Origin of the sequence: Streptosporangium sp. NPDC006007, from assembly GCF_040614315.1 — a bacterium.
Classification (GTDB): Bacteria; Actinomycetota; Actinomycetes; order Streptosporangiales; family Streptosporangiaceae; genus Streptosporangium.
Window position 1 is genome coordinate 1 of sequence record NZ_JBEXUG010000017.1, and the last position, 57,671, is coordinate 57,671.

At 68.6% G+C, this 57,671-nt stretch carries 48 protein-coding genes, 2 rRNA genes and 1 pseudogene (1 of these 51 running past the window's edge); 33 read left to right on the plus strand and 18 right to left on the minus strand.

The window, feature by feature from the left end:
- Together ABZ194_RS15505 and rrf are read left to right on the plus strand one after the other, a co-directional pair.
- Positions 1-96 (plus strand): 23S ribosomal RNA (locus ABZ194_RS15505); the annotation flags it as partial.
- A gap of 186 nt (positions 97-282) precedes the next feature.
- Positions 283-399: ribosomal RNA gene (gene rrf, locus ABZ194_RS15510) — 5S ribosomal RNA — on the plus strand.
- A gap of 576 nt (positions 400-975) precedes the next feature.
- On the opposite strand, the gene mctP is transcribed toward rrf, so the two are convergent.
- Both mctP and ABZ194_RS15520 read right to left on the minus strand, forming a co-directional pair.
- Complete coding sequence (mctP, locus tag ABZ194_RS15515; protein ID WP_355596530.1) at positions 976-2,565, minus strand: monocarboxylate uptake permease MctP; 1,590 nt, start codon at positions 2,563-2,565, stop codon at positions 976-978.
- Positions 2,566-2,569: 4 nt separating this feature from the next.
- Entirely contained in the window at positions 2,570-2,782 is a 213-nt protein-coding gene (locus tag ABZ194_RS15520; protein WP_355596532.1) for a DUF3311 domain-containing protein, read from the minus strand.
- A gap of 406 nt (positions 2,783-3,188) precedes the next feature.
- Here ABZ194_RS15520 and ABZ194_RS15525 point away from each other — a divergent pair, with 406 nt between their 5' ends.
- The 3 genes from ABZ194_RS15525 (at position 3,189) to thyX (ending at position 7,521) form a co-directional block, all read left to right on the plus strand.
- Complete coding sequence (locus ABZ194_RS15525) at positions 3,189-5,345, plus strand: anthranilate synthase component I (protein ID WP_355596534.1); 2,157 nt, start codon at positions 3,189-3,191, stop codon at positions 5,343-5,345.
- A 135-nt stretch (positions 5,346-5,480) separates the two neighbouring features.
- Positions 5,481-6,641 (plus strand): amidohydrolase family protein, encoded by a 1,161-nt coding sequence (locus tag ABZ194_RS15530; protein ID WP_355596536.1) that lies wholly within the window; start codon positions 5,481-5,483, stop codon positions 6,639-6,641.
- A 154-nt stretch (positions 6,642-6,795) separates the two neighbouring features.
- Positions 6,796-7,521, plus strand: a complete 726-nt coding sequence (gene thyX, locus ABZ194_RS15535; protein WP_355596538.1) for an FAD-dependent thymidylate synthase — start codon at positions 6,796-6,798, stop codon at positions 7,519-7,521.
- A gap of 57 nt (positions 7,522-7,578) precedes the next feature.
- Here the strand turns inward: thyX and ABZ194_RS15540 are convergent, their stop codons facing one another.
- The 6 genes from ABZ194_RS15540 to ABZ194_RS15565 are packed head-to-tail and all read right to left on the minus strand — an operon-like array spanning position 7,579 to position 13,758.
- Entirely contained in the window at positions 7,579-8,553 is a 975-nt protein-coding gene (locus tag ABZ194_RS15540) for a M24 family metallopeptidase (RefSeq protein ID WP_355596540.1), read from the minus strand.
- Entirely contained in the window at positions 8,550-9,464 is a 915-nt protein-coding gene (locus ABZ194_RS15545) for an ABC transporter ATP-binding protein (RefSeq protein ID WP_355596542.1), read from the minus strand. Before ABZ194_RS15545 ends, ABZ194_RS15540 begins: the two co-directional genes overlap by 4 nt.
- Positions 9,461-10,231, minus strand: coding sequence for an ABC transporter ATP-binding protein (locus ABZ194_RS15550; protein ID WP_355596544.1), 771 nt, complete (start codon positions 10,229-10,231; stop codon positions 9,461-9,463). Before ABZ194_RS15550 ends, ABZ194_RS15545 begins: the two co-directional genes overlap by 4 nt.
- Positions 10,228-11,067, minus strand: a complete 840-nt coding sequence (locus ABZ194_RS15555) for an ABC transporter permease (RefSeq protein WP_355596546.1) — start codon at positions 11,065-11,067, stop codon at positions 10,228-10,230. Before ABZ194_RS15555 ends, ABZ194_RS15550 begins: the two co-directional genes overlap by 4 nt.
- Complete coding sequence (locus ABZ194_RS15560) at positions 11,064-12,179, minus strand: ABC transporter permease (protein WP_355596548.1); 1,116 nt, start codon at positions 12,177-12,179, stop codon at positions 11,064-11,066. The genes ABZ194_RS15555 and ABZ194_RS15560 overlap by 4 nt, the downstream gene beginning before the upstream one ends.
- Complete coding sequence (locus tag ABZ194_RS15565; RefSeq protein WP_355596550.1) at positions 12,154-13,758, minus strand: ABC transporter substrate-binding protein; 1,605 nt, start codon at positions 13,756-13,758, stop codon at positions 12,154-12,156. The genes ABZ194_RS15560 and ABZ194_RS15565 overlap by 26 nt, the downstream gene beginning before the upstream one ends.
- Positions 13,759-13,878: 120 nt before the next feature.
- Here ABZ194_RS15565 and ABZ194_RS15570 point away from each other — a divergent pair, with 120 nt between their 5' ends.
- On the plus strand, positions 13,879-14,526 hold the full coding sequence (locus ABZ194_RS15570) for an Lrp/AsnC family transcriptional regulator (RefSeq protein ID WP_355596552.1): 648 nt from the start codon (positions 13,879-13,881) through the stop codon (positions 14,524-14,526).
- Between the two features lie 9 nt (positions 14,527-14,535).
- Here ABZ194_RS15570 and ABZ194_RS15575 read toward each other — a convergent pair whose 3' ends face one another.
- Positions 14,536-14,889, minus strand: a complete 354-nt coding sequence (locus ABZ194_RS15575) for a hypothetical protein (RefSeq protein ID WP_355596554.1) — start codon at positions 14,887-14,889, stop codon at positions 14,536-14,538.
- Between the two features lie 659 nt (positions 14,890-15,548).
- Positions 15,549-15,893, minus strand: coding sequence for a hypothetical protein (locus ABZ194_RS15580; protein WP_355596556.1), 345 nt, complete (start codon positions 15,891-15,893; stop codon positions 15,549-15,551).
- Between ABZ194_RS15580 and ABZ194_RS15585 the strand changes: the two genes are divergently transcribed.
- The 3 genes from ABZ194_RS15585 (at position 15,886) to ABZ194_RS15595 (ending at position 18,141) form a co-directional block, all read left to right on the plus strand.
- Positions 15,886-17,340, plus strand: a complete 1,455-nt coding sequence (locus ABZ194_RS15585) for a DUF1998 domain-containing protein (protein ID WP_355596558.1) — start codon at positions 15,886-15,888, stop codon at positions 17,338-17,340. The genes ABZ194_RS15580 and ABZ194_RS15585 overlap by 8 nt on opposite strands.
- A 154-nt stretch (positions 17,341-17,494) precedes the next feature.
- Complete coding sequence (locus tag ABZ194_RS15590; RefSeq protein ID WP_355596560.1) at positions 17,495-17,743, plus strand: hypothetical protein; 249 nt, start codon at positions 17,495-17,497, stop codon at positions 17,741-17,743.
- Positions 17,740-18,141 (plus strand): hypothetical protein, encoded by a 402-nt coding sequence (locus tag ABZ194_RS15595; RefSeq protein WP_355596562.1) that lies wholly within the window; start codon positions 17,740-17,742, stop codon positions 18,139-18,141. The genes ABZ194_RS15590 and ABZ194_RS15595 overlap by 4 nt, the downstream gene beginning before the upstream one ends.
- Before the next feature lie 201 nt (positions 18,142-18,342).
- On the opposite strand, the gene ABZ194_RS15600 is transcribed toward ABZ194_RS15595, so the two are convergent.
- Together ABZ194_RS15600 and ABZ194_RS15605 are read right to left on the minus strand one after the other, a co-directional pair.
- Positions 18,343-20,112, minus strand: a complete 1,770-nt coding sequence (locus ABZ194_RS15600) for an SPFH domain-containing protein (protein WP_355596564.1) — start codon at positions 20,110-20,112, stop codon at positions 18,343-18,345.
- Positions 20,109-21,566 carry a toll/interleukin-1 receptor domain-containing protein gene (locus ABZ194_RS15605; RefSeq protein ID WP_355596566.1) on the minus strand — a complete coding sequence of 486 codons (1,458 nt, stop codon included), beginning with the start codon at positions 21,564-21,566 and terminating at the stop codon, positions 20,109-20,111. Before ABZ194_RS15605 ends, ABZ194_RS15600 begins: the two co-directional genes overlap by 4 nt.
- Positions 21,567-21,929: 363 nt before the next feature.
- On the opposite strand from ABZ194_RS15605, the gene ABZ194_RS15610 reads away from it, so the two are divergent.
- The 3 genes from ABZ194_RS15610 to ABZ194_RS15620 are packed head-to-tail and all read left to right on the plus strand — an operon-like array spanning position 21,930 to position 25,128.
- Positions 21,930-23,081: a DUF262 domain-containing protein gene (locus ABZ194_RS15610; RefSeq protein WP_355596568.1), complete on the plus strand. Its 1,152-nt coding sequence runs from the start codon at positions 21,930-21,932 to the stop codon at positions 23,079-23,081.
- The gene (locus tag ABZ194_RS15615; RefSeq protein WP_355596570.1) at positions 23,074-24,186 is read left to right on the plus strand and encodes a DUF3696 domain-containing protein; all 1,113 of its coding nucleotides are present in this window, start codon (positions 23,074-23,076) and stop codon (positions 24,184-24,186) included. The genes ABZ194_RS15610 and ABZ194_RS15615 overlap by 8 nt, the downstream gene beginning before the upstream one ends.
- A gap of 24 nt (positions 24,187-24,210) precedes the next feature.
- Entirely contained in the window at positions 24,211-25,128 is a 918-nt protein-coding gene (locus tag ABZ194_RS15620) for a hypothetical protein (RefSeq protein ID WP_355596572.1), read from the plus strand.
- A 252-nt stretch (positions 25,129-25,380) separates the two neighbouring features.
- Here the strand turns inward: ABZ194_RS15620 and ABZ194_RS15625 are convergent, their stop codons facing one another.
- Positions 25,381-26,316, minus strand: coding sequence for a nitroreductase/quinone reductase family protein (locus ABZ194_RS15625; RefSeq protein ID WP_355596574.1), 936 nt, complete (start codon positions 26,314-26,316; stop codon positions 25,381-25,383).
- 502 nt (positions 26,317-26,818) lie between these two features.
- Here ABZ194_RS15625 and ABZ194_RS15630 point away from each other — a divergent pair.
- Entirely contained in the window at positions 26,819-27,052 is a 234-nt protein-coding gene (locus tag ABZ194_RS15630) for a ferredoxin (RefSeq protein WP_355596576.1), read from the plus strand.
- A 469-nt stretch (positions 27,053-27,521) separates the two neighbouring features.
- Here the strand turns inward: ABZ194_RS15630 and ABZ194_RS15635 are convergent, their stop codons facing one another.
- Positions 27,522-27,983 (minus strand): ATP-binding protein, encoded by a 462-nt coding sequence (locus ABZ194_RS15635; RefSeq protein ID WP_355596578.1) that lies wholly within the window; start codon positions 27,981-27,983, stop codon positions 27,522-27,524.
- A gap of 133 nt (positions 27,984-28,116) precedes the next feature.
- Between ABZ194_RS15635 and ABZ194_RS15640 the strand changes: the two genes are divergently transcribed.
- Together ABZ194_RS15640 and ABZ194_RS15645 are read left to right on the plus strand one after the other, a co-directional pair.
- Positions 28,117-28,899 carry a helix-turn-helix transcriptional regulator gene (locus ABZ194_RS15640; protein WP_355596580.1) on the plus strand — a complete coding sequence of 261 codons (783 nt, stop codon included), beginning with the start codon at positions 28,117-28,119 and terminating at the stop codon, positions 28,897-28,899.
- Positions 28,890-29,129 carry a DUF397 domain-containing protein gene (locus tag ABZ194_RS15645; protein WP_355596582.1) on the plus strand — a complete coding sequence of 80 codons (240 nt, stop codon included), beginning with the start codon at positions 28,890-28,892 and terminating at the stop codon, positions 29,127-29,129. Before ABZ194_RS15640 ends, ABZ194_RS15645 begins: the two co-directional genes overlap by 10 nt.
- A gap of 168 nt (positions 29,130-29,297) precedes the next feature.
- Here the strand turns inward: ABZ194_RS15645 and ABZ194_RS15650 are convergent, their stop codons facing one another.
- Positions 29,298-30,305: a hypothetical protein gene (locus ABZ194_RS15650; RefSeq protein WP_355596770.1), complete on the minus strand. Its 1,008-nt coding sequence runs from the start codon at positions 30,303-30,305 to the stop codon at positions 29,298-29,300.
- 165 nt (positions 30,306-30,470) lie between these two features.
- A pseudogene (locus tag ABZ194_RS15655) lies at positions 30,471-30,680 on the minus strand (helix-turn-helix transcriptional regulator); the annotation flags it as partial.
- A 209-nt stretch (positions 30,681-30,889) separates the two neighbouring features.
- Between ABZ194_RS15655 and ABZ194_RS15660 the strand changes: the two are divergent.
- From ABZ194_RS15660 to ABZ194_RS15695, 8 genes are all read left to right on the plus strand, one after another.
- A complete protein-coding gene (locus ABZ194_RS15660) occupies positions 30,890-31,621 on the plus strand; it encodes a hypothetical protein (RefSeq protein WP_355596584.1) in 732 nt (243 codons plus the stop codon).
- Between the two features lie 5 nt (positions 31,622-31,626).
- Positions 31,627-32,940: a UDP-N-acetylglucosamine 1-carboxyvinyltransferase gene (locus tag ABZ194_RS15665; protein WP_355596586.1), complete on the plus strand. Its 1,314-nt coding sequence runs from the start codon at positions 31,627-31,629 to the stop codon at positions 32,938-32,940.
- Positions 32,940-33,998, plus strand: a complete 1,059-nt coding sequence (locus ABZ194_RS15670) for a serine hydrolase domain-containing protein (RefSeq protein ID WP_355596588.1) — start codon at positions 32,940-32,942, stop codon at positions 33,996-33,998. The genes ABZ194_RS15665 and ABZ194_RS15670 overlap by 1 nt, the downstream gene beginning before the upstream one ends.
- The gene (locus ABZ194_RS15675) at positions 33,991-35,061 is read left to right on the plus strand and encodes a UDP-N-acetylmuramate dehydrogenase (RefSeq protein WP_355596590.1); all 1,071 of its coding nucleotides are present in this window, start codon (positions 33,991-33,993) and stop codon (positions 35,059-35,061) included. Before ABZ194_RS15670 ends, ABZ194_RS15675 begins: the two co-directional genes overlap by 8 nt.
- A gap of 266 nt (positions 35,062-35,327) precedes the next feature.
- A complete protein-coding gene (gene tnpA / locus ABZ194_RS15680; protein ID WP_355596592.1) occupies positions 35,328-35,726 on the plus strand; it encodes an IS200/IS605 family transposase in 399 nt (132 codons plus the stop codon).
- Between the two features lie 9 nt (positions 35,727-35,735).
- Positions 35,736-37,031, plus strand: coding sequence for a transposase (locus ABZ194_RS15685; protein ID WP_355596594.1), 1,296 nt, complete (start codon positions 35,736-35,738; stop codon positions 37,029-37,031).
- A gap of 83 nt (positions 37,032-37,114) precedes the next feature.
- The gene (locus ABZ194_RS15690) at positions 37,115-40,240 is read left to right on the plus strand and encodes a DEAD/DEAH box helicase family protein (protein WP_355596596.1); all 3,126 of its coding nucleotides are present in this window, start codon (positions 37,115-37,117) and stop codon (positions 40,238-40,240) included.
- Positions 40,241-40,380: 140 nt separating this feature from the next.
- Positions 40,381-41,919, plus strand: a complete 1,539-nt coding sequence (locus tag ABZ194_RS15695) for a serine/threonine-protein kinase (protein WP_355596599.1) — start codon at positions 40,381-40,383, stop codon at positions 41,917-41,919.
- A 278-nt stretch (positions 41,920-42,197) separates the two neighbouring features.
- On the opposite strand, the gene ABZ194_RS15700 is transcribed toward ABZ194_RS15695, so the two are convergent.
- Together ABZ194_RS15700 and ABZ194_RS15705 are read right to left on the minus strand one after the other, a co-directional pair.
- Entirely contained in the window at positions 42,198-42,980 is a 783-nt protein-coding gene (locus ABZ194_RS15700) for a C1 family peptidase (protein ID WP_355596601.1), read from the minus strand.
- Positions 42,981-43,453: 473 nt separating this feature from the next.
- Positions 43,454-45,409: a hypothetical protein gene (locus tag ABZ194_RS15705; protein ID WP_355596603.1), complete on the minus strand. Its 1,956-nt coding sequence runs from the start codon at positions 45,407-45,409 to the stop codon at positions 43,454-43,456.
- 1,302 nt (positions 45,410-46,711) lie between these two features.
- Between ABZ194_RS15705 and efeU the strand changes: the two genes are divergently transcribed.
- The 10 genes from efeU to murQ all read left to right on the plus strand — a co-directional run.
- Positions 46,712-47,563: an iron uptake transporter permease EfeU gene (gene efeU / locus ABZ194_RS15710; protein ID WP_355596605.1), complete on the plus strand. Its 852-nt coding sequence runs from the start codon at positions 46,712-46,714 to the stop codon at positions 47,561-47,563.
- Between the two features lie 11 nt (positions 47,564-47,574).
- The gene (gene efeO / locus ABZ194_RS15715) at positions 47,575-48,717 is read left to right on the plus strand and encodes an iron uptake system protein EfeO (protein WP_355596607.1); all 1,143 of its coding nucleotides are present in this window, start codon (positions 47,575-47,577) and stop codon (positions 48,715-48,717) included.
- Between the two features lie 44 nt (positions 48,718-48,761).
- A complete protein-coding gene (gene efeB / locus ABZ194_RS15720; protein WP_355596610.1) occupies positions 48,762-50,027 on the plus strand; it encodes an iron uptake transporter deferrochelatase/peroxidase subunit in 1,266 nt (421 codons plus the stop codon).
- A gap of 467 nt (positions 50,028-50,494) precedes the next feature.
- The gene (locus ABZ194_RS15725) at positions 50,495-52,300 is read left to right on the plus strand and encodes an ABC transporter substrate-binding protein (protein WP_355596612.1); all 1,806 of its coding nucleotides are present in this window, start codon (positions 50,495-50,497) and stop codon (positions 52,298-52,300) included.
- A 3-nt stretch (positions 52,301-52,303) separates the two neighbouring features.
- Positions 52,304-53,314 carry an ABC transporter permease gene (locus ABZ194_RS15730; protein ID WP_355596614.1) on the plus strand — a complete coding sequence of 337 codons (1,011 nt, stop codon included), beginning with the start codon at positions 52,304-52,306 and terminating at the stop codon, positions 53,312-53,314.
- 124 nt (positions 53,315-53,438) lie between these two features.
- On the plus strand, positions 53,439-54,341 hold the full coding sequence (locus tag ABZ194_RS15735) for an ABC transporter permease (protein WP_355596616.1): 903 nt from the start codon (positions 53,439-53,441) through the stop codon (positions 54,339-54,341).
- An 8-nt stretch (positions 54,342-54,349) separates the two neighbouring features.
- Positions 54,350-55,555, plus strand: a complete 1,206-nt coding sequence (locus ABZ194_RS15740; RefSeq protein ID WP_355596618.1) for an ABC transporter ATP-binding protein — start codon at positions 54,350-54,352, stop codon at positions 55,553-55,555.
- A complete protein-coding gene (locus tag ABZ194_RS15745; protein ID WP_355596620.1) occupies positions 55,552-56,562 on the plus strand; it encodes an ABC transporter ATP-binding protein in 1,011 nt (336 codons plus the stop codon). Before ABZ194_RS15740 ends, ABZ194_RS15745 begins: the two co-directional genes overlap by 4 nt.
- 5 nt (positions 56,563-56,567) lie before the next feature.
- Complete coding sequence (locus ABZ194_RS15750; protein WP_355596622.1) at positions 56,568-57,536, plus strand: GNAT family N-acetyltransferase; 969 nt, start codon at positions 56,568-56,570, stop codon at positions 57,534-57,536.
- An 87-nt stretch (positions 57,537-57,623) separates the two neighbouring features.
- On the plus strand, positions 57,624-57,671 hold the start of the coding sequence (murQ, locus tag ABZ194_RS15755) for an N-acetylmuramic acid 6-phosphate etherase (protein WP_355596624.1). 897 nt of this gene lie beyond the right edge of the window; 48 of the gene's 945 nt are visible here — the first part of the coding sequence; the start codon lies at positions 57,624-57,626; its stop codon lies off the right edge, out of view.

Below are 57,671 nucleotides of genomic sequence, written 5' to 3' on the forward strand. Positions count from 1 at the left end.
TAAGGCTCCCGGTAGATGACCGGGTTGATAGGCCGGAGGTGGAAGCATGGTAACGTGTGGAGCTGACCGGTACTAATAGGCCGAGGACTTGACCACAAAGCGTTTCTGTTCGCGTCTCTTTGGTTGTCTGGTTTTCTTTCGCAGCGTTCTGCTTCTTGTTCGCAAGGGGTGTTGAGCAGCGCGGGGAGGGCTGGGTGGCTGGGAGGGGTTGGGTAGAGGTTGCTCGCGTCCACTAGGCAATTCTGAGGCAGCAAACAGTGATGTTTGTGTGTTTCATGGTGTTACGGCGGTTATGGCGGAGGGGAAACACCCGGTTACATTCCGAACCCGGAAGTTAAGCTCTTCAGCGCCGATGGTACTGCACCGGGGACGGTGTGGGAGAGTAGGTCGCCGCCGGACAATTTTTGGGAAAGGGTCACCCCCTTTGGGGGTGGCCCTTTTTCGCGTTCCCGAAATCTTGACACGCTATTCCATCACCCCCCTTTCCGGGGCATGAATAAGCCCGCCCGGTGGAGGAGGAGCCGGGCGGGCTCGTTCAGAGGGGCGGGGTAACCTTAGGCCCTTCGCGCGCCGTGCTGTGGGGAACTTCCGGAAAGTCGTGTCCGGACAGTGCGCGACGGCCGTTCTCGGGCGGCGACGGAGGCGACGGATGAGAACGCTGAGGCGTCGCCGGACGGAACTCTGCCGGCGGCGAGGGCGATCCGGTGTGGCTTGTCGTAACCGTGTGCCGTGCGGTGCGGTGCGAGGATCACAGCTTCACGGTAGGTCTCCGCACCGGCAATTGTCAACTAACTAAGTAGGAAATTAGGGTTGCCTTGACGGGTGTTCGCCCAGTGGCGAGCGGGTCCTGGTCCGAACCGCCGTGGTACGGGGCGAGCCGTTCCGGGGACGCCCCGGCAGGTGTACGGCCCGCACCCGTTCGAGTGGATGCGGGCCGTACCGGAGGGCAGGGGAGGTCGGAGAGCGAGGTAGGGGTCAGTGGGTGAGGTCGAGCTCCTTGACGCGAGGGTCGCCCTCGTCGGCGAAATAGTGGTCGGGACGGGTGGCGTCGTCGCCTTCGGCGACCTTGGCCGCGCGGGCGACGACGGTGCCGAGGGTGGCGACGACCAGGTTGACGGCCAGCGCGAGGATGCCCGCGTAGACCGTCATTTTGGTGTCCAGGCCCAGTTTGCTCAGCGGGAACGCCGATCCGGCGAAATGCGATTTTCCGGTGACGGGGTTGGCGACGTTGTAGAGCAGCAGGAGCCCGGCGGTCATGCCCGCGGCCCATCCGGCGATCAGGCCGTTCCGGTGGAACCAGCGAGTGTAGAGGCCGAGTGCCACCGAGGGGAGCGTCTGCAGGATGATGACGCCGCCGATGAGCTGGAGGTCGATGGAGAAGCCGGTGTCCAGGAACAGGATGAACAGCAGTGCGCCGACCTTGACGAGCAGCGAGGTGATCTTGGAGACACGGGCCTCCTCGGCGTCGCCGGCGTCCGGCTTGAGATACTCCCGGTAGATGTTCCGGGTGAACAGGTTCGCGGCGGCGATCGACATGATCGCGGCGGGGACCAGCGCGCCGATGCCGATCGCGGCGTAGGCGACCCCGGTGAACCAGTCGGGGAACAGTTGGTCGAACAGTTGCGGCACGATCGTGTTGTTGTCCGTGCCGATGGGCTTGGTCCCGGCCGCTATGGCCATGTAGCCGAGCAGCGCGATCAACCCGAGTAGCAGACTGTAGGCCGGGAGCGCGGCCATGTTCCGCTTGATCACATCGCGGTTTCTGGAGGCCAGCACGCCGGTGACGCTGTGCGGGTAGAGGAACAGGGCCAGTGCCGAGCCCAGCGCGAGCGTGACGTACTGCAGCTGGTTGCCGGCGTTGAGCAGGATGCCGTCACCCGGTGCGGGCGTGGCGGCGAACTTGGCCTCCGCCGCGTCGAAGATCGAGCCCCAGCCGCCCAGCTTCAGCGGGATCACGATGATCGCGACCAGGATCACGATGTAGATCAGCGTGTCCTTGACGAACGCGATCAGCGCCGGCGCGCGCAGGCCCGACTGGTAGGTGTAGGCGGCCAGGATGGCGAAGGCGACGACGATCGGGAGATGGCCGGTCACCCCCATCGACTTCAGCACGGCCTCGATGCCGACGAGCTGGAGCGCGATGTAGGGCATCGTCGCGACGATGCCGGTGATCGCGACCAGCAGCGCGAGCGTGGGAGAGCCGAAACGGGCCCGGACGAAGTCGGCCGGGGTGACGAAGCCGTGGACGTGCGAGACCGACCAGAGCCGGAGCAGCACCAGGAAGACCATGGGATAGATCACGACCGTGTACGGCACGGCGAAGAAGCCGGTCGCGCCCGCGCCCCAGAGCAGCGCGGGTACGGCCACGAAGGTGTAGGCGGTGTAGAGGTCGCCGCCTACCAGGAACCAGGTGACCCAGGAGCCGAAGTTCCGGCCGCCCAGTCCCCACTCGTTCAGGCTGGCCAGGTTGGCCGGGCGGCGCCAGCGCGCGGCCATGAAGCCCATGCCGCTGACGGTCAGGAACAGCACGGAGAAGATGATGATCTCGGTCAGGTGCGCGCTCACGACGTCACCGCTCCCGCTTGGTCATCCGGTAGACGACCATGGTGCAGACGACACCGACCGCGATGAAGGCGAGCTGGAGCCAGTAGAACCTCGGGAAACCGAGGAACCGGGGTCCGTCGGCGTTGAAGAGGAACGGTAGTAGAGGCAGGATGATCGGTACGACCAGCAGCCGGTTCCACGGGCTGCGGTCGTTTCGCTCCTTGCTGGGAGTGGTCAACGCGCTCTCCTCAGGGTTGAAGAGGGGGACAGTCGGCTAGGGCCGTTCCTACGGCTGACCGGCAGCGTAATTAGGCGCTCCTTTCAACGCGATCACCAAGCGCCGAACGGGGTGGTTGGCGCGACGAACGGTAGGGCCGGCGGTGGGCCGGGCGTCCGGCGCAGTCGGGTATCGCTGACCGGGCCGCCACGCCATGCCGCCGCACGTTGCATGATCACGCTTGCCGCCGGTACTCTTTGGGCATGCGACACCCCTATTCCCTTCAGTGGTGGCGCCGCTTTTAGGCGGCGCGGGTTTCGCATTCCCGAGAGCAGACAGGGGCCGCCCAGGGGAGGCGGCCTTTTCTGTGTCCGCCTCCCCTGGGCGCCAGACGGATCAAAAAGATCAACAAAGGGGCGAGGCAGCAGTGGAGACGAGTGGATATACCACCGCCGGTGGCATAGAGGTCGAGGTCACATCGTCCGACGTGCCCGAGACGGTGCTTGAGGACGTCGTCACGACGCTCGGCGAGCGCCGCGGCGGAGTGCTCTCCTCCGGGATGGAGTACCCCGGCCGCTACAGCCGGTGGCACCTGGCCTATGTCGACCCCTGCCTGGAGATCGTGACCAGGGGGCGCAAGGTCGCCGCACGCGCCCTGAACGCCCGTGGCCGGGTCGTCCTGCCCGTCGTCGCCTCCTGTCTGCTGGCCGTCGGCAAGCCCACGGGGGAGCCGACCGCGGACCACGTCGAGATCTACGTCGCCGAGTCCGAGGACATCCTCCCCGAGGAGATGCGCAGCCGCCGTCCCACCGTCTTCACCGCGATCCGCGAGATCATCGCGGCGTTCAGGGGCGAGGACGAGCACCTGGGGCTCTACGGCGCCTTCGGCTATGACCTGGCCTTCCAGTTCGAGCCGATCCGTCAGGTCCTCGCCCGGACCGAGGACCAGCGCGACCTCGTCCTGCACCTGCCCGACCGGGTGATGGTGATCGACCGTAAGCGGGAGACCAGCAAGGAGTACCGCTACGAGTTCACCGTGGACGGCGTCTCCACCCGCGGCCTCGCCCGCGAGGGGGAGAACGTCCCGCTGCCCCCGGCCCCGGCCGGGCTCCCGGCCGACCCGGTCAGGGGCACCTACGCGCAGGTCGTCGCCGCGGCCAAGGAGAAGTTCGTCCGCGGTGACCTGTTCGAGGTCGTACCCGGCCAGGTCTTCCACGCCCCCTGCGCCGACCCGGCCGCCTTCTACCGAGGCCTGCGCAAGGTCAACCCCGCGCCGTACGAGTTCCTGTTCAATCTCGGCGAGGACGAGCACCTGGTCGGCGCCTCCCCGGAGATGTACGTCCGGGTCAGCGGCGACCGGGTCGAGACCTGCCCGATCTCCGGAACCATCGCCCGGGGCAGCAACCCCATCGAGGACGCCGAGGCGATCCGCACCCTTCTGTCCAGCGTGAAGGAGGAGTCGGAGCTGACCATGTGCACCGACGTGGACCGCAACGACAAGTCCCGCGTCTGCGTCCCGGGAACGGTTCAGGTCATCGGCCGCCGCCAGATCGAGATGTACTCGCGGCTGATTCACACCGTCGATCACATCGAGGGCCGCCTGCGGCCGGAGTTCGACGCGCTGGACGCCTTCCTCACCCACATGTGGGCCGTCACCGTCACCGGAGCCCCCAAGACCTGGGCGATGCAGTTCATCGAGGACCACGAGGCCACCACCCGGCGCTGGTACGGCGGGGCGGTCGGCTACATCGGGTTCGACGGCTCGATGAACACCGGCCTCACCCTGCGCACCGCGCAGATCCGCGGTGGCGTGGCCACCGTCAGGGCCGGAGCGACCCTGCTGTTCGACTCCGACCCCGAGGCGGAGGAGCGTGAGACCGAGCTCAAGGCCAGCGCCCTGCTCGGCGCCCTGGCCGCGGTCGGCGCGGCCTCTCAGGGCGCGGCCTCGCGGGGGCAGGCGGCGCCGGACCCGGTCGCGGAACGGCCGGGCGAGGGTATGAAGGTGCTGCTCGTCGATCACGAGGACTCCTTCGTCAACACCCTGGCCGACTACTTCCGGCAGCAGGGCGCGGAGGTCGTCACGCTCCGGCACGGCTTCCCGGTGAAGATGATCGACGAGATCGCGCCGTCGCTCGTGGTGCTGTCACCCGGACCCGGCTGGCCCTCCGACTTCGGCCTGTCGGGGCTGGTCGAGGCGCTGTACGAGCGTGACCTGCCGGTGTTCGGCGTCTGCCTCGGCCTGCAGGGCATGGTCGAGCAGGCGGGCGGCACCCTCGAACTGCTCCCCCAGCCCGAGCACGGCAAGCGCGGCCGGGTCAGGCGGCTCGGTGACAGCGCGCTGCTGGACGGGCTTCCCGACGAGTTCACCGCCGCCCGCTACCACTCGCTCCACGCCAAGCAGCCGGGGGTCATCGGCTTCATCGCCACCGCCGTGACGCCGGACGGCGCGGTGATGGCGATCGAGGACGCGGCCAGGCGGCGCTTCGCCGTACAGTTCCACCCCGAGTCGATTCTCACCGCCGAGGGGGGCGCCGGAGCCAGGATCATCGCCAACGTGCTGAGGCTCTGCCGTACCTCCGGATAAGGGCACCCGGCGTAAGGCTCCCGACTCGGTAAAGACAGCCGGAATCACCATCGGTGGTCGTAGAGTGCTGCCTCCGGTGTGAGGCCGGGGGCGGACCGGAGAGACCGGTCCGCCCTCGGTCGTGGAGGGGGCGGCATGAGAGCGGACGACGCGTTACCCGTCGAACTGCCCGGCACGGTACGGGAGGCCGTGCTGACGCCGCTGATCGACCACCACTGCCACGGGGTGCGCCGGGACGATCTGACCCGGGCACGGTTCGAGATGCTGATCACCGAGGCCGGTGCCCCCGCGCCGCCCGGTACCACCCACTTCGACACCCCCGCCGGTGCGGCGGTCCGCCGCTGGTGCGCTCCGGTCCTCGGCCTGGAGCCGCACGTGCCGCCCGCCGTCTACCTGGCGCGCCGGGCCGAGCTCGGCGCGGCCGAGGCGAATCGGCGGCTGCTGCGCGCGGCCGGGGTCGCCGCCTTTCTGGTCGACACCGGCCGTGACGGCCCCGGACTGCTGCCGGCGGTGGACATGGGCCGTCTGGGCGGCGCGACGGCCGAGGAGGTCGTCCGGATCGAGCAGGTCGAGCAGGAGGTCGCGGTCTCCGCGACCTCCGGCGTCTCCTACCTCGCCCTCCTGGGCGAGGCGCTCGCCGCCAGGGCCGTCCGCGCCGTAGGGCTCACCTCGGTCATCGCCTACCGGCACGGCCTGGACTTCGATCCGGCCAGGCCGAGCCGGGGAGCGGTGATCGCGGCGGCGGGCCGCCGGCGGATCATCTCCGAGGCGCGGCTCACCGACCCGGTGCTCCTGCGCCACCTGCTCTGGACGGCCGTGGACGTGGCGCGTGAGCGTAACCTGCCTCTGCGGTTCCACACCGGTCACGGTGACCCCGGCCTGGACCTGCGCCGTGCCGACCCGGCGCTGATGACCGGCTTCATCCGGGCGTTGCAGCCGGTCGGCGTGCCCGTCGTCCTGCTGCACTGCTACCCGTTCCACCGCCAGGCGGCCTATCTCGCCGCCGCCTTCCCGCACGTGTACGTGGGAGTCGGTCACATGCCGGCCTATACCGCGGCCGGATCCGCCTCGGTCGTCGGCGAGCTACTGGAACTCGTCCCGTTCCACAAGCAACTGTTCGGCTCCGGCTCCCACGGCGTCGCCGAGACCTGCTACCTGGGCGCGCTGTACTACCGGCGGGGCCTGGCCAGGGCGCTCGCCGTACGGCTGGCCGCCGACGAGTGGAGCGTCCAGGACGCCGCCCGGGTGGCCCACATGATCGGCTCAGGGAACGCCCGCCGGGTCTACCGCCTGTAACCACCGCACTCCCCGGCACACCTCCGCCGCCCGCCGCCCGCTTACCGCCCTCTCGCTCACCGCTCGCGGTCCGCGGTCATGTCACCCGAGGCGGCTCCCGGAGACGGCGATAGGCTTGGCCGCGTCCGATCCCCGACACCGGAAGGTCCCGCCCGTGGATGATCTCCAGCCCCGCTTTCTCGACGACGTCACCGTCGAGCTGGTCAAACACAGTGCCTCGGACTCCGACGTGCTCTGGGCGGCCCGGGTGTCGACCGCGGGGGAGCAGTCCCTGGAGGAGATCCACAAAGACCCCGAGCGCTCCAGAGGGTTGATCAACTTCCTGATGCGCGACCGCCACGGCAGCCCCTTCGAGCACAACTCGATGACCTTCCTGGTCCGCGCCCCGATCTTTGTCTTCCGTGAGTTCCACCGCCACAGGGTCGGCTGGTCGTACAACGAGGAAAGTGGGAGATACCGGGAGCTTCATCCGGATTTCTACGTTCCGGGGCCGGAGCGGAAACTGGTTCAGGAGGGGCGGCCGGGCAAGTACGTCTTCACCGACGGCAGCGAGGAGCAGCACAAACTCGTGACCGAGGCGATGGAGACGGCCTACCGGCAGTCCTACGCCGCCTACCAGGAGATGCTGGAGGCCGGGATCGCCCGGGAGGTGGCCAGGGCCGTGCTGCCCGTCGGCCTGTTCTCCTCGATGTACGCCACGTGCAACGCCCGTTCGCTGATGCACTTCCTCTCGCTGCGCACCAAGAACGAGCAGGCCAGGGTGGCGTCGTTCCCGCAGCGGGAGATCGAGATGGTCGCGGAGAAGATGGAGGCCGCCTGGGCGGCGCTGATGCCTCTCACCCACGCGGCCTTCGACGCGGCCGGCCGCGTCGCGCCCTAGCGTTCCCCGGCCCGCCGGCCGAGCCGACCCCGTGCGGGATCCGGTCGGCCGGAGGGCTCAGCGGTCGATGACGTGGAGGGGGTGTGAGCTGGTGCTGAGGCGTCGTGCTCCCCAGGGGGCGCAGACCACCACGTCGGCCACCCGGGCGCCGAACAGTTCCGGAAGGTAGATCGCCGGCTCCACGCAGAGCGTGGTGCCGGGGGCCAGTACGGTCTCGTCGCCGGGGACGAGCCAGGGGCTCTCGTCCTGGCTGAGGCCGAGGCCGCGTCCCGGACGGTTCCCGGCGTGGCAGCCGTACCCGCTGTCCTCGATCACCCCCCGTATGATCCGGCCGACCTCCGCCGAGGTCACGCCGGGCCGCAGCGCGTCGAGGGCGGCGCGCTGCGCGGAGAGGACGACCGAGTACATCGCCTCGAAGTCCTCGGGGGGCTCGGCCACCGCGAACACGCGGGCCACCTCCGCGCAGTGGCCGGCCCACCTTCCGCAGACCGAGATCAGCAGCGCGTCGCCCGGGTTGATCACGCGGTCGCACGGCGTGTGCCGGGGGACGGCGGTGTGCTCGCCGGCCGCGACGAGCACCGAGAGCACCTCCTCGCACCCCGTCTCGACCATCATGGCCCAGAGCCGCCGCGCCATCGCGCGCTCGGTGGTTCCGAACCAGGACAGCTCATGGGCGGCGAGCAGCACCGCGTCCGCCGCCGAGGCCGACCTTTCCGCCGCCGCGAGTTCGGCGGCTCCCCTGCGGAGCCGCAACGGGGCCAGTACGGCCGACGCCAGCACCACCTCGGCCTCCACCCGCAGGGAGAACAGCTCCCGGGCCCGCATCTCGGGGTCCACGCCGACGCGGCGCGCGGAGGGGGGGATGAGCGCCGCCGCCTCCAGCGGCCCGGACGCGGCGGCGGGCGGCCGGTCGTGGGTGAGGACGAGGTATCCGTCGCCTCGCCCGCCCAGGTAGCGGAAGTCGGGGGAGGGGCGCAGCACCAGGGCGTCGATCCCCTCCGCGGTCATCCTGCGCCGCACCTCGTCGATCATGCGGGTCCGTGCAGCCAGCACGCGACCGGGCCGAACGCGGGTTCGCGTTCCCGGCACACGTCCATCGCCACCGGGCAGCGGGGGTGAAAGCGGCAGCCGGACGGCGGGGCGGCAGGGTCCGGCACGTCGCCCGGGAGTTCCTCGGGCAGAATCCCGGCGCCGTCGGGCGCGGGGATGGCGCCGAGCAGGGCGCGGGTGTACGGGTGGCGGGGATCGCTCCAGACCTCGGCCGTCCGGCCGATCTCCACGATCTTCCCGAGGTACATCACCGCGATCCGGTCGGCGATCAGCCGTACCACCGACAGGTCGTGGCTGATGAACAGCAGACCGGCGCCCGAGGAGACCGCGAGGTCGCGCATCAGCCGGGCCACCTGCGACTGGGCGGAGGCGTCGAGCGCGGAGATGGGCTCGTCGCCGATCAGCAGGGACGGCCGGGCGGCGAGCGCCCTGGCGATCGCGATCCGCTGCCGCTGGCCGCCGGAGAACTCGTGCGGGTGACGTCCGGTGAGGTCGCGGGGCAGGCCGACCCGTTCCAGCAGGTCGGCGGGGGCGGTGACGGTGTCGCCCGCGACGCGCAGCCCGTCGGCGATCTGCGCGCCCACCCGGCGACGCGGGTTCAGCGAGGAGTAGGGGTCCTGGAAGACCATCTGGATTCCGGAGAGTGCCCGGTCCCTGCGGCGCAGCCCGAGCGGGGTCACCGGGTGGCCGTTGAAGGTGATGGTCCCGGCGGCGGCCCGGTTGAGCCCGCACACCGCGCGGGCCAGTGTCGACTTGCCGCAGCCGGACTCGCCGACGAGGCCGACGACCTCGCCGGCGGCGACGCTCAGGCTGGCCCCGGCCACGGCCCGCACCAGGGGACGGCCCGGGGTGCGGTGCTCGACGACGAGGTCGTCCACGTTCAGCAGGGTCATGCGGTCTCCCCGGGCAGCGAGTCCAGCAGGGTGCGGGTGTAGGGGTGGGCGGGATCGCGCAGCACCTGGCCGCGCGGGCCAGTCTCGACGACCAGCCCCTCCCGCATCACGCTCACCTCGTCGGCGACCGCGGACATCACACCGAGGTCGTGGGTGACGAGCAGTACGGCCAGGCCCAGGTCGTCGCAGAGGCCGCGCAGCAGCCGCAGCACCCCGGCCTGGACGGTCACGTCGAGCGCGGTGGTGGGTTCGTCGGCGATGAGCACCTTGGGGGAGCAGGCCAGCGCGATCGCGATCGCGATGCGCTGGCGCATGCCTCCGGAGAACTGGTGCGGGTAGCGGTCGATCGCCGTCTCCGGGCCGGGGATGCGCACCTGGCCCAGCAGTTCGACGGCCCTGGCCCGCGCCTGTCTCCGGCCGAGGCCGAGGTGGTGGCGCATGTGCTCGGTGAGCTGGCGGCCGACGGAAAGCATGGGGTGCAGGCTGGTGGCCGGATCCTGGAAGACCATGGCGATCTCGTCGCCGCGTACCGCGTTGAGCTCCTTGGCGGACATGCTCAGCAGGTCGCGCCCGTCCAGGGAGATCCGGCCGGTGACGCGGGCCCCGTGCGGGAGCAGGCCGAGCGCGGCCAGACCGGTCATGGTCTTGCCCGAGCCGCTCTCGCCGGCCAGGCCGTGCACGCGGCCGGCACGGAGGTCGAGGTCGACGCCGCGCAGGATCTCCTTCCCGCCGATGGAGACCTTCAGGTCCGAGATGGCGAGGGTCAAAGCGCACGCTCCTTGATGGCGCGGGCCGTCCGCGGGTCGAGGGCGTCGCGCAGTGTGTCGCCCAGGAAGTTGAAGGCCAGCACGACGGTGAGGATGGCGAGGCCGGGGAAGGCGGCCACCCACCAGCTGTCGAAGACCTCCACGCCGGAGGCGACCATCGCGCCCCACTCGGGGGACGGGGGTTTCGCGCCGAGCCCGAGGAAGGACAGGCCGGACAGCAGCAGCAGCGCGGTTCCGATGTCGAGGGTGGCGAGCACCAGGACGGGCCCGGTCACGTTGGGCAGCACGTCGAGGCGGAGGGAACGCCAGGCGGTGAAGCCGAGCAGTCGCCCGCTGACCACGAACTCGCGTTCGCGGACGCCCAGCACCAGGCCGCGGGTGACGCGGGCGTAGGCGGGCCAGGCGACGACGAGTACGGCCAGCACGGCGTTGGTGAGGCTCGCGCCGAGCGCGGCGGCGACGACCATGGCCAGGATGATGGTGGGGAAGGCGAAGACGAGGTCGGCGAACCGCATGATCGTCTCATCAATCCACTTACCGAAATATCCGGCGCAGGCGCCGAGCAGGCCGCCGACCAGCACCGAGAGCACGACCAGCAGCAGTGTCAGCGGGATCGACAGGCGCGCGCCGTACATCACCCTGCTCAGGATGTCCCGGCCGAGCTGGTCGGTGCCGAACCAGTGGCCGGGACCCGGCGGGGCCAGGCGCGGCAGGTCCTGGGCGAGCGGGTCGTACGGCGCCAGCAGCGGGGCGGTCAGCGCGATCACGATCCAGGCGAGCGCCACCACCCCGCCGATGATCGCCAGCGGCTGCCGCCACGCTTGGGGGAGTTTCAAGACAGTCTCACTCTGGGGTCGATGACGCCGTACAGCACGTCGACGATCAGGTTGATGACGAGGTAGACCGCGCCCACCACCAGGCCGACGCCCATCACGGCCGGCAGGTCCAGGGAGGTCGCGCTCTTGTAGGCGTACTGCCCCACACCCGGCCAGGCGAAGATCGCCTCGACGAGCACGGTGCCGGACAGCAGGCTGCCGAAGGCGAGGCCGGCGACCGTGATGATCGGCACCAGGGCCGAGCGCAGCACGTGGCGGAGCAGGATCACCCGGGGTGGGAGCCCCTTGGCCCGCGCGGCGCGCACGTAGTCCTGGCCCAGAACCTCCAGCACCGCCGACCGGGTGAACCGGGTGAGCAGGCCGATCGTGTAGAGGGCCAGCACCAGCGCCGGGGTGACCAGGTGGCCGACCGCCGAGGAGAACACGTCCCACTGGCCCGCCAGCGCGGAGTCGACCGTGTAGAGCCCGGTGACCCTGGGCGGCGGGTTCATGCCCGGGTCGACGCGCCCACTGCCGGGGGTCACCTGCAACCGGTAGAAGAAGACGTAGAAGGCGGTCAGCGCCAGCCAGAACGTCGGCACCGAGATGCCGACCAGGCTGACGATCCGCAGCACGTGGTCGGTGAGCCGGTCGCGGCGGAGCGCCGCGACCACGCCGAACGCCACGCCGGCCACGACGGAGATCAGGATCGCGGCGCCGGCCAGCTCCAGCGTGGCCGGCACGGCCTCCGCCAGGTCGTCGAGGACCGGGCGGTGGCTCTGCTGGCTCGTCCCGAGGTCTCCCTGGACCACCCCCCGCAGGTGCAGCAGATACTGCTGCGGAAGCGGCTTGTCCAGGCCGTGATCGGCCCGCCACCGCGCGACGATCGCCGGGTCGCCGAGGGCCCGCTGGCCGAGGTTGGCCGAGACGGGATCGCCGGGGACCAGGTTGGTCAGGACGAAGGTGACCAGCGTGATGCCCACCGCCAGCAGCAGCGCGGTGAGCACTCTGCGCGCCAGGAAGCGGACCAGCGGGCTCCGGCCGCCGGTACGGCCCGCGCGGGGCGGGACCGTACCGGCCGTCGGGCCCTCGCCGGGCTCGGGGTGCCTACTTGGTGCCGAGGTCGGCGACATCGACGGTCCACACCGGATGGAATTCCAGACCGGTGACGGACGCGGCCGTCACGATGTTCTGGCTGGGCTGGATGAGCGTGATGAACGGGCCGGAGGCGTTCAACTTCGCCTGGATGTCGGTGTACGCCTGCTTGCGGGCGTCGTCGCCGATCGTGACGGCCGCCTTCTCGCCGGCCGCCTCCAGCCCCTTGTCCGCGCCGGCCTTCCAGCCGGCACGGAGGCCCACCAGCTTGCCCGGCAGGAACGTCAGGTAGTCGCTGGGGTCGGGGTAGTCGGGACCCCAGTACCACAGGCCCAGCTCCTCCTTGCCGTTGCGGTAGTTGTCCAGGGCCGTGGCGATCGGCGCGGGCGCCAGGTCCACGGTGATGCCGACCTCCTTGAGGTTGGCCTGGATCCGCTCGGCGAACGGCTGGAAGGACAGGCCGTTGACGGTCAGTTCGCTGGGGTACTCCAGCTTGACCTTCGGGTCGGTCACGCCGCTCTCCTTGAGCGCCGCCTTGGCGCCCTCGACGTCGCGCCTGGCCGCCTGGTCCGGCGGGAGCGCGCCGAGCAGCATCGAGGGGATCACGCCGGGGGCCTGCACCGCGCCCTCGCCGGCCAGCTCCAGCAGGCCCGGATAGTCGACGCCCTTCCGCATGGCCTCGACGAACTTGGGGTTGGAGGTGACCTTGCTGACCGAGGTGTCCTGGTTGGCCAGCAGGAAGAGGACGTTGGGCGAGGCGGTCTTCTTGACCTGCAGGTTGCCCGAGATCCCGGCGACCTGGTCCCCGGAGAGGTTCAACGCCACCTGGCTGTCGCCGCGCGAGACGTTGAGCTTCTGCGTCGCGGCCTCGACGTTGCGGATCACGACCTTGTCGTAGACCGGCTTGGCCGGTCCCCAGTACGCGGTGTTGGCCTTGAGCACGACCTGGTTGCTGACGTTGAACGACTCGATCGTGTACGGCCCCGAGCCGGCCGAGGTGGAGTTGAGGTACTGCTCGGCCTTGTCGCCCGCGTCCGCGGTGGCGCCGTGCTCCTTGGCGACCTTGGAGTTGAGGATGCCCAGCGCGGGGTTGGGCAGGATGTACGGCAGCGCCGGGTTGGCGGTCTTCGACGTCAGGGTGATCGTCGTCTCGTCGGTCTTGGCGACCTTCACCCCGTCGAGCAGGAAGGACGGCGTGCCCTTCATGTCGCGTACCCGGTCGAGGGAGAAGACGACGTCGTCGGCGGTGACGGGGGAGCCGTCGGCGAACGTGGCGCCCTGGCGGAGCTTGAGGGTCAGTGTCCTACCGTCGCCGGACATCTCGAACGACTCGGCGAGGGCCGGCACCGGCTTGGTGACGTCGGATCCGGTGAACGTGAGCAGGGTCTCGTAGGCGGCCTTGCCGATGATCAGGCCGGTCGGCTCGTAGGTTCGCCCCGGGTCGGCCGTCTTCAGGTCGAAGGAGGTGTCGATCACGAGCGTCTTGGCGGCGGCGCCGCCCGGGGACGCCGTGCCGGACGAGCCGCCGCTGGAGCAGGCTGCGAGGGCGAGGGCACCGGTGAGCAGCACCGGCAGCAGGGCTGCCTTCGCTCCGGGGCGCCGTGAACGGATCGCCATTTGTGTGTCCTCCGAAAATGGTCCTTGTGGACGTTTGATCGCCGGTCGTCCAGGATTGTCCGACAGAAAGACCAGATAAAGACGGTAAAGTGAGACAAATCTGACGTGAGGGGTACAAAGATGACCGAAACATCAAGAAACTCGGCTCACGCGGGCGGTCAGTCTGGACGGATCGGAATCGGCCTCGAACTCGACGCGACGCATCTGAAGATCCTTGAGGTGCTGCGGGAGAACGGCAGAATCTCCGTGGCGGCCCTCGCCGAGCGCGTCGGCATCTCGCGGGCGAACGCCTACACCCGGTTCGAGGCGCTGCGCGCCGACGGTGCGATCAAACGGTTCACCGCCGAGATCGACCACGTCCGCGCGGGGCTCGGCATCACCGCGCTGGTCTTCGTGACCGTCCGGCAGCAGATGTGGCGCCAGTTCCGCGCCCAGCTCGCCCAGATGCCCGAGGTGGAGTACTGCGCCATCACCACGGGTCAGCACGACGCGATGATCCAGGTCCGGATGACCGACGTCGCCGCGGTGCACGCGCTGGTGACCGAGCGGCTGGCCAACATTCCCGCGGTCAAGGCCACCGAGACCGTCTTCATCCTCGACGAGGTGCTCAAACGGCCCTACGTCCTGCCGAGCGACCGCCGCTCCGGCCGCTCCCAGCGCCGCCCGGCCCCCGACCCCGCCGGGGGAGCCGGAACGGACGTGCCCCTGGGCAAGATGCGCTTCGTGGGCGCGGCCGAGGGCCGCGCCCAGCTCCAGCAGGACGACTGACCGGCCGCCTCAGACGATCTCGGCGCACACGCTCACGTGCGGCGTGTCGTCCCCGGCGAACCGGAACTCCTCCACCAGCCGAAGCCGTCCGCCGGGAAGGGGCTCGATACGGCTGCTGCTCCGCCCGTTCGCGCGCTCCCCGGTCGTGAGCAGGTGCACGTAGGTCAGCTCGATCCGGTCGGCGTCCCGGGTACCGACGAAGCGCCCGTGGAGTACGGTGTCGCCGGTGTAGTCGCCCCAGATGACCCCGTCGGCCTCCCGGTAGACGAACTCGGTGGGCCCGTCCGGGTCCACCACGCTCGCCGTCGAGCTGACCATGACGAACCTGCGGTCGTTGAGCTGGAAAAGGTCGTTGTCGTTCACGCCTCCGCATCGTGCCGGTCGGCGGGCCGTACGCAACCGGGGCTGGACGTTTCGCCGGGCGAAAGGGACGACGGCGATAATCCGTCCGACGGGACGGCCCCCCGGCGAGGCTCGCCGAGATCTGACGCCTCCGGACCGCATGAGGTGGTACGGGATCGCGCCGCCGTCCTCGGGGACCGAAAGCGGTGAGTGGAGGCCGAGATGAGGCGAACCCCAAGTGGAGAATCTCGTTCCGTCTGTCCTGAGCCTCTAGCGCCTCACGACGCCGCCGAGGTCGCCGAAGGGGAGGATCTCGATCAAGGTGCGGGGGGATCTGATGAGACTGTCGGCCCACGCCGACAAGCGGGACTGCTGGAGATCTCCGACGAGGTGTCGGCGTACGAGGTGATGCCGGTTCGCGGCGTGACCAGGCGTCAGACCGGGTTCCGTGAGATTCTACGGCTGCGGCAACACACCACGACGCATACGGGGCGTGGAGAGCGATCCAACATCGAATACCTTACGCGGTTTATCGGCCGGTCTATCCGGACTTTCTAAATCATTCCGCCATAAAGAGGGCGTGATTTACTTGGCATTAAGTCTCATAATGTAGACTTGTGACTTCTCGTATATGCTGACCGCTAAATGTATTAAGAAGATTCCCTCAGGCCGCCCCCTTGCTACGGATAGCCCCTATGCGTTCTTATGATTGGTGGCAGGCTCGGCTCACCAAGGAGTTCTTTGGCGCTGGCCGGACGGGCCGCCCGCTGCTGTTCTTCGTCGATGACGAGAAGGCCGTACAGCTCCACGGTGACGCGAAGGCCGTCGGCTTCGTCGACGATCTGTGCACCGCTGTCGCACAGGAGGCCATTGACTGGCATGGCGATGCGTACCAGCGGATCTATCACGAGACCCTTGCCTGGAAGCGGTCCCCGCAGGAGGATCCGCCGCCGTGCCTGCCGCTGCTCGCGGTGTGCGTGCTGGCGGCAACGCGTATGCGGGGCAGCGGCGGCCGAGGTGCCCACGCCTACTATCCTCGGCTGGCCGAGCTACTGCCTCCACCGACTGAAGGAGCCCCGCCGCTCGTATCCGTGGCCGCCGGACGCGGCCATCGACCGGGATCTCGCGATCGCAGTGTCGTCCTTCGCCCCCGGTGGCGAGGTCGTGAAGGACGGCCAGGTCTTCACGGTGGTGGGCGTCACCGACTTCACCCCGAACTCCCACGGCAGGCCCACGGCGGTCACCGAGCCGCTCGCGAATTCACAACTGATCGGACTGTGCTCCGCGTGTAATCACCTGGGCGCCGGGGTGGAAGGGCCGTGCCCGCTGTGCGGCTCCGAGCGGTTCCGCGTCGTTGACCTGCGGGAACCCGCGGGGTTCCGGGCCAGTCCTCCCCGCGACTTCGATGGGAACTTCTCCTGGTCGGCCCGCATGGTGACCGCCCGTGCCACCACCGATCTGAAAGCCCTGCGCCATACGACGTGGCGATCCGCGGAGCTTTACACAGGGCCGGGGAGACGCTACATCGTCAACGACAATGACGGCGGCGGCTTCGCCTTCCGGAAGGCCTCCGGAAGCTGGGGCGGTTATGTCGTGCCACAGGATACCGACCCGGCGGCGAGAGGGTTCGGAGACCCCGTACAGGCCGCGCTCGGCGCCGTACTCCCTACGGACTTCCTGTTCATCGGGCCGAGAGCGACCACCGACCCCCGGCGAGGGATCCGGCTCGGCCTGGATGAGCCCAGGCCCAGATTCCGTGTGGATCTCCACCAGGGGCGGCGCGCTGCCTGGTATTCCCTGGCGTTCCTACTGCGCACCGCCGCCGCGGAGTTCCTTGACGTGGACCCGCGAGAGCTCATCGCGGGCGTGCACCCCGGACCGCACGATGAAGGGACGGCACTGTACGCGTTCCTCGCAGACGCGCTGGAGAACGGCGCGGGGTTCAGCACTCACCTCGGTGAGTTCATCCCGGAGTTCACCGAGCACGTCGGCCGGTTCCTTGGGGATCTCACCGGTTCAGCGCACGCGGATGCCTGCGCGACGTCGTGCTACGGCTGCCTGCGGGATTACGACAACATGGTGTTCCATCCGCTGCTGGACTGGCGGCTCGGCGCGGACCTGTTCGCGGTGCTGTCCGGTGGGCAACTCACCCTGGCGAGCTCAGCGGTGCACCGTGAGCGGGTGTCGCTGGGAGGACTGCGGGCGCTGTATGACGGGGCCTTCCTTCTACCGGACGCGGCGGTCATCGGAGTGAGGGTACGGCGCACGCCGTACGCCATCGTGGCACGCCATCCCCTGGAGGCCTGTGAAGAGAGCCTTGTAAGCCCTCGGCTTGGACCCGCGCTCGACGCGGCGCTCGCCCATGCGGGCGACCCGTCACGGATCATCGTCACGGACTGGTTCACCGCCGAACGCAGCCCGCTGTTGATCGTCCAACAGGTGACGCCCCGCCGCAGACGGAGCCCCGCTTAACGGCGGATACGCCTCTTGAACAGCGGTGGAGGCGTTGCGTGTCGCCACCTCCTGATTCCCAGTACACGCAGGCGCTATGGGCGCGAACAGGATCTATCTGGATCTATAGTCAATGCGGTTGCCTTGATGATGGCAACTGCATTGACTACGCTGAATGAAACGGAACGACCTGCTCAACCGGATGGCCCGTCTGGCCAAGCGGTACGGCTTCGAGTTCTCCAAGACACCAGACATCCATGGCGGTGGCCATGACAAGTGGTACGTCCGGGGAGACGCTGTCATCGTGCCGCGTCACTCTGAGATCAACGAGTTGACGGCCAAGGGCATCCTCAAGGAGTGGGACGCGCTGCTCGCGGAAGCTCAACGGGACATGAGCCGGGATGAAGAGGAGGCGGGCAAGTGAACGAGTTCCGGGTCACGGCCCAGCGGTCCGGTGGCTGGTGGGCGCTGGAGATCGAGGGGCCGGGGTTGCGGCGTCCGGCGCATACACAGGCGCGGCGGCTTGACCAGGCCGAGGAGACGGTGCGCGATCTGCTGGCCGTTCGCTTCGACGCCGACATCGACGACCGGCCTGCGACCACCTGGCAGATCACGGTGGTTCCCGTCCTCGGGGAGGAACTGGCAGCGGAGGTCGCGCGAACCAGAGAGGTTCGCCGGGAGGCGGACCGGTTGCGTGACGACGCGGTCAGTCGTTCACGCGAGGCCGCACGTCGGCTTCATGAGCAGGGGCTTCCCCATCGGGACATCGGTGTGCTGCTCGGGGTCTCCCACCAGGCGGTCAGCAAGCTCCTCGCCGGTTAAATCCGCGGGCTTCCCTCCATCACTCTGAGGAGTCACCCCATCCGGCCACCGGCGGAGCCGCGCTGCGGGGTGCCGGGGCCGGCACATCCGTCGCACCGGCCGAGAGGTCGTCGTGAGGCCCGTTCCGCGAAGGCGCCGTGGAGACCACGGTGCCCAGGGCCTCACCCGTCACCCGCTATCCGTCACTCGTCGGGGGAGAGCTCACGCGTCGTCGGAGAGCGTGGCCTGCTCCGCGCGCTGCCGGGCGCCCCCGATCATCTCCAGGGCGCGCTGCATCGGCAGATACTCCAGCAGGGAGCCCGCGTCTCCGCTGACGACCTCGGGCACCCCCATCTCCTTCAGCTCGCGCAGGAACATCTGCATGGCCATGGCGTCCCGGCCGAGAAGTTCGATCTGCCGCTCAAGCACCACGACATCCAGCAGGCGGGCGTCCCGGTCCGTGGCGTTCTGGATCTTATCGATCTTCGCCTCGATCAGCTTGTTCTTCGCCTGCTCGCTCAGCTCCTTGCCGCGCATCTGCTCGGCGAAGATCCGCTGACGGGCCTTGTCGAGCTCCGGATCCTGCGACTCGAACTCGCTCAGGGTGGTGCTCGCGGCCTTCACCCCCCACGCGGCGAGGGCCTGACGCACCCGTGACGCGAGCTCGGTGCGGATACCGGCATGTTCGGTGAGGAACGCCTGAATGGTGGAGGCGGCGGCGATCTCGTTGAAGTACGTCTCGACCGCGCCGCCCAGCACCCGTTCGACGAACCGCTGCACCGGAACCGGGTTGACGACCAGGCCGCCCAGCCCGGAGGTCGCGTCGTCGCCGAACTGGCTGACCAGCTTGGGGGCCGCCCTGTCCGGGATCTGCAGGGTCTGCGACATCTCCACCTGCAGCCGATGCCCCTGGATGTTGACGACGATCTGCCCGAGAGCCGCGTCGAAGTTGCCCGACTGCGAGACGTCCTTCTTCGTCCACTCCAGGAACAGCAGGCGGGTCGGGATGAGCACGACACGCACGAACCAGGGGTTGAGCGCGTAGACGGCGCCCTCGCCGAGGGTCTCCTCCTGCACCCCCCGGTGCCCGCCGTTGGCGAGGAACACCCAGGGCAGCCGGAAGCTCCGGTGATCGGGCACCGGCGGCCCGACGGCCCCCTCCCGTCGCGTGGGCTCCACACCGTCCAGGGTGATCACCACTCCGGTGTGACCGACCGGAATGACGACCTCCTTCAGATGGTCGGCGGTGAGCCCCTCGGCGGAGGAGTCCACGGTCTTCGAGGTGATCACCTCGAAGACCGCGGGGTTGACGGCGTACGACGTCCCGCCCGCGAGGATCCCCAGCTGCCTGCCCTGTTCGCCGCCGTTGAGCAGGAACGCGTGGCCGTCCTGGAAGTCGTCGCACTCCACGTACCGGCTGAACGGCTGGTCCGGCGGACGGACCCGGCCGGCCTTCGCGATGACCAGCCCGACCGTGCCCGTCGGCACATAGGTCCGGGGCACGAACTCGACCGTGAAGAGCGCCGTGTTGATGTAGTAGGAGTTGTCGCCCGGCAGGGTCTTCAGCTGGACACCCTGCTCGCCGCCGTTGAGCAGGAACGTCTGACCGTCCTGGAAGTCGTCGCACTCCACGTACCGGCCGAGCGTCCTGTCGGGACTCCGCCTCGCGCCCTCGTGCGCGGTGACCAGCCCCATCATCCCCGCCGGTACGTCCACCCTGGGCACGAACTCGACCCGGTAGATCCAGGGCGGGAGCCAGTACCGGCGATCCGGGGTGAGGGTCCTGGCCTGCAGACCGCGCGTGTCGTACGGGGTGATCCTCTTGAACCGCCGGTCCTGGTGGACGTGCCCGTACCGCCGGTGGACGATGCCGATGTGATTCGCCGGCACCGTCTGGAAACCCAGCCGTCTTCCCCCCAGCCCCATCCGATGGGCGACCACGGCGCCACCTGTCACGATGATGAGGAGCAGCCCCGCCGAAAATGCGATCATCGTGGTCCCTTCCACGTCCGAAGTCGCAGGTGGACGGTGAGCACGGTCTCCGCCCACTGGTCGTACCAGTCCATGTGCTGCTCACTTTGCGGGTTGCGCAGCGTCGGGAAGAAGCCGGCGCCGCTCCCCCCACGCCCGGCGAACTCGTCGTACCTCGGGACCGTTCCGTCCCGCGAGGTCCGCCAGCCGTAGCCCGTCGAGAGCGACAGGAAGTCCGAGTACCGGCCGCTCCCCACGCCGGCCCGCCGCAGCTGCGCCCGGAAGCCGTACTTCCCGCCGGAGAACTCCGACCAGGCGGCGTCCACCCCGGTGAGCAGCGCGTTCCGCAGCCGCCTCCCGTCGGCCCGGCGCATCCATCCGCTCTCCTGCCGGTTCACCGCGTCGAGCAGCAGTGACGTCGTCAGCAGGTCGGCGTGCTCGACCTCCCGCTCGTCGAGGAACGCCCTCAGCCTGCTCAGCGACGCGCCGGCCGGTGCCCGTACGGCGCGCACCGGGGGCCGTATCAGCGGCTCCGGCAGCACTCTCGGCAGGTCGTGTCCCGGGCCGGTCCCGCGGACGTCCCGCAGACGTCGCAGCAGGTCGAGCTCGGCCGCGCCCGGCAGGACGCCGCCCCGCGCGTCGAAGTACCAGCTGCCGGCCAGTAGGTAGTGCCGTTCCCCGCGCAGCAGGATCGGGAAGAACTCGCGGCTGTGCCGGTGGCCCTCCAGGATCTCCCGCGTCAGGTCGTCCGACTCCTGGGCCTCGGGCGACATCAGCACGACGACCGCCAGCGCGTACCGGAGCCGCTGCCGGATCCTCCAGATGTAGTCGTCGCCCCAGCGCAGGTCCCCGATGGACCAGGCGGGCAGCCCCGCCCTGGACAGGTGGCCGACCAGGCGCTCCCCGTACTCCACGTCCGCGCGGGCGTAGCAGACCACGAAACCGGGCGGCTCGGGCTCGGCGGGCGGCTGGGACGTCCTGACGCGCGCCGCGTCCAGGAACTCCTCGGGCACCGGCGGCCGGGCACCGGCGGCCGTCGGCGGCGAGGGCCCGCCCCGGAGGGCACGGACCAGCTCGGCCACCTTGTCGTCGTAGACCCGCCCGGTCAGTCTGCGGAAGTCCATCCACACCCGGGTCGCGGCGAAGGGCGGGATGTCGGCGTCGCCGTAAAGAATGGGGATGAACCGCAGCCCGCGCTCGATCGACGCCTGCATGAGCGCCGCGTACTCCTGCCGAATCCAGGGTCTGGTCATCGCGGCCGGGCTGAAAACCTGAATTCCACCGGTGGACTCCCGGATCGCCCTGTCGATTCTGTGCACGATGAGGTCGCCCGGCAGTAAATCCCATTCGTCGAAGAAGACCTGAACCTCGCTGCTCCGAAGGCGTTCGGCCAGGGTGCGGACCCAGTCGCCGTCCTCGTGGGCATAGGAGATGAACACGTTGTTCAACCGGTGACCCTCCCTGCCGGAAAGCACGCGATCTCACTCCTGGTTACCAGGGTAATACCGGGGAGTCGTCGTTAAGCGCAGTATTCGGGAAATTTCTCTCAGTTACCTTGGCCGATAAAACATCGGCCCTCAGAAGAGCACCGCATTCAGCGCGATTGGCGCCGGGCGGGATCCCGCTGTCCGGCCGCCTCGCGGCGGCCCAGCGCGAGCTCGCCCGCACCTGTGCCCGCTGCGGGCATGCGGCGAGGGAGAACCGCGTCACCCGGGTCGTGTTCGCGCAGGGAACGGAGGGGTCACCAGGGCGAACATCCACTCTGCCGAATCAGGCATGGATACGCTGGACCGCACCGTATCCGGATCACTGAAACACGAATCCCAGGAAGCCTTACGATGCGTCCCGTACCCAACGACGTCCTGTCCGAGTACGACTCCACCGGCGCGAGCACAGGCGTCGAACTGGAGGTCATCGAGGCGATCGATGAACCTTTCGATCCAGAGCAGATCGATGTGGTCACCAGGACTCCTACCGTGGACCTGATGCTGTCGCGGATCAGGACCAAGATGATCGACCTGGCGCCGGACTTCCAGCGCCGGGCCGACATCTGGAACCAGAAGCATCAGAGCCGTCTGATCGAGTCCCTGCTGCTGCGAATCCCGCTGCCCACCCTCTACGCGTCTGAGGGCGACGGTGATGTCTGGGCCATCGTGGATGGGATTCAGCGGCTTACCACGATCGGCCGCTTCATGGATCCGCACAGCATCGGGCGGGATCGGCTGACCCTTCAAGGGCTGGAATACCTGGACTACAACGGCTGCACCTTTGATGATCTTCCTGGCCGTCTCCAGCTGCGGCTGCGGGAGACCGAGCTGGTGGTGCACCTGATTCGCCGGGACACTCCGGAGGCCGTGAAGTTCAACATCTTCGCGAGGATCAACACGGGTGGCCTGCCGCTCTCCCGCCAGGAGCTCCGGCACGCCCTCATTCCCGGGCCGGCCCGCTCTGTCCTCGGTGAACTCGCCGACTCTCCACCTTTTCTCCGGGCGACCGACAAGAGTGTCAATCCCGAACGGATGGCGGATCGAGAGATGGTCCTCCGATTCATCGCTTTTTGGTCGATTTCTCTGGAAACTTACTCTCACGCTGACTTTGACCATTTTCTTCGTGAGGCGATGCGCAGCATCAACAAGATGACACACCAGGAAGTATGGGGGGTTCAGCGGCAGTTCATCCGGGCGATGGAGGCCGCACACGCCGTCTTCGGTCCTTACGCGTTCCGTAAACGCTATCGAGAAAACGACCGAAGGTTCCCCATCAACAAAGCCCTGTTCGAGGCCGTCACGGTGAATCTCGCCAGACGGAGCGACGAAGAGCTGGATCTGCTGACGGCTCGATGCGACATGGTCCAGACTGGCCTCGTCGATCTGCTGGCCGACGATCCCGAGTTCGAACGGTCCATCTCTCAGGGAACCGGAGATATCGGCAAGGTGCGTCGGCGCTTCGGCTCGGTGAAGAACCTCTTCGATGGAGTTGTGAATGCTTGACAGGCTCGACGTCGTCAACTTCAAGGCCTTCGCGGACGCTCGGATTCCCCTCGGGGGGTTCACGCTGCTCTCCGGCTTGAACTCGGCGGGCAAGAGCACGGTCCTGCAGGCTCTCGCACTGCTCCGTCAATCCCAGGTGGCCGGGCTGCTTGACGACGGCACCGGATCGGGTTTTCTCCTCAACGGAGAGCTGGTCGAGCTGGGCACCGGGCGTGACGTGCTTCACGAAAACCACATCGACACCGGCGGCGAAGGCCCGCAGATCATACTGTCGGTGGTCGAGGACGGCATCGTCCACACGTGGACCGCGGCCTACGGCCAGGAGAACGACCTTCTGCATCTTGACTCCGGCACCACTCACCATTCGGCAGGCATGTTCGGCCCCGATTTCCAGTACCTCAAGGCGGATCGGCTGGCCCCCTCCGTCAGCTACCCCCGATCTCATGAGATGGCGATCCGGCGAGGGTTTCTCGGCTGCAGAGGGGAGCACGCGGTCAACTTCCTCCGGCATCGCCAGGATGAACGGCTGACCTCGCCGCAACTGCACCACCCCGATGCGCGGTCTACGTCGCTACTCGATCAGACAGACGCCTGGATGCGGGAGATATGTCCTGGCGTGAACTTACAGGCCGCCACCATTGAGGGCACCGACCTGGTCAGGCTCGGTTATCGCATCGGCGTCGCCGGTCTGCCCACGGCACTCTCTCATCGGCCGACCAACGTCGGCTTCGGTCTTTCCTATGTGCTGCCCATCGTGCTGGCCTGCCTTTCGGCCGTACCCGGCAGTCTGATTCTCCTGGAGAATCCGGAGGCCCATCTGCATCCCCGGGGGCAGACCATGATGGCGACACTCGCCGCGGCCGCAGTGGCCTCCGGAGCACAGCTCATCGTGGAAAGTCACAGCGATCACGTCCTGAACGGCCTGCGGTTGGCGGTGAAGCATGGCACACTTACGGACTCCGCGGTGAAACTGCTCTATTTTCAGCGTCAGCGCAACGGGGTGGAAATCCTTAATCCGACGCTGGGGCCGGACGGCATGATCTCAGATTGGCCTCCGGGGTTCTTCGATGAGTGGGAGCACTCGCTCGACCAACTTCTGGGCTGACCGTTTATGAGGAGAAAGACCCCCGTGCCCGTTTTCCTCTGCCTCAATGAGCTGTCCTGCACCTCAAATGCTCACGAACGTGAAATCAACCAGGCGATGGCTGCTTTCGTGGAGTTGCTCCGGCAATGCCGACGTTGGCGGAAGGACGTCTCGTTGATCTCCGCATCGCCGCTCGCCACACTGGATCTTGCCCCCGGGTATCCGATCTCTCAGTGGATGGGCAGTCCGCGGAATCGAGACCGATGGCGGTTCCTCCGCCTCATGCAGAACAAGGCCCCGTTCAGCTCGGTGCTTTCCGGCACCGAAGGCGAGGTCGAATACCGGCTCGGCGAGAGCCGCACCGACGGGATCGGGACCGCTCACCTGATCGACGGGCTCGCGGTCAGCCTCCCGCTTGAAGAGCGCTGGAACCGCGAGTGGATCCTTCCGAGGCGAAGCGCGCTTGAGGAGACCGAAGACGGGCTCCTCCGGCTCCGCGTGGAGGAAGTGGCGGTCAGGCACGCTTCAGCGATCGAACATCTGACCGTCCATGAGAAGTGGGCAAAGGCCACCGGACTGGCCGACATCAGGACCGGTCAAGCTCTCTGGGACTCCCGCGCCGACTTCTTTCCTCGCCTGCGGTTCCTCGGCCGAGTCGAAGAGGATCTCAGGACACTTCATCACTACTGGCTGGCCCCGGTCAAAGGTCTGCTGCTGGGGCTGGACGCCTCCCTGAACGCATGGAACACCCGGGAGTTTCCCGAACCGGACTGGCACACCAGAGTCACGCCTGAGTCCGAAACACGGAGACGTCTGTGTGGGTTCACCGACCTGGACGGGACCACCAGGGTTTTCGACCTGCACGCCCGGATGACTCCGAACGACGGCCGCCTGCATTTCCGGCTCTGTCGTGAAGACGGTACGGCGGTCATCGCCTACATCGGGCGGAAGATTCAAAACTGACTCAAAGGCTCGTCGCCATCGCCTCTGAAATTGGCCGTGCCCGGGCAGGAGGTGTTCGGGAAGGCTGTCTGTAATCCAGTGGACCGTTAGAAGCAATCGCCGTAGTACTTGTTTTAGCATCGTTCGTGCAGGGGCTCGCCGAGGGGGCGCTCGACCCGCCTCCGATGCTCTCCTGAGGAGAGTCCGGCCGGCTCCCCTGCACGACCGCTTCCCGGCCCCGGGGCCGGTTACCCGCCCGGCGTGGTCACCCGGTCAGGTGGCGGCGCTTTCGGCCGTGCCGGGTACCGGGGGAGCCGGAGGCCACGGAATCCCGGCCAGGACGGGGAGCAGCGACTCCTCCTCGTAGTCGAGGTGTGCCGTCAGCCGCTCCGCCATCCGGTCCAGCTCGGTGCGGAAACGCCGGGGGTCGGCGGTGTCGATGTCGGCCAGCAGGGCGAGTAGTTCGCCCTGGATACGCGCGACCGCCCGGTGTTCGTCGCGGAGCCGGTCGAGGGTGCCGCCCAGGTGAGGGTGCCGGCTCGCGAGTGCGGGGAAGACGTGGGCGTCCTCGCCGCTGTGGTGGAACTCCAGGGACTGGCAGAACGCCAGGCAGTGCTGCCGGAGTTGCAGGCCCAGTCCCGGCGGCGGTGGTTCACCGGGGCCCCGGGGGGTCTCCCGTGCGGCGAGGTGGGCGTCGGCCTCGGCGCGCACGTGCCGCAACTGCGAGCGCAGCCAGGTGTGGACCTCCATGAGCTTGCCGGCGAGACCGGCGACCTCGGGAGGGTCCGCTCCCGCCTCGGGCTCAGAACGCTCCAGCACCACGACCGGCAGGATCCGGGTGGTGCGGACCTGGTAGCCGACGTATCCGGGCGCCGCGCGCACCACGTGCTCGAACAGCCGCTCGCGCCGTCCGCCCTCGGCGGGGACCGCGATCGCCTCGAACACCTCGGTGCCGATCTCCACCCGCACCACGGGATGGGCGAGCAGGTTGTGGTACCAGGCGGGATGGCGGGGCGCGCCGGCGGCGGACGCGACGACGAGCAGCAGGTCGCCGTCGCGGACGTAGCCGAGGGGGACGGTGTGCTCCGTCCCCGACCTCGCGCCGGTGGTGGTCAGCAGGAGGAGGTCGCCGCCCTCGAAGGGGCCGCCGACCTTTCCCCCGTTGGCCCGGAACTCCTCGATGATCGGCTGGTTGAAGGACGCAGGCATACGGTTTTGGGTCTCCAAAGAAGTGCGTAGGCCCGCGAGGGGGCCGAGTGACGGTGAAATGACGGTGATGAGCGCAGCGCGCGGTGCCGCACGTGAACCCCTGCCCGGAGACGGACCTCGATCGGGCACGCGGGGCCGTGGACGCTCGCCGGAACGCGGCGGCCGTCGGGGGAGGCGTGACGTACCGGGGTCACACGGCGGTGCCGGGCACCGCACAGGACAGGGCGGGACGTGCGGAGACGCTTAGGTCAGGCGCAGGGTGCGGAGTGTGAACCCATGGCATCGCCCCTTTGTGAATGGTGCCGCCCGACCGCCGGCCTGCCCACTGCTCTCTGGCCAGCGTCACGCGACACGCGCACCATTACAACCATCCGTCCGCCTCCTGTCAACGTGCGCTCGGGTAACACCGAACGCACAAGGGCCCGGCCCGAGGAGATCAAAAAGGATGAGTGGCCTGATTCCGGCGTCTCACAAAATCTTGGAATTCCATGAAGGGGGCGCCATGGACAGGTCGGCCGCCCCGGCGGGGGCGCAGCGGGAGGGCTCGGTGGTGGCCCGGCCCGGCGGCGAAGACGGCTGGTACGTGGACGACCGTTGTACGGACTGCGATGTCGCCCGGCAGCTCGCCCCGGGGTTGATCGGTGAGGCCGACGGCCGTTCGGCGGTGCTCCGCCGGCCGTACGGCGAGGCGGAGACCGGGCAGATGTACGCGGCCGCCTTCGCCTGCCCCCGATGACCGCACCGCCCCACGGCCTCAGGCAAGAAACGCTTACTCCGCCTGAGTTGATCTCCTAAGGGACAGCTCCCTGTTTCTCTGTGCGGTCGGCTACCGCGGCGTTAGGATTCGGCGATCTACCGTAAGGTCTGGAAATTTCGGAGTTTGCGGCGTTCTTGCTACCCCCGAACGCGACTTTCAAGAGGTTCTGTGGCAATGGACAACCGGAAGGTTCGAACGGCAGTCCTTGGCGATTCCAGATCGGATCACCCTCTTTTCCTGCCGGAAGATCACCACGACGCCGAGCTGTATCTCACGAAGTATAAGGGGCGGACGTTCTGGTGCGGTACGCGGCTCGGCGGATGCGGCCGGCGGCAGGTGTTGATTACGGCGGCGGTTACCGGGCGGATTGATGTGGCGACGGCGCGGGGGGTGTGGGGTAAGCGGTGACCCGGTCGGCTGGGGTCACCGCCTCCGTTCCATCTGATTTTCAGGGCCATGCCACGAGCTGGAACCATACGGATTTTCCGTAGGGGGTAAGGGTCCAGCCCCAGTTGTGGGAGAGGTTCTGGACGATGGCGAGTCCTCTGCCGGAGGTTTCCAGATGGGTTGCCCATCTTCTCCGAGGAGGCACCGTGCAGGAGTCGTGGACCTCCACGATCATCAGGTCTCTTTTCCTGCCAACCGTGATCCGGATGGCGCTCGCGGCCGGAATGGCGGCGGCGCCGTAAGCGACCGCGTTGGCGGCGAGTTCCGAGGCCAGGAGTTCGGCGATTTCCGGGATGTCTTCCGCCGCGTTCCAGTCGGCGGCCACGTCGCGGACGAAACGGCGGACGGACGCCACACTTTCCCTTGCGTGCGGAATCCACTTCTCTCCTAGCTGGGAAAAGATGGGATTGATCGTGTGGCGATGTTCGGCCAGTGCCACCCGCGCCTTGAGAGCCTCGTCCATGGGTTCTCTTTCTCTCTCTGATTTTGTATGTTCAGAGTGCCGAGACGTGACTACGCTTGGTGGCGGAACGGTTACCAAAGGCGAGCTTTGGGATTCACGTCGCGGTCGTTGAATTCCGGCAAGGGAGGGCATTGTGGCCAACCTCTACACACCTCAGGCGATATGGGGCAGAGAGCTGCGTCATTACCGGAAGGCGGCGGGCCTCACCCAGGGGCAGCTCGCCGAGAGGATTCACTTCAGTGAGTCTCTGATCAGCGGTGTGGAGACCGGCCAGCTCCCGGCCAGCCCCGAGTTCGCCGACACTTGCGACGAAACCCTTGCGACGGGTGGAGCCCTCCGACGTCTTCTCGACTGGAGGAAGGGCCAGGTCTTTCCCCCGTGGTTCGGCAGGTGGGCAGACAAGGAGCAGGTGGCGACATCCCTGCGTTCCTACGAACCGATCCTGATCCCCGGATTGCTTCAAACTCCCGAGTACGCACTCGAAGTTCTCTACGGAGACGAAGCCGCTGTGCATGCTCGCCTGGCGCGTCAGGAGGTACTCAAGCGTCAGGACCCTGCCCCCCTCCGGCTGCGCTGCGTGATTGATGAAGCTGTGTTGCGCCGTTTGATCGGAAGCCCCAAGATCATGCGTGAGCAGCTGGAGTACTTGGCTGCGCTCACTACGCCACGTATCAGCGTGCAAGTGGTGCCCCTCGGTGGCATGCGTGCGGGCCTTGAGGCAGGATTCATAATCGCTACGCTGGAAGGCGGAAGCGAGGTAGCTTATTTTGACACTGCTGTCCGTGGCCTGGTCACCAGTGATCAGGATGAGATCGCGGCAGCCGTGGAGAAATTCGAGGCTATCCGTATAGAGGCATTGCCATTACATATGTCGATGGACCTCATTAGAAGAACGGTAGAGGAACGATGGACCTGAGCAAGGCCGAGTGGCGAAAGTCAACTTTTACCGGTAGCAACGGCGGTAACTGTGTTGAGGTCGCGGAGCTCAAAGACGTCACTGACGGTCCCGGTCATAAGGCCGGACAGGCCGACCTGGTCGCGGTGCGTGACTCCAAGGACCCCGAAGGGCCCAAGCTGTTCTTCACCCCCGCCGAGTGGGACGCCTTCGTCAACGGTGTGAAGGCCAACGAGTTCGACCTCCATTAGAGCCGCGACGGCCCGGCCGCCCTGGTGATCCCCTCGGCGGCCGGTTGCCGTTCGTCAGTGGCGGGCTGCCCCCGGACGCGCGTCCCGGCTCGGAAAAGCCTCGGACATGGCGGCCCAACGGATTCAGTCGTGGCCAGGGTGGTGCGGCCAAGCCCCACGATGGAGAAGTCACGCGAGGACGCCGCTACGAGCGGCCAGACCGCGCAATTCAGGCGCTGTGCGCCCAGACACCAGCAGACCGGAGATGAGGGACTTCACCGCCGGACGTGCATGCGTCTCCTCGGGGGCCTGCTGCTCGGCATTTAGAAGCGCACGCACGCATTCGTCCCGGCGCCCCAACTGAGCGAAGGCCGTGGCGATGTCGGTGTAATAACGGGATCGGCGCTCCACGCTGGGAAGACTCTGCGGCGCGATCAGGCGGGCGGCGCTCAAGGCCGCGGCCGGATCCCCAGCGGAGTTCTCCGCCGAGATGAGATGCAGTTGAACGGTGACCGGGCTGAAACCCCCGCCGTGGTCGCGCAGCATGGTCCCGCCAAGTTCAAGGGCGATCGCCGTGGCCTCGTCGGTGAGCTGTCGCATTCCTTTACGGTCACCACTGCGGGCAGCGGTGTAGGCCGCCGACTGGATCAACAGGCCGCGCTCGGCGGCACCGGCCCGCCCAGCACCGCGCAAACGGGGTTCATCAGCGGCGGCCAACGCGATCGACATCGCCTGATCGTTCCATCCCGCTTTTCGAGCCAGCACGGCGAGGTTCCGCGCGGCTTCCGCCACCGTGAGTACATCGTCGCCGATCTCGGCTAGCTGACGTGCGCGGTCGGCAGCCATCCAGCCGAGTTGCTGCTCGTCGAGCTTGACGAGCATGCGGGTCGCCAGAACGTAACTCTGCGAGAGAAGCGCGTGATCCGTCTCGCCGTTGCTGAGCGCATGCCCAGCGCGGATCAACCGGGGTAGGCGTATGGCGAGATTGCCGTAACGGCAGGCATGGAAGTCGGAGAGCGCCCGCGAGAGTTCCGCGGGTAACTGCTTGGGCGATAGGTCCCCGAGATCGCCGCCCAGACCGAGCATCGCGTCACGGAGGCCGGCGACGAGCACCTCGCCGAGCAGAGCCTCGTTCGCCTGTGCGGTGCCGCCTCTAAGAAATCGGGAGCTCGCGGCGGCGGCGGCCGTGACCGCCAAGCTCGCCAGCATATTCCTTCGACGCACCGAACCTTCCCCGTCCTCCCTCTGACTCCCACCCACACTATGAGCGGGCAGGCATGGATATGCGGTAGTTGGTACGGTCGCTTGACCGTGTCGGATCTTTGGCCGGGGCGGTGCAAGACCAAGAGCCTGATGCGGAATGCCGAGCGCCTCGGCGAAGCACCGCAGCACGGCAACATCAGTCATCGGTGAGATACCCCGCTCGTAGCGGGAAACCTGAGCCGCGGAGTATCCAGCGAGCTTGCCAAGCTGGGCAAGCGTCAGTCGTTGCGCCTGCCGTACCCGACGTACCAGTTCCCCGGGAGTCACGATCGCCTCGGGGGATGCTTCCGTTCTGCCGATCGCATCCATACCTGTCCCCGCCAGTAGCTGAGATCGCGCCTCTTTCACCGTAGCCGCGTTCAAGCACCCCCGGCAGGGCCTTTGCGCCAGACGCAAACACCTTTGCAGCACAAGGCAACGCCCCTCCCGCAGTCAGGCCGGATGCGATGACCTCAAGGGCAGGCGGCCCGCGCTCGGCAGGCCGCTACCGATTCGGTCCGCTCCCCTGGGAGGGCTTGATGCAGTCTCCGATCTTCGTTGCGTCTGCGGCACGTACCGCAGACGCCCGCCTCGCTCCCGGCTATTACTTTCACTCCGAGGGCCTCGGCCCCTACATCACGAGTGTGCTGAGCAACTGCCGGACAGTCTTCGACATCAAACCCGCCATGACGGCAGACCTCGACGACCCTGACGCCGCAGGCCTGGACGGTGTGCCTCGCGGCGTTGTCGAGGATGGCGCCCTGCTCAAGGGAGAGGTCATCGTCGAGGCCGGCGCCCGCGTCGAGGCCGGCGCTCAGATCATCGGGCCGGTGCTGATCTGCGCCGGCGCGGTCGTGGCCGCCGGCGCCCTGGTCCGCGACCACAGCGTGATCGGCCCCGGTTGCCGGATCGGTTTCGGCGCGGAGATCACGCGTAGCCTGCTGGCCGGACACGTCTTCGTCAAACATCCGTGCTTCGTCGGCGACTCGGTGATCGGGCGGAGCGTCAACATCGGCTCTTTCTGCTCCACCACCGGGCTTCGGTGTGACCGTGGGCCGGTCGCCGAGCCGGCGATCGAGGAGATCACCGTCAATCTTGACGGGCAGTGCATCACCACAGGGCAAACGAAGTTCGGCGCCGTCATCGGCGACGAGGTCGCCCTACCGGCCGGGACCGTACTGTCGCCGGGAACGCTGATCGGCCCCGGCACGGTGGTCTACCCTCGCGACCACATCGGCGGCTTCCTGCCCGCCGGCTCCCGGGTGCGGTGACAGCCATGTCCATCACCCCAACCCGCACCGCCCTGGACGCCACCGTCGTGGAGGTCGTCGGCGGGCGACCTCTGAGCGGCCGTATCGCGGTGCAGGGCAGCAAGAACATCGCCCTTCACCTGTACGCCGCCGCACTCCTGACGGATGCCCCGGTCGCCCTCGTCGCGGTTCCAGACATCATCGACACCGCAGTGTGCGCGCAGATCTTGACCCACACCGGAGCCCACGTCACCACCGACGGCGGCCGGTTCGCCGTAGCCCCGCCCCCAGCCGCGACCGTCTGCCCGATCATCCATCCGGAGCTCGGCCGCCGGGTGCGCACGACCGTCGTCCTGGCCGCCGCGGTGCTAGCCCGAACCGGACAGGTCACCTTCCCCTATCCCGGCGGGGACGCCTTCTGCCCCCGCCTGATCGACCGGCACCTCGCGGCGATGCAGGCCGCCGACGCCGAGGTCGTCGCCGACGCCACCAGCATCCGCGCACGGTGCGGACCACGCGGTGTACAGGCGTTCACCGTGGACGTGGCCACCCCGTACGGGCCGAGTCTGGGGGCGACGGTAACCGCCATGTTGTTAGCCGCCCGCGCCCGGGGCAGCAGCCTGATCACCCACCCGTCGATCGAACCGGAGGTCACCGAGACCGCCCGATTCCTGGCCGAGCGCGGCGTCGGAATCCACTTCGACGAGCAGGGGCTACATGTCGTCGGGAGCGACTGGATCACCGGCGGCGGTTTCACAGTGGCAGGGGACCGAATCGAGGCAGCAACCATGATCATGGCTGCCGCCTCCACCGGCGGTAGCGTTCACCTCGACGGGATCACCGCCTCATCCATCCCCGACGGCCTCACCGCGGCCCTGGCAGCAGCGGGCATCGGCCTCACCGACGACGCAAACGGCGGCGTTCGTGCGGCCCTGGACGGCCCCTTGCAGGGCATCACAGCGGCCACCGGTCCGCATCCGGCTTTGCCCACCGACACCGCACCGCAACTCGCGGCGATGCTCACCCAAGCCCATGGATCCTCGCTGATCGCCGAGCGCGTGTATCCCCGCCGTGACACCCACATCAAGGGCCTGCGGGCCTTCGGCGCCGATATCTCCTCTACCGGCTCGATCACCGGCGTGCGCGGGCCCGTACGGCTACGCGCCGCCATGGCCGCGGCCCAGGACATCCGCGCAGTGACGGCTTTGTTAATCGCGGCTCTCGCTGCTGAGGGCACCTCTACGATCCGGGGGATGTACCACCTCCGGCGTGGCCACGGTCACCTGCTGGCCAACCTCGCCGCGCTTGGAGCCGACATCACCACCTCGGAGGCCCACTGATGCCCGCCGTACCGTTCAGCGCCGATGACACCGCCCGCCTTCAGGAGGCTCTCGACGAGGTAGTCGCCGATGGCGCCACCCCCGGAGGGGTCATCGTCTGCGGCACCACCGACGGGCAAAAGCGTGTCCTCGCCGGGGGTACTGTCGCGCCCGAGCTCGGCGAGCTCACCCCAACCGAGCACACCACGTACGACGTCGCCTCGCTCACCAAGGTTGTCGCCACGTGGCCGCTCATCGGCCAGACCCTTGAGACCGGGCTGGGCGATCTGGACGCACCCGTGCGCGATGTCCTGCCCGCGATGACCGGTGAGGCACCCAGCGGAGAGGCGACCCTCCGTCAACTCCTCGCGCACACGTCCGGGCTGCGCGCCTCCACCCGTCTGGATCACTACCGCGGCGCGTCCGCGTCGCTGCATGAGCTCTTGTGCCGTGAACCGTTGGAGGGGACGCCCGGCCGGCACCGCTACATCAACCGCGGTTACATCCTGCTCGGCCTTGCCCTCGCTCATGCCAACGCCGTCCCTCTGGACTACCTCGCCGGCCAACTCTGGCAGCGCATCGGGATGAGCTCCACCATCTACGGGCCCGTTGCCCGCGGTTCTCACGTCGCGCCGACCGAACGGCGCATTCCCGGTGCCCCGAGGGCCTGGGGTTCCGTGCACGACGACAACGCCGCACTTCTGGGCGGTGTCGCCGGGCATGCAGGCGTCTTTTCCACACCCCATGACCTCGCTGCTTACGCTGCCTGGCTGCTCGACGCCTACGCCCGCGGCGACGCCATGGGCGAGTGGCTGCGGGTGAGCCTCGTCCCACATGCCCCGATCGAACCGGGCCTCGACCGCGGCCTGGCGTGGATCCTCGCCGCCGGCAGTCACGTCGCCTATCACCACGGGTTCACCGGTACCAGCCTCTACCTTGCCCCGAACGCCGGCCGTTACCTCGCGATCTGCACCAACGCCGTCTACCACGGGGCCGCCCGTACTCGAATCACACCGCTGCGGAACCTCGCGCTCAAGACGATTTCCGCGACATGGCGCTCGGGGGCATTGGATGAGTGAACTGCTTGCCGACCACACCACACTGCGTCTCGGCGGCACCGCCGACCGTCTGCTCACTCACACCGATCCGGCCACCTGGTCCGATCTCACTCACGCCGTCTTGCGCGAGCCCGTAGTACCGTTCGTTCTGGGCGGGGGCAGCAACACCATCGCCGACGACGCCGGGTATCCCGGGCCGGTGATCCGCATGGCGGCCCGCGGCATCGCCGCCCGCCCGCTCGACGACGCCGTGGAAGTCACCATTCAGGCTGGCGAGCCGCTGTCGGCCCTCGTCGCTTTCGCCGTCAGCGAGGGCCTAACCGGTATCGAATACCTTGCCGGCATCCCGGGCACGACCGGCGCCGCTCCGATTCAGAACACCGGCGCTTACGGTCAGCAGATATCCGACGCCCTCGCCCGGCTCACCGTCTATGACTGGAGCCGCAGGCAGCTCGCCGTATTCCGCCCGGAAGTATGCGGGTTCGGCTACCGCACCAGCCTTTTCAAGGCCCACTCGGGCCGATGGACGATCCTTGAGGTCGTCTTACGCCTCACCCGCAGCACGTACGCCGCGCCGGTCACGTACCGGCATCTCGCCCAACACCTCGGCGTCCCCCTGCACACCCGGATCCCGCTCGCCGAGGCGGCCCAGGGCGTCATGGCCGACCGCTGCCGGCGTGGCCTGTCCCTCCCAGAGAGCGGGCCCGACGCCCGCCAAGCGGGATCGGTCTTCCTTAACCCGCCCATCACTTCGGCTCAAGCCGATGTGGTCCGCAAAGCGGGCGGCATGGTCTACCGCGATGACTACAGCGTTCTGCGAACCAGCGCTGGATGGCTACTCCAACTGGCCGGCCACCATGCCGGCAGTCAGCTCGCACCAGGGGTGTTCTGCTCGACCCGTCGAACTCTTACCCTCACTGCTCATGACGGCGCTACCGCAACTGCCTTTAACATTGTCCTGCAAAAGTTGGCCCGTGACGTCTTCAAAATGACGGGTATCCGGCTGCCCCCAGAGCCCGTACGGCCTATCGCGGCGCCCTGTGTCTGGCCAGACGGAATCCCGGAATCTTCCTCCGGTTCCTGACATCCTGCTGAGGCGATCGTCCCGCCACTCATTCCGGGTGGTCGGTCGTCCGTATCGCCGATCTGAACGGAGACGCCCGGCCTGTTCCGATGATGGCCGTCGATCGGGGATGCTGGGCGCGGATCCCTGGCTTCAGCCATGGAGGTAAGCCCGGCGCGGGAAGGCGTGCCGGCGCCTGAGCGTGCTTTGACCCGCATCTTTTTCGGGATGCCGAATCCCATCGAAAACTCATTCGGTAGATGTCTTACGGATGCATACTGATCAGTGTGTCGGTGACGCTCCGTACCAACAGCGATACCGTCTTCCGGTGCGCGTTTTACATCGTGTGGTGCCCCAAGTACCGGCGTCGCGTTCTGGACGGGCGGATCGAAGAGCGACTCAAAGAGCTGATCCGTGAGGTGATCTCAGAGAAGGGGGCGTGGCCGGTGGAACTGGAGGTCATGCCCGACCAGGTTCACCTCCTGGTCGAGGTGGACCCCCGGTACGGGGTCCACAAGCTGGTCAAGGCCGTCAAGGGCCGTACCTCCCGTGTGCTGCGCCAGGAGTTCCCGTCGCTGAGGTCCCGGCTGCCCACGCTGTGGACGAACTCCTACTTCGTCGCCACGGTCGGTGAAGCACCTTTGGACGTGGTCGAGCGGTATGTCGAGAACCAGAAGAACGTGTAGGCGGCACTGATGCTCACCGGACGCCGTTACCGCCTCGCCTTCACCCCCGAGCAAGCCGACTTCGCGGAGCGGATCGGCGGGGCGTGCTGGTCGGTGTGGAACACCGGCCTGGGGCAGCGCCGCGCCTACCGGCAGCGCGGCGCGTGGATCGACTACGTGGAGCAGGCCCGGCAACTCGCCGACGCCAAGGCCGGCTTCCCGTGGCTTTCCGAGGTTCCCGGTCACTGCCTCCAGCAGACCCTGATGGATCTGGATCGGGCGTGCCGTGCCCACGGCACGTGGAAGGTGCGCTGGAAGTCGAAGGTCAAGAACCCGCCGAGCTTCCGTTTCCCCGAAGGGGGAAAGATCACCGTGGAGCGGCTCAACCGGCGGTGGGCGCGGGCGAAACTGCCGAAGCTCGGCTGGGTCCGGTTCCGGATCACCCGCCCGCTCGGTGGGGTCATCCGGTCGGCCACGCTCAGCCGCGACGGGAGGCACTGGTTCGTCTCCTTCCTGGTCGAAGACGGTGTGACCACTCCCGAGAGGCACGCCACCCCCGGCACGGGCGTGGGGATCGACCGGGGCGTGGCCAAGGTCGTCACCCGTTCCGACGGGATCTTCCATCACCGGGTGTTCGCCACCGGCCGGGAGGTCGGGCACGCCGTGAAGCTCCAACGACGGCTGGCCGGGGCAGAGAAGGGTTCGGCGCGGCGCAAGGTGGCGGCCGGGCGCGTCGCCGACCTGGCCGGGAGGGTCCGCCGCCGCCGGGAGGACTTCGCGGCCAAGACCGCCAACACCCTCGCGACCCGGTTCGACCTGATCGTGTTCGAGGCGCTGAAAACGAAGAACATGACCGCGTCGGTCGCGCCGAAGCCCGACCCCGGCCGGCCGGGCGGCTATCTGCCCAACGGGGCCGCTGCCAAGTCCGGGCTGAACAAGGCCATCTTGGACAAGGGCTGGTATCGGATCGAGACCGCCACCCGTGGCAAGGCCCGGTACACGGGCAGCGCTGTGATCACCGTCAACCCGGCGTACACGTCTCAGAGGTGCTCGGTGCCAAGCTGCGGGAAGGTGGATGAGAAGAGCCGCGAGAGCCAAGCCCTCTTCCGTTGCGCCTCCTGTGGGCACACCGAGCATGCCGACGTGAACGCTGCCAAGAACATCCTCACCGCCGGAAGAGCGGAACACGCGGCGGCCAGACCGGCCACGCGGGTTGGGGCGCGCAAACCACGCACCCGCGTGGGCCGGAAGGCGAACCGTCAAGCAACAGCAGCACCGGGCCACGCCACGGCGGAGCCCGAGCTGGCTGGAATCCCCCGGCTTTAGCCGTGGGGAGCGCTTCAATGTCGGTGGTCTCTGCTTGAATGAAAGACTTCGTACCTCAGTGAAGGAACGTGACATTGGCCCCTGTGCATCATGAGAAGGTCTTCGAGGACGCCATCGAGTCGGCTCTTCTCGAAAGGGGCTGGGGGAAGGGCTCAAACGGGCTCTACGACCACGCTCTGGGGCTGAATCCGACGGAGTTGCTGCGCTTCGTGCAGGCGACCCAGCCGAAGGAGTGGGGCCGGCTGGTCGTCGCGCAGGCCGGGGACGAGGCGGGGGCCGCCCGGCGTCTCGCCGTTCAGGTGGGAAAGGCGATCGACGCCGAGGGGGCCCTTGAGGTGCTCCGGCACGGGGTGAAGGATCGGGGGATCACCTTCAGGCTCGCCTACTTCCGGCCCGCCCACACGATCGCCGCCGACGCGCTGGAGCCGTACGGCAAGAACATTCTCAGCGTCGTCCGCCAGTTCCGCTACTCGGCGACGGTCACCGACACCCTTGACCTGGCGCTGTTCGTCAACGGCATCCCGGTCGCCACGGCCGAGCTGAAGAACATCCTCACCGGGCAGACCGTCGAGGACGCCAAGCGGCAGTACCGCGAGGACCGTGACCCCAAGGAGCCGCTGTTCGCCCGGCGGGCACTCGTGCATTTCGCCGTGGACCAGGACCTGGTGTTCGTCACCACGAGGCTGGCCGGGAAGAGGACCCGCTTCCTGCCGTTCAACATGGGCACCGGGGGGCCGGGAAACAAGGGCGGCGCGGGTAACCCGGAGATCCCGCCGGGCGGCACCTACCGGACCTCGTACCTGTGGGAGCGGATCTGGGAGTCGCACACCTGGCTGGACCTGCTCAGGCGGTTCCTGCACGTCGACGACGAGGACGTGAAGAAGGGCAAGGGGCGCAGGCCGTCCCCGGGCAGGGCCCACCGGCTGCCGCTGATCTTCCCGCGTTACCACCAGTGGGACGCCGTGCGGAGGTTGACCGCCCACGCGCGGCGGCACGGGTCCGGTCACAACTACCTGGTGGAGCACTCGGCGGGGTCGGGCAAGTCGAACACGATCGCCTGGCTGGCGCACGCGCTGTCGAACCTGCACACCTCCGCCGCTCTGGCGGAGCTCGACGAGACGGCGCTGGCCAAGGGCTACGGGCCGAATCAGCCGGTGTTCGACAAGGTCATCGTGATCACCGATCGGCTGGTCCTCGACCGGCAGTTGCAGGAGACGATCTACCAGTTCGAGCACACGCCGGGCGTGGTCAAACGGATAGACCAGGACTCGGCCCAGCTCGCCGAGACGCTACAGGGGGAGACGGCCAAGGTCGTCATCACCACGCTGCAGAAGTTCCCGCACATCCTCCAGCAGGTCGAGGGGTTGCGTGGCAAGCGGTTCGCGGTGATCGTGGACGAGGCGCACTCGTCGCAGTCGGGAGAGGGCGCCGCGGCCCTCAAGCGGGTGCTGCGCAAGCTCGGCAGCGACGACGTCGACGAGGACGGCAACCTGCTGACGGCGAGCGCGCTGGCCCGGGGCAGGCACGACAGCCTCTCCTACTTCGCGTTCACCGCCACCCCGAAGAACAAGACGCTCACCCTGTTCGGCACCCCCGGCGAGGACGGCAAGCCCCGCGCGTTCCACATCTACTCGATGCGGCAGGCGATCGAGGAGGGCTTCATCCTCGACGTGCTCAAGAACTACGTCACCTACAAGACGCTCTGGCGGCTGATGAGCACCGAGCCGGACGACCGCGAGGTGGACAAACGCAAAGGTCAGGCGCTGCTGGCCCGGTTCGCCGAGCTGCACCCGACGAGCATGCAGCAGCGGGCACAGATCATCGTCGAGCACTTCCGCCGGCACACCGCGCCGCAGCTGGGCGGGCGGTCCAAGGCGATGGTGGTCACCCCCTCACGTGAGCACGCCCTCCGGCTGGGCCAGGCGATCCGGGACTACGTGGCCGTCAACGACTATCCCGGCTGCGGCACGCTGATCGCCTTCTCCCAGACTCTGAGGCTCAAGGACGAGCACGGGGTCGAGACGGAGTACACCGAGGCCAGGCTGAACGGCTTCGGGGAGAGGGAGCTGCCGGAGCGGTTCGCCTACTGCCGGGCCGACGACACCTCGCCCAACGCCGCCGAGAAGGCGGAGTACCGGATCCTGGTGGTCGCCGACAAGTATCAGACCGGGTTCGACCAGCCGTTGCTGACCACGATGTACGTGGACAAGAAGCTGGCGGGTGTGGCGGCGGTGCAGACGCTGTCACGGTTGAACCGTACGCACCGGCTCAAGTCGCAGGGGGACGTCTTCGTCCTGGACTTCGCCAACGCGGCCGAGGACATCCAGGCGGACTTCCAGCCCTACTTCGAGGGTACGGCCGTCGAGGAGATCGATCCCAACCTGCTCTACACGCGGGCGGCGGCCGTACAGGGACACGCCCTGCTGCTGGCGTCGGAGCTGCAGGCCCTCGCCGAGGCGTATCTCCAGGCCGAGCGGGCCTCGGCGACGCAGCGGGAGTGGGAGAGGGCGCACGCGGCGCTCTACCGCTTCACCGAGCCGGCCGTCGCGCGTTTCATCGAGCGGCAGCGGGAGGACCGGGCGAACGACGACGACTCCGCCGAGCAGTTCCGGGGCGATCTGCGGGGATACGTACGGTTGTACGGGTTTCTGTCGCAGGTCGTGCCCTACACCGACGACGAGCTGGAACGGCTGTACCTGTTCGGCAGGTTCCTGCTGAACCGGCTGCCGCGCCGCGAGGACCCGGCCGTGGACGTCGGTGAGATCGACCTCACCCACCTGAAGATCAGCAAGACCGGTGAGCACGACATCAGCCTGCGCCCCACCGTCGGCGGTGAGGTGACGCTCCCCGCTCCGTCCGGTGCCGGCTCCGCCGCGGCGGAGCCCGAGATGACGTCGCTGCACGCCCTGATCGCCGCGGTGAACGACAAGTACGGCCTGGGCCTGTCGGAGGCCGACCAGGTCTGGGTGGAGCAGCAGCTCAAGGAGGCCGCCCGCAACGACTCGCTCATTGCCGCCGTGCTGGTCAACGACGAGGCCAACTTCGGCGAGGTCTTCGCCGACCACCTGGAGAAGGTGGTGGTCGACCGGCACACCGGGAACACCGGCCTGGTGCAGCGCTTCTTCGACGAGTCGCTGTTCCGCAGCCGGATCACCGACCTCGGCCGCAGGCAGGTCTACAAGATGATCCGTGAGGGAACGCTCGGCTGATCGAACTCGTTGCGGGCCGCAGACTCCGTCCTTCAGGGCGGAGTAAGGCCGGAACCCTGCCTGACACGATCATGCGATCTGGATCATTTGTCAGGTAACCGATAGAACTGTGGGCGTCTTCCAACATGGACGGAGCCCCGGTGGAACGTGGCACGGTTGTCGACGGACGCTACGAGCTCGTCGAGGAGCGCGGCAGTGGCGGGATGGGGCAGGTCTGGAAGGCGTTCGACCAGACCCTGGACCGGCACGTCGCGGTCAAGTTCATCCGCTGGGCGGCCTTCGACACCGAGGAGCGCCGCGAGGCCGCGATCAAACGGTTCAGGCGTGAGGCGCGCGTCACCGCCCGTCTCCGGCATCCGGGGGTGCCCGTCGTCCACGACATGGGCACCTACGCGGGGGACCTGTTCCTCGTCATGGAGTATGTCGAGGGCTGGACGGTCGATGACCTCGTCGACTCGTACGGTCCGCTCCCGCTGTCCTGGGCGGCGGCCCTGACCGCCCAGATCTGCGCCGTTCTCACGGTCGCGCACGCCGAGTCGCTGATCCACCGCGACATCAAACCTCGCAACCTCATGGTCTGCGCGGACGGGACCGTGAAGGTGCTCGACTTCGGCATCGCGGCGATCCTCGGGACACCGGACCTCTCGAAGATCACCAAGGCGGACGAGGGGCTTGGCACGCCGTTCTACATGGCGCCGGAGATGGGCGTCTGGGGCAAGGCGAGCCCGCGCAGCGATCTCTACGCCGTGGGTTGCGTCCTGCATGAGCTGCTGACCGGCACCCGCGTCTTCCAGTCGGAGTTCCCCGCCGCCGAGATGGGCCGCCACCACACCGAATCGCCTCCGCCTCTCCGCTCTCTCCGGGACGACGTTCCCGAGGAGATGGAGAGGCTGGTCCTGGAGCTGCTCGCCAAGAATCCGGGCGACCGCCCCGTGGACGCCGCCCAGGTGTACGAGCGGCTCCTGCCCTCCGTCGAGCGGTTGCCGCCCATCCCCGATGTCACCGTGGCCGCGCCGTCCCCCGACCCGCTGCGGATGTACGCGACCGTGGCCGCCCGCATCGCGGAGACCGCGCTCGCCGGTTCCCGGATCCCTCCGCAGGGGCGCCGGACACCCGGTCCGGTCTCCACGAGCGACGTCGTCGAGGCCAAGGAACGTGCCGAGGACCTGGCCGAGCGCGGCCGGTTCAGCCAGGCGATCGAGATCATTCAAGATGTGCTCGATCCGGCGGTGGAGACCCTCGGTGAAGGCCATCCGCTGGTCTTCGCGCTGCGGATGCACCTGGCCAACACCCGCTTCGCGGCCCACGACTACCGGCGTGCCGCGCCTGAGCTGGAGCGGGTCATCCCCGAGCTGGCGGAGCTGCTCTCACCCGACCATGAGACGGTGCTCGGCTGCCGCTTCAACGAGGCCCTCTGCCACGCCGCCCTCGGTCACCACGATCGGGCGCTCGACCTGATGGCGGTCCTGCGCGGGGACATGACACGCGCGCTGGGGGCGACCGCGGTGCTCACCATGGAGTTGCGGCGGCAGATCGGCGAGGTGCACATCGCGCGGGGTGACATCGACGACGCCGAACGCGTCCTGACCGGCCTGCTGCCGGACATGCTCGCCGCGTTCGGCCCAGACCACCCCGAGGTACGCGAGCTGAGCTCGCTACTCGCCAACCTCGGGCGGTAGGCCGGTCCATGGGAGGCGCGGGGACGACACGCCGGCGCACCTCGGGTGAGAAGGCGAAATGGTGCGTGGCGAACACGCGGTCCCGTACGTCGACCGTCCCGTCCAGGGAGCGCAGCCGGGCCAGGGATTGTCTCCGCTCCCGCCTCGCCCTCGTGGCGGGGCTCGCTGGGCCCGGAGTCGGGCCGGCCTATCCGCACCTGTCGGTGGCCGTGATGTCCAGCACCCAGGCCCCCGGAGGGGGGAACTGACGTTCAAACCCGACGCGGTCTTCTACGCTTCTAGAGAGCGATGCCGTAGACCTCGGTGAACGCGGCACTCGCGTACTCGGGCGTGGCGTAGGCGTACCCGGCATCGCCCCATCGGGTTCCCCAACTGTTGCGGACGATGAAGTGGCTCTTGTTGTACCCGACGAGGGCCACCGCGTGCCCTCCGCGGGCCGTGCCGGCTTGGTAGCGGTTCAGGACGCCCTTGGTGGCGGTGGCCTGGTCCCAGGTGGCGTCCACGTCGAGGCGGGCGAGGATGGGTCCTTGACCGGCCAGCCAGCGCCGCCAGCCGTCAAGATTCCGGCCAAGATTAAAGTAGGCCGAAATCCGAAGGCTCGCGGCCATGGAGTAAAAACCTGCCGAGTCACCGTGATACAGAGCTCCCGAGAGAAAGGGGAGCGTCTCCTCTCGGACACTTCCGAACTTCCGTGCCACATCGAGTGCGGACTTCAGGCTGGTTCCGTCCTCCTCAATGAACGTTGTCGGCCGGGCAGTGAAGTTGTCCGTCTCCTTCGCGGCCATCCAGTGAAAACGAACCGAAGGCCGGCTGCTCTCATCCAGCGTCCCGCTTTTCACGTAATGCCAGCGCAGTAGCGCATCGGCCGTCGCCCATCCGACACACGAGCCGGTCGCTCCCTGATCTCCCACATCCCACCACTGTTCCCGCAGGTCTACGGCCTGCGGCAGAGCTTGAGGGGGCGAGACCAGCCCGGATCCCGCCGCGTGGACGGCAAGCCAGTCCTGTTCGGTGTCCCGCGACGGCAGGCAGTTCAGTATTCGACTCTCAATGAGCTCCATTCCCTGAGTAGAGCACTCGATCCATCCGGCCACAACCGCCTTTATTTCCGTATCGCCAAATACCGTTGTCCACAAATCGACTGGGGTGTATGTGAAACGAGTGCGCCCTTGAGGTTGAGCGGGTGAATGAATTCACCTGCTCCTTTTCCTTGGCCGGCGCCCCGAGGAGTGGAGGCGGATGGTCCGTCAGTGGATTTCCGGCCATGGAGGGGAGTCGGTGTTGGAAAACTCGGAGACCGCAGTCGAGCTCAAGACGCGTACCGAAACGGCGTTGCAACTCATCGAGGAGATCGAACTCGACCCTCCCGCGGGTTGCGGATGTGCTCGATGTCGTGGCGGTAGGTCTCGTCGACTCCACGGTGAGTCGCGGCAGGACGGCCGCCCGGCGTTTCGCTGTGGTGGCCGAGGGCGACGCGAGGCTGGAAATACGGAAATGAGGTTCAGATGGGAAGAAAGGCCGCGAACGGGGTGAATCAGTTGGTGTGGGTGTTGGGGAGGTGGTCGCCCACGTGGCCGACCCAGATCTTGCCGGTCCCGCCGCCCGAGTCGTCGTGGAAGTGGATCCGGGGGGCCGGGCAACCCCCCTTGCGGATCTTGATGTGCGCCTCCATCATCACCTTGCCCGAGGGGTGCACCTCCGCCGGGACGGCGAAGGTCCGCCTCGTGCTGTACTTGCCGTTGGTGTTGACGGTCCGGGACTCGCTCATGGCGACCATGCCCGCCGGGATCGTGAGCCGTCCGGCGCTCCTGCACCAGTCGAAGAACCCGCCGGAGAAGCCCCCCGACGATCTGGCGCGCGCGAACGCGTCGAGGGCTCGCAGGGCGTCCCAGGTCTTGGAGGCCCAGGCCCGCGCCAGGGTGGGGTAGGTGAGGTCGAGTTTCGCCGCCTCGGTGTCGGTGTCGCCGATCTCCACGTGCGGGAGCGTCTCCCGCGCCATGTTCAGGGCGTCCATCAGGCTGGTCGGCTCGAAGGAGGGGGTGCCGGAGGAGAGCCCGAAGGCGGGCTGACCGGCCTCGGCCAGCCGTGCCTCCAGCCAGCGGACCCGTTCTTCGAGCTTGCGGGAGCTTCCGACGGCCTCGGTGTACTCCTGCTGGAGGATCTCGTGTTCGGTGCGGAGCCGGTCGATCTCACCTGCCAGCCGGTCGCTCTCGTCCTCCGCCTCGGCCAGCAGCCGGTCCCCGCTCTGCCGTACCACGATGAGATCGCGCAACCCGTCGACGTGCGCGCCGAGGGTGCGCATCTGGCGCAGGATCTTCCCGTTCTCCGAGCCGTTTCCCCCCGACGAGGCCGCGAGGTCGAGCGCCGCGTCCAGCTCCCCTCGCAGCTCCTTGATCACCATGTCTGCGACCGTTCCGGCGAGCGCCTCGGCGTCGAGGAGGGGGCGCTCGACGGCGGCGGGCTCCGGCTCCGGGGAGACGACGGGCTCCGCGGGCTCCGCGACATCTCCCGGGAGAGGGGCGTCGGGCACGGGATCGGGGCGCGGGGTCATCGCCATCATCCAGCGGCGCAGCCCCTCTCCGCCGGAGTCGGCCGCGGACGTCCTCGGGGCCACGGCCTTGGCGATGTCACCGGGCCTGGCCTTGCCCACCAGGACCCTGGAGACGACACGGTAGGTGCGCTGGACGTCCTCGGGGAGGGCTCGCCTGGCGGTCTCGCCGATGACGCCGCCCGCGGCCAGGTCGAGCGCCTGCCTGCCCTGCTTGCGGATCATCGGCCCTCCCATCGGGCGGTGCCGGTAGGGGTGGCTCTCGGCGCCCGGGGTGAACGGGGTCACATAGGTGCGAACCCCCCCGCCGAACACGCCGAGATCGGAGCCCACCGCCTCGTTGAAGCGGTTCTGGGCGTGCAGGTCGGCGAAGCGGACGACCACGCCGGCTCCGGCGACCACCCCGGCCAGATAGTCGGCCCTCGTCCTGGCCGCCTGCGGGTCCTGCGGGTCCACCGCCACGACGACCAGGGGGACGCGGCGGTTGCGCTCGGACAGCACCGGGAGCAGCCGGCGCACGCCGTCCTCGTCCACCTCGTCGGCTGCGTCCGTCAGGTGCACCGCCCCGTCGGTGACGCGCGCGGTGCGCAGGTAGGACTGGACGAACCCCGGGGCGTGCCCCGCGCCGGTCTCGCCGTCCTCCTCGACCGTGACGACCACCCACCCGGCCAGCCCGGGAACCCGCTCGGCGTAGGTGATCCGGGTGCGCAGCAGTCCTCCTTCGAGGGGTTCCTCCAGGAGGTACCGGCCGCACTCGCCGCCGTGCTCCATGCGGACCCGCACGCCGTCCTTCTCGAACTCCTGCGAAGCCCTGCCGGCCTCGGGCGGGGGAAGCCCCCTGCCGGTCAGCCAGTCTCCGAAGGTGCGGCAGAGCCGGGGCGAGATCGGCGCGGTTCCGTCGCGCAGGACCGCCTGGTAGAGGCGGTTCACATTCGAGGACATGGACACGCCATCCAGGGGGCCGGGCGCGGGGCCGGCCGGTGCGGACGGGCGGTGCGGGAGGCGGCGGGGCGGGGTGCCCCGGCGGGAGGGGGCGCCTCGACGCGGCGGGCGCGCCGTCCGCCGCCGGGTCTGGACCCGCGTCGGCCGCGCCGCGCCCGTGCTCCGGACGCGGGTCTTGAGGTGGAGCGTGACATGTGCCGGGCAGAGGACACAGTGGTCTCCAGATGTCGGGGAGAGTCATCAGATCACGAACGTGTACGCAGCGTCAGGGAATCGGATGATTGCCGTGGTCCCGTGGGACTCCCGTCCCGGACCCGGCCCCGTCCCGGCCCCGTCCCGGGATGCGGACGGTGCTCCGCGCCGGCGGTTCGGGGCCGTTTTCCGGTCCGCTCGTACGGTCGGAAGGAGCGTGAGGCGGAAACGATGATAAGCGCTGTTTTCCCCGTGCAGTGCTGTTTGTTTGCCCTTCCCTCAACCATTTCGCCGCTTTATATCATCACTTCTGGGTATCTCCTGGCTGCTGTCACTTCCGTGGCGGTAAGACGGATCCGAAGTAATTCGGAATTATAAAAGACATGGGAAACACATGCTTCCTCGCAAGGGTAGAGGGGCGTCAAGCCCGATCTTCAGCAAGCGCGTCGGAGCCTTGTCCGCCGCGGTGGTGACCGGCATCCTGATGGTGTCGTCGAGTCCGGCGCCGGTGAACGCCGTCGCCGGGCGGATGGAATTCGCCGGTTCGCGCCCGTCGTCCGGTGATCTCTCCTCGTTCCTTTCCTGCGTGGGGAACGACGGGTGCCGGTGGAGGTTCTGCGGGTGGTGGGGTTATCACCGCCACTGCAATGTGTTCGTCCCCAGGCACGCGCGCCACTGCGGGGGGCGGGGTCACTGCGACCACCGCTAAGAATGCAAATTCCCGATATCTCCGATATTTGGGACATTTTCAATATTTTTCTCCGGTGGATATGACGCCGCCGGTCCTGGTGGGTGCGGGATCGGCGAGGTCGACGACGGGGGCCGTGTCCGGTGCCGACCGGACACGGCCCCCGTCGCGGTCGTCCGGCCCCGTCATCCCGCGGGCTGTGCTCTCCCCGCCCCGCCCCGCCCCGCCGGGGCGACGGGCCGGGGTCTGTGCCGGGACGGGACGATCCCGGGCCGCCCTCCCCCCCCGCCGTCGGAACGCCGTAGGGAACATCACCATGCCGGTGACTCGACCTGGAGGCTCTGATAGAGCATCCTCGGGTGGAGAGTAAGGTTGCCCTGTCCTAAATTAGGTAAGCCTTTGCAGTCTTCCCGGGAGTCGCGGTGTTCGCCAGCTACCTCATCGGATTGCGAGAGGGACTCGAAGCGGCCCTCGTCGTCTCCGTTCTCGTCGCCTTCCTCGTCAAGAGCGATCGCGGGGACCGGCTGCCTCAGGTGTGGATGGGCGTCGGCGCCGCGGTGGTGCTGTCGATCGGGTTCGGCGCCCTGCTCACCTTCACCGCCGCGCACCTCGGCCACGGGCAGCAGGAACTGTTCGACGCGATCACCTCACTGCTGGCGACCGTCTTCGTCACCTGGATGATCTTCTGGATGCGCCGGGCGGCCCGCTCCCTCTCGGGTGAGCTGCGGGCCAGGCTGACCGACGCCGTGGAGATGGGCGCGGTGGCCGTGGTCGTCATGGCCTTCCTGGCCGTGGCGCGCGAGGGGCTGGAGACCGCCCTGCTGTTCTTCGCCTCCGTCCAGGGCGCGACCACCACGGCCAGCCCGTTGATCGGCATCAGCCTGGGGGTGCTCACCTCGATCGCGCTCGGCTGGGCGCTCTACCGCAGCGCGCTCCGCATCAACCTGACCAAATTCTTCACCTGGACCGGCCTGCTGCTGATCCTGATCGCCGCGGGCATCTTCAAGTACGGCGTGCACGACCTGCAGGAGGCCGGCATCCTGCCGGGCCTGACCGACTACGCCTTCGACATCAGCTCCGTCATGCCGGCCGACTCCTGGTACGGCACGCTGCTGTCCGGGATGTTCAACATCACCCCGCAGCCGAGCGTGCTGGAGACCGTCGCCTGGATCGGCTACGCGGTTCCCACCCTCTTCCTCTTCCTGCGCCCCCAGCGCAGACGTCCCAGCACCTCCCCCTCCCTCCCCGCCACCGACCCGCGCCCCGCGGCTTGAAACAGGACATCATGCGTACTTCCGTTGCCATCGCCGTAGGATTCCTCGCCCTCGCGGGACTGACCGCCTGCTCGGACGGCGGCGCCCCCGCCGCGAGTCAGGGGGCCACCTCGCCCGCCGCCGGCGGCCCGATCGCGGTGGCCGCCAGTGACACCGAGTGCAAGGTCGCGACCACCGAGGTCGCCGCCGGCACCTCCACCTTCACCATCACCAACGGCGGCGGCAAGGTGACGGAGTTCTACGTCTACGCCGCCGGTGACCGGGTCATGGGCGAGGTGGAGAACATCGTGCCCGGCCTGACCCGCGAGGTGATCGTGGAGCTGCCGGCCGGCGCCTACGAGACCGTCTGCAAGCCGGGTATGACCGGCCGGGGCATCCGCGGCCCGCTGAAGGTGACCGGCGAGCACAAGCCGCTCAGCGGCGACGCCAAGCTGGCCGCGGCGACCAAGGGCTACAAGCGCTACATCAAGTCCCAGAGCGACACCCTGCTGGTCAAGACCCAGGAGTTCGTGGACGCCGTCAAGGCGGGCGACCTGGCCAAGGCCAAGGCCCTCTACCCGGTCTCACGGACCTACTGGGAGCGGATCGAGCCGGTGGCGGAGATCTTCGGCGACCTGGACCCGGCGATCGACGCCCGGGAGAACGACGTGGCCGAGGGGGAGGAGTGGACCGGCTTCCACAAGCTGGAGAAGGACCTCTGGGTGACCAAGAACGTCAGCAAGGACGGCCCGATCGCCGACAGGCTGATGGCCGACGTCAAGACGATCGTGGAGAAGGCCAACGCCGCGGAGCTCTCCCCGATCCTGCTGGCCAACGGGGCCAAGGGCCTGCTCGACGAGGTCGCCTCCGGGAAGATCACCGGTGAGGAGGACCGCTACTCCCACACCGACCTGTGGGACTTCGACGCCAACCTGCAGGGTTCCAAGGCCGCGGTCCAGGCGCTCAGGCCCGTTCTGGAGGAGCGTGCCCCCGAGCTGGTCAAGACGCTGGACGAGAGGTTCGCCGCCACCGAGGCCGAGCTGGGCTCCCACCGGGCAGGCGACGGCTGGAAGCTCCACACCGAGCTTTCCAAGGACGACCTAAAGAAGCTGTCGGACTCCATCAACGCCCTGGCCGAGCCGATCAGCAAGATCGCCGCGGTTGTGGCCAAGTAGACGGCGGAGCATTCGGACCAGGCGAGCCGTACGGAGGAGAGCGCATGAGTGGGCGAATCAGCCGCAGGAAGTTGTTCGGGCTGGGCGCGGCGGGGGCGGCGGGGGCGGCGGCGGCCGGCGCCGGTGTGGTGGCGCTGCGGGCCGGAGGGGAGGACACCGCGTCCACCTCGGCCCACCTCACCTCGGCCTCCGACGCCGTGCCCTTCTACGGTGAGCATCAGGCGGGCATCGTCACCCCCGCCCAGGACCGGCTGCACTTCGTCGCCTTCGACGTCATCACCGACAAGAAGGCGGAGCTGGCCGAGCTGCTGCAGGAGTGGACCGCCGCCGCCGCCCGGATGACCCAGGGCAGGGACGCGGGCACCTTCGGCGCCGTCGGAGGGGTCCGCGAGGCCCCGCCGGACGACACCGGGGAGGCGCTCGGGCTGCCCGCCTCCGGGCTGACGCTGACGGTCGGTTTCGGCGGCTCGCTGTTCGACGGCCGGTTCGGCCTGGCGAGCCGGAAACCGGCGGCCCTGGCCGACCTGCCGAAGTTCCCCGGGGACGCCCTGCTGCCGGAGATCTCCGGCGGCGACATCTGCGTCCAGGCGTGCGCGCACGATCCGCAGGTCGCCGTGCACGCCATCCGCAACCTGGCCAGGATCGGCTTCGGACGGGTCTCGGTGCGCTGGTCCCAGCTCGGCTTCGGCCGTACCTCCTCCACCTCGCGTGCCCAGGCGACGCCCCGCAACCTGATGGGGTTCAAGGACGGCACCAACAACCTCAAACTTGAGGACGCCGCGCTGCTCAGGGACCAGCTCTGGGTGGGTGGCGACGGTCCCGGCTGGATGAGCGGCGGCAGTTACCTGGTCACCCGGAAGATCCGGATGACGGTCGAGACCTGGGACCGGGCCCCGCTGGCCGAGCAGGAGGAGATCTTCGGCCGGAACAAGGGCGAGGGCGCGCCGCTGGGCGCGAAGAAGGAGTTCGACCCGATCGACTTCGCGGCCAAGGACTCCGCGGGCGAGCCCGTCATCAAGGTCGACGCCCACGTCCGGCTCGCCCACCCCAGCAACAACGGGGGTGCCCGTCTGCTGCGCCGGGGTTACAACTACGTCGACGGGTCCGACGGCCTGGGCCGCCTGGACGCGGGGCTGTTCTTCATGGCCTACCAGCGCGACCCGCACCGCCAGTTCGTGCCCGTCCAGCGGGCCCTGGCGGGAAAGGACCTGCTCAACGAGTACATCAAGCACGTCTCCAGCGGTCTGTTCGCCTGCCCCGGCGGGGTCCGCGACGCCGGCGACTACTGGGGCAGGGCCCTGTTCACCTGATGTCGTCCGCCTGACGCCGCCTGGCCGGGGCGTCCGGCGTTCCCGCCCGTCCGGCGCCGCGCGGGCCGATGGGCCGATGGGCCGCCGGAAGCGCCGCCTCCGCCGGCCGGGGCACACGGCCGGCACGGCCGCCGTGTGATCACCGCGTCGCCGCGCCCCGGGCCCGCGTGATCACCGTGACGTCCTACCGGCGTGATCGCCGTGGTGCCGGGCCGGAAAAAATCTATCCGGACCGCCGGGGAGCCGGGGGCCGGCGGCGCCCGTCGGGCCGCTCAAGGCCGTGACCTGCGGGGATGCCGGGATTTCGATCTCATGCGCGGATGGCGCCAAACGACGCACAACGATCAATGAAGGAAAGTTACAGGACTCGTATATTACGTGGAGATAATTGACGTAGCTCCCCTGGGGATCGTAAGGTCCGGAGAACCCGGCTTCCAGTTTTGACAGACCCCCACATGGAGCGGTTAATGAAACGACTAGCAGCGGTAGTGGCGTCGCTCGGCCTCGCGACCGTCACGGCATGCGCCGGCGGCGCCGGAGACAGGGCCGCCGGGGGCGGCGGCACCTACACCACGATCGACGCGCTCAAGCCGGGGATCGACGCGAACGCGCCGATCAACCCGTACAACCCCAAGGGCAACGCCTTCCAGGGGTACAACTCCCAGTGGCTCGCGTGGACCAAGAACCACCTGACCGACCCCAACCAGTTCTACCCGGGCGTCGCGGAGAGCTGGGAGATCGCCCCGGACCAGTCGTCGATCACCATCAGGCTCCACCCGAACGGCAGATGGTCCGACGGCAAGCCGATCACCAGCGAGGACGTCAAGCTCTCGATCGCCCTGGCCTACACCCAGGGCGGTACGGCCTACGCCGTCGACCCGCGCGTCTCCGGCACGGCCGCCGACGTCGAGGTCGTCGACGACAGGACGATCAGGGTCACCCAGTCGGGGAAGAACCCGAGCTCCACCTTCGTGCGGGGCGTCATGGAGACCTTCGTCGTCCCGGCGCACATCTGGAAGGGCGTGCTGCCCGCCGACTTCTGGGACAAGCTGAAGACCGCCCGCGGCGACGGCCCTCAGGCCGAGGCGGCGCGGACCGAGGTCACCGGCCTCGCCGAGAAGGTCATCTCCTTCGCCCCGGCCAAGGACGTCTCCGCCGGTCCCTTCGTGCTGGAGCGGGTGAATCCGGGCGAGGCGCTGCTGGTGAAGAACAAGAACTTCCACAACGCGGCCAAGGTCGCCCCCGACCAGGTGAAGATCCTCGGCTACACCGGCAACGAGCGGATTTGGAACTACCTGATCGCCGGGAAGCTGGACAACGCGCCCTTCACCGCGGTCCCGACCGACGTGCTGAAGCGCATCGACCAGACTCCGGGCAACACCGTCGTCAGGGGATACACGCCGGTCGGCAACGCGCTGGCCTTCAACCAGTCGAAGAAGCCCTACGACAACGCGCACGTCCGCCGGGGGCTGGCCTACCTGATCAACCGTGAGCAGGTCACCAAGGTCGCCTCCCCGGAGGGCGGAGCCGCCGCGGTGACGACCTCGGGCCTGCACCAGAAGGCCGCGAAGGCGTGGCTGGGCGACTCCTTCGCCGCGCTGGAACCGTACGGGCTGGATCCCGCCAAGGCCGAGCGGGAGCTGAAGGCCGCGGGCATGCGCAAGCAGGGCGGCAAGTGGGCGATGCCGGACGGCAGCCCCTGGAAGCTGACCATCAGCGTGCCCGCGCCGTTCTCCGACTGGCTGGCCGGGGCCAAGGCCGTCACCAGCCAGCTCAACGACGCCGGGATCGACGCCGAGGTGGTCACCACCGCCGACTACCCCCTCTACCTGGAGGAGCTGGCGGCCGGTAAGTACGACGTCGGGTTCTGGCTGGTCGCGCTCGGCCCCGTGCCCTACAACATCTACCAGCGCCTGTACGGCGCGGCCAACGGCTGGCAGCTCTTCGGCGGCAGGCTCAAGCACGTCGCCCCCGGCACGGAGGGCAACTGGATGGGCGGCGCCGAGACCGTGAAGGTCGAGGGCGCCGGCAAGGTCAACCCCGGTGAGCTGGCCTTCAACCTCAACTCGGCCTCTCGTGCCGAACAGCAGAAAATCATCGCGACCCTCGCCAAGGTCGCCAACCAGGATCTTCCGGTGATTCAGATGTGGGACTACGTCAACACCCAGTTCGTCAACACCACGCGCTTCACGGGTTTCCCGCAGAACGACAGCGACGCGCTGCGGCTCACCTCCGGTGTCTGGCTGCAACTCGGCATGATCAAGAAGAAGTAGCGGATGATGGTCATCGCACGCCGGCTCGCCGGCCACCTGGCCCGAGGGCTCGTCATGATCCTGGTGGTCACCACGATCAGCTTCCTGATCATCAGGAACATCCCCGGTGATCCCATGCTCGCCCGTTACGAGAAGCTCGTCGAGCAGGGCATGTCGCCGGAGCAGGCCGAGCGCGCCACAGCGGTGCTCTACGGGTTCATGCCGAGCGGCACCATGTGGGAGCAGTACCTGGATTACATATCGGGCCTGTTCCGCCTCGACCTGGGCCAGTCGGTCAGCATCCCCGGCGCGGCGGTCACCGACGTGCTCGCCTCGGCGGCCAAGTGGACCCTGCTGCCGGTCCTGGTGGGCACCCTGCTGAGCTTCCTGGTCGGCATCATCGTGGGCGTCTACGCGGCGATCAGGCGGTCGGGCAGGCTGGGCGACGTCCTGGCCATCTCGGGCTCGCTCCTGCACGGCCTGCCGCAGTACGTCCTCGCGCTGCTGCTGGGCGCCGTCTTCACGACCCTGCTGCCGATCCTGCCCTCGGGGGGCACGGCGGACATCATGTTCGAGCCGGGCTTCAACGCCGCCTACATCGGCTCGCTGATCCAGCACGCCACGCTGCCGATCGCGACCTACGCGCTGGCCTCCTACGGAGGCTGGATCCTGGCGATGAAGTCCAGCGTGGTCAGCGTGCTCGGCGACGACTTCATCCTCGCCGCCGAACTGCGCGGGCTCAAACGCGGGATCATCTTCCGCTACGTGGCCCGGAACGCGATCCTGCCGCTGTTCACCATCCTCGCGCTCTCGCTGGGCCTGCTCTTCGGCGGCGCGATCTTCATCGAGCGGATCTTCAACTATCCGGGACTGGGACTGCTGCTCATCGACAGCATCACCAGCCGCGACTACGCGCTGATGGGCGGGGCCTTCCTGCTGATCACCGTGGCGATCGTCATCGCCAACATCGCGGCCGACCTGCTCTACACCGCGATCGACCCGCGGGTGCGCTCAGGAGAGGGGACCTCCGCATGACCGGGCACACGACCCGACACATGACCGGGCACCCGGCCGGGCACCCGGATGGGCGCATGGCCGCCTTGAGCGAGACGACAGGCGGGGACGGTGTCCCCGCCGCGGAGACGGGGGAGGAGACCCGGTGACCGCACCGATCATCGCCGTGAGCGGCTCCCGCGCGACCCTGCGGCGCAACTTCTGGCGCGGCGTCTGGCGGGTGCTGAAGCGCAAGCCCAGCCGGATGCTGGGCGTGGCCATCATGGCCCTGTTCGCGTTCATGGGCGTCTTCGGCCCGATGCTCTATCCCGAGCGGCTGCCGCGCGACGACAGCGCGCTCTACGCCCCGCTGAGCTGGAAACACCCCTTCGGCACCGACTTCGAGGGTACCGACGTGCTCGCCCTGGTGATCACCGGATCGCGGTATGTGCTGCTGACCGGGCTGGTCACCGCGGTCATCACGGTCGCGCTCGGCACCGGGATCGGGCTGTTCGCCGGCTTCCGGCGCGGGCGCTGGGACACCGTGCTCATGCGGATCACCGACATGAAGCTGACCATCCCCGGTCTGCCGCTGCTGCTGATCCTGTCCACCGTGTGGAAGTTCAGCAGCGCGGTCGAGATGGGGCTGGTGCTCGGGCTGCTCGGCTGGGGCGGTGTGGCGCGGGCCGTACGGGCCCAGACCCTGTCCCTGCGCGAGCGCGGGTTCATCGAGGCGGCGAGGGGTCTGGGGCTGTCCACCACGCACATCGTCGGCAGGGAACTGCTGCCGAGCATGGCGCCCTTCATCGCGATGAACATGCTCATCGCGGTGACCGGCGCGGTGTACGCGCAGGTGGGGCTCTTCTTCCTGGGCGTGCTGCCGTTCGAGGCCAACAACTGGGGTGTGATGCTCAACCTCGCCGTGTTCGGGGGCGGCGCGTTGACGACGACCTCGGCACTGCCGTACCTGATGGCGCCGCTGCTGGCGATCCTGCTGCTCACCTTGGGCATCGTGCTCGTCGTCGACGCCATGGACGAGATCTTCAACCCCCGGTTGCGTGAGGAGTAGGGGCGCCCATGACATCCGAGAAGGTAGCCGTGACCGCTGAGAGCACCGTTAAGGGCACCGCGGGGAGAACCGCGCCGGGAGTGCGGGTCAGCGGCCTGTCCGTCGTCTACCGGACACCGGCCGGGGAGCTTCCCGCCGTCTCCGGGATCGACCTTGAGCTCGTGCCGGGCTCGATCACCGGGGTGGTCGGCGAGTCGGGCTCCGGCAAGTCGACCCTGGCGCTGTCGCTGCTCAACGCCGTCCAGCCGCCCGGCAGGATCAGCGCGGGCAGTGTGGAGATCGACGGTCTCGGCGACGTCGTGAGGCTGACGGGGGAGGCGCTGCGCAAGGCCAGGGGGCGGCACATCGGCTATGTCTTCCAGGCCGCGCAGAACTCCCTCAACCCGCTGAAGACGATCGGCAAACAACTGCTCGACCTGGGCCGCTCGCACGACGTGGCGGACCTGCGCGGACTCGTCAGGGAGGCCAGGGACCTGCTCGGCCGGATGGGCATGGACGGAGCCCGCGTGCTCGACTCCCACCAGCACGAGCTGTCCGGCGGCATGCGCCAGCGGGTCGGCATCATGTTCGCGCTGGTGCTCAACGCCCACCTCGTGGTGCTGGACGAGCCCACCACCGCGCTCGACATGATCACCCAGGCGACGATCCTGCGGATCGTCCGCGAGGTGCACGAGGAGCGCGGGCTCACCACGCTGGTCATCACCCACGACCTCGGCGTGGTGGCCGAGGTCGCCGACCGGCTGGCCGTCATGTACGGCGGGCGCGTCGTCGAGCAGGGCCCGACCGCCCAGGTGCTCGGCGCTCCCCGGCACCCGTACACCCGGGGCCTGCTCCAGGCCATACCGCGCCTGGTCGGCGACATCGGCGAGGCCACGGCCCTGCCGGGCCGCCCGCCGACGCTGGGCACGATCCCGGCCGAGGGGTGCGTGTTCCGGGAGCGCTGCGTCCTGCGGACGGACGTCTGCGAGACCGAGGATCCGCCGGTGCTCTCCCAGGGGGAGTCGCTGGTGGCCTGCCACGCCGTCGCGGCAAAGGCCCGCCGCGACGGACCGGCGACCGCCGCGCGGACCTGGGAGCCCGGGGACGTGTGGGCGATCGACGAGATACCGGGCGCGGGGGGATCTGACGAGGAGAGACGGGACGAGGGGATACGGGCGGCCGGGGGAGTACCGCAGGTCGCCGGGGTACGGAGAGGACAGGGGGGACAGGCGTGATCACGGGCAGAGGTGTCACCAAGACCTTCCGGCAGCGGGGCGGAGTGCTCGCCGGCCGGGAGGTGAAGGCGCTGCGCGGCGTCGACTTCGCCATCGAGAAGGGCGGGGCGGCCTCCTTCATCGGCGAGTCCGGCTGTGGCAAGACGACGCTGGGCCGGATCATCGCCGGGCTGGAGCCCCACGACTCCGGTGAGATCGTCATCGACGGCACCGCCATGTCCTCGCTCCGGCCGAGGCAGCGGCAACCGTACTTCCGCCGCATCCAGCTCATCCACCAGGACCCCTACTCGGCGCTCAACCCCACCCGCACGGTGCACCAGACGCTGAACGCGCCGTTGACGCTGCGGGCGGGGCAGACCCGCCGGCCGAGGTCGTGGGTGGACGAGCGGGCCGGGGAACTGCTCTCCCTGGTCGGCCTCGACCCGGGTTACGTGCTGCCGCGCTATCCGCACCAGCTCTCCGGCGGGATGCGCCAGCGGGTGGTCATCGCCCGCGCGCTCACCGTGGACCCCGAGATGCTCGTCGCCGACGAGGCCGTCTCCATGATCGACGTATCACTGCGGCTGGGCATCCTGGCGCTGCTGAAGGACCTGCGCGAGCGGCTCGGGGTGAGCGTGCTGTTCATCACCCACGACGTGGCGACCGCGCGCTACATCGGCGCGGACGGCGAGCTCTACGTCATCTACCGGGGGCAGGTCGTCGAACGGGGGCCGGTGGAGACGATCATCTCCGACCCGGTCCACCCCTACACCCAGTCGCTGCTGTCGGCCATTCCGGTGCTGCACGGCCTGGAGCGGCCCGGAGAGCAGGTGGTGGTGCCGACCGAGGCGCTCGACGAGAGCCACCGCGACACGGGCTGCCTGTTCGCGCGGCGCTGCCCGTTCGGCACCGAGCGCTGCCTGACCGAGGAGCCGCTGCTCGGCCACGGCGGGGGCACGCCCCAGGAGCACGCCTGCCACCACCCCATGAGCCGCAGCGTCGTCGCCATGCCGGTCGGCGGGGGGTGACGGGCTTGAGCGGCGGAACCGGGGGAGGCGGCACGGGCGGCGAGAACGGAGGGGGTGACACGATGGGCGCGCCGGGTCTGTCGGGCACGACGGGTCCGGCGACGTCGCCGGGGGTCCGTGAGGCCGTCGCCGCGGACGCGACGGCGCTCGGCGAGGTCGCGCGGGCCGCGCTCACCCTGGACGCCGCGCAGGCGTCGCCGCTGGTGGCCCGCCTCGCGCAGCCGCCTCCGGGGCGCCGGTGGACGGCGCTGGTGAGCGGCGACCTCGACGGCGTGCTGTTCGCCTCGATGTCGGAGAAGGACGGATCCCTCGGCCACATCGACCTGCTCGCGGTGGTCCCCGGGGCCCGGGGGGAGGGGCGGGGCCGCGCGCTGGTCGCCGCGGCCGAGGAGTGGCTGCGCGCGGAGGGGGCGACGGAGGCCCGGTTCGCCGGCAACCCGCCCTGCTACGCCTGGCCGGGCATCGACGTGCGCTACACGCCCGCGGCCTGCCTGGCCGAGGAGCTCGGCTACCAGCGGTACAGAACCGCATGGAACATGACCGTCGATCTCACCGCCGACCTGTCGGTCCAGGCCGACCTGGTACGGCTGGCGGCCGCCGGTGTCACCGTGCACGCGGCCGGCCGCGAGGAGCGGGACGCCGTGGCCGCCTTCGTCCGCAGACAGTGGAACGGCAACTGGGCCTGGGAGGCCGAGCAGGCGACCGGCTGCCACTACGCCTCCCGTGACGGTGAGATCCTCGGCTTCGCCGCGTGGGGCGCCAGGCCCGCCTGGTTCGGTCCGATGGGCACCGCCCCGGCGGCCCGCGGGCTCGGCGTGGGCCGGGTGCTGCTGTGCCGCTGCCTGGCCGAGCAGCGGGCGGCGGGCCTGACGAGCGCGCAGATCTCCTGGGTGGGGCCTCTCGGCTTCTACTCCCGGGCGGTCGGCGCGCGCGCCGAACGGGTCTTCTGGCTCTACCGCAGGGAGCTGCGGTGACGGGCCGGGCGGCGGAGCCGGCCACACCCGACGAAAGATAATTTCCACCCTGGAAGAGTCTGATGAAAATTAGCAACATGGAATGCCATGACTGATCCACTCGCCGACCTGTCCACCGAGCGGAGCGATCCGCGT

Coding starts and splice junctions, on each gene's coding strand:
- ABZ194_RS15570 (WP_355596552.1), top strand. CDS start 13,879: ATGACCGAAACATCAAGAAACTCGGCTCACGCGGGCGGTCAGTCTGGA.
- ABZ194_RS15730 (WP_355596614.1), top strand. CDS start 52,304: ATGATGGTCATCGCACGCCGGCTCGCCGGCCACCTGGCCCGAGGGCTC.
- ABZ194_RS15685 (WP_355596594.1), top strand. CDS start 35,736: ATGCTCACCGGACGCCGTTACCGCCTCGCCTTCACCCCCGAGCAAGCC.
- ABZ194_RS15645 (WP_355596582.1), top strand. CDS start 28,890: ATGGACCTGAGCAAGGCCGAGTGGCGAAAGTCAACTTTTACCGGTAGC.
- ABZ194_RS15635 (WP_355596578.1), bottom strand. CDS start 27,983: ATGGACGAGGCTCTCAAGGCGCGGGTGGCACTGGCCGAACATCGCCAC.
- ABZ194_RS15540 (WP_355596540.1), bottom strand. CDS start 8,553: ATGATCGACGAGGTGCGGCGCAGGATGACCGCGGAGGGGATCGACGCC.
- ABZ194_RS15530 (WP_355596536.1), top strand. CDS start 5,481: ATGAGAGCGGACGACGCGTTACCCGTCGAACTGCCCGGCACGGTACGG.
- ABZ194_RS15625 (WP_355596574.1), bottom strand. CDS start 26,316: ATGCCTGCGTCCTTCAACCAGCCGATCATCGAGGAGTTCCGGGCCAAC.
- ABZ194_RS15630 (WP_355596576.1), top strand. CDS start 26,819: ATGGACAGGTCGGCCGCCCCGGCGGGGGCGCAGCGGGAGGGCTCGGTG.
- ABZ194_RS15725 (WP_355596612.1), top strand. CDS start 50,495: ATGAAACGACTAGCAGCGGTAGTGGCGTCGCTCGGCCTCGCGACCGTC.
- ABZ194_RS15705 (WP_355596603.1), bottom strand. CDS start 45,409: ATGTCCTCGAATGTGAACCGCCTCTACCAGGCGGTCCTGCGCGACGGA.
- ABZ194_RS15545 (WP_355596542.1), bottom strand. CDS start 9,464: ATGACCCTGCTGAACGTGGACGACCTCGTCGTCGAGCACCGCACCCCG.
- ABZ194_RS15675 (WP_355596590.1), top strand. CDS start 33,991: ATGAGTGAACTGCTTGCCGACCACACCACACTGCGTCTCGGCGGCACC.
- ABZ194_RS15740 (WP_355596618.1), top strand. CDS start 54,350: ATGACATCCGAGAAGGTAGCCGTGACCGCTGAGAGCACCGTTAAGGGC.
- ABZ194_RS15670 (WP_355596588.1), top strand. CDS start 32,940: ATGCCCGCCGTACCGTTCAGCGCCGATGACACCGCCCGCCTTCAGGAG.
- efeB (WP_355596610.1), top strand. CDS start 48,762: ATGAGTGGGCGAATCAGCCGCAGGAAGTTGTTCGGGCTGGGCGCGGCG.
- ABZ194_RS15615 (WP_355596570.1), top strand. CDS start 23,074: ATGCTTGACAGGCTCGACGTCGTCAACTTCAAGGCCTTCGCGGACGCT.
- ABZ194_RS15560 (WP_355596548.1), bottom strand. CDS start 12,179: ATGTCGCCGACCTCGGCACCAAGTAGGCACCCCGAGCCCGGCGAGGGC.
- efeO (WP_355596607.1), top strand. CDS start 47,575: ATGCGTACTTCCGTTGCCATCGCCGTAGGATTCCTCGCCCTCGCGGGA.
- ABZ194_RS15660 (WP_355596584.1), top strand. CDS start 30,890: ATGCAGTCTCCGATCTTCGTTGCGTCTGCGGCACGTACCGCAGACGCC.
- ABZ194_RS15665 (WP_355596586.1), top strand. CDS start 31,627: ATGTCCATCACCCCAACCCGCACCGCCCTGGACGCCACCGTCGTGGAG.
- ABZ194_RS15610 (WP_355596568.1), top strand. CDS start 21,930: ATGCGTCCCGTACCCAACGACGTCCTGTCCGAGTACGACTCCACCGGC.
- ABZ194_RS15565 (WP_355596550.1), bottom strand. CDS start 13,758: ATGGCGATCCGTTCACGGCGCCCCGGAGCGAAGGCAGCCCTGCTGCCG.
- ABZ194_RS15600 (WP_355596564.1), bottom strand. CDS start 20,112: ATGATCGCATTTTCGGCGGGGCTGCTCCTCATCATCGTGACAGGTGGC.
- ABZ194_RS15700 (WP_355596601.1), bottom strand. CDS start 42,980: ATGGAGCTCATTGAGAGTCGAATACTGAACTGCCTGCCGTCGCGGGAC.
- ABZ194_RS15590 (WP_355596560.1), top strand. CDS start 17,495: ATGAAACGGAACGACCTGCTCAACCGGATGGCCCGTCTGGCCAAGCGG.